Source organism: Vibrio sp. MMH1-50, from assembly GCF_022347645.1.
In the GTDB taxonomy this organism is placed as follows: Bacteria; Pseudomonadota; Gammaproteobacteria; order Enterobacterales; family Vibrionaceae; genus Vibrio; species Vibrio harveyi.
Map to the genome: position 1 here is coordinate 57672 of NZ_JAKRGG010000012.1, position 57671 is coordinate 115342.

50 protein-coding genes (1 of these 50 only partly in view) are annotated in these 57671 nt (G+C 44.2%); 25 read left to right on the top strand and 25 right to left on the bottom strand.

Translation table 11 applies throughout. The annotated features are described in order from the left end of the window. Positions 1-48: 48 nt before the first annotated feature. The 3 genes from MHO32_RS11645 to MHO32_RS11655 all read left to right on the top strand — a co-directional run bounded on the left by MHO32_RS11645 (position 49) and on the right by MHO32_RS11655 (position 2184). Positions 49-258: a YgdI/YgdR family lipoprotein gene (locus MHO32_RS11645; RefSeq protein ID WP_005451749.1), complete on the top strand. Its 210-nt coding sequence runs from the start codon at positions 49-51 to the stop codon at positions 256-258. Positions 259-526: 268 nt separating this feature from the next. Next, positions 527-1084, top strand: a complete 558-nt coding sequence (locus MHO32_RS11650; RefSeq protein ID WP_005451748.1) for a PhnA domain-containing protein — start codon at positions 527-529, stop codon at positions 1082-1084. Between the two features lie 194 nt (positions 1085-1278). Next, positions 1279-2184 carry a homocysteine S-methyltransferase family protein gene (locus tag MHO32_RS11655; protein WP_239212003.1) on the top strand — a complete coding sequence of 302 codons (906 nt, stop codon included), beginning with the start codon at positions 1279-1281 and terminating at the stop codon, positions 2182-2184. A gap of 5 nt (positions 2185-2189) precedes the next feature. Here MHO32_RS11655 and MHO32_RS11660 read toward each other — a convergent pair whose 3' ends face one another. From MHO32_RS11660 to MHO32_RS11675, 4 genes are all read right to left on the bottom strand, one after another. Continuing rightward, a complete protein-coding gene (locus MHO32_RS11660; protein ID WP_005451746.1) occupies positions 2190-2888 on the bottom strand; it encodes a DUF1223 domain-containing protein in 699 nt (232 codons plus the stop codon). A 137-nt stretch (positions 2889-3025) separates the two neighbouring features. Beyond that, the gene (locus MHO32_RS11665) at positions 3026-3217 is read right to left on the bottom strand and encodes a hypothetical protein (RefSeq protein WP_005451745.1); all 192 of its coding nucleotides are present in this window, start codon (positions 3215-3217) and stop codon (positions 3026-3028) included. 279 nt (positions 3218-3496) lie between these two features. Then, the gene (locus MHO32_RS11670; protein ID WP_005441878.1) at positions 3497-4516 is read right to left on the bottom strand and encodes a TerC family protein; all 1020 of its coding nucleotides are present in this window, start codon (positions 4514-4516) and stop codon (positions 3497-3499) included. 529 nt (positions 4517-5045) lie between these two features. Then, positions 5046-6788 carry a bifunctional metallophosphatase/5'-nucleotidase gene (locus tag MHO32_RS11675; RefSeq protein ID WP_239212043.1) on the bottom strand — a complete coding sequence of 581 codons (1743 nt, stop codon included), beginning with the start codon at positions 6786-6788 and terminating at the stop codon, positions 5046-5048. A gap of 346 nt (positions 6789-7134) precedes the next feature. Here MHO32_RS11675 and MHO32_RS11680 point away from each other — a divergent pair, with 346 nt between their 5' ends. Then, complete coding sequence (locus MHO32_RS11680) at positions 7135-8769, top strand: DUF2813 domain-containing protein (protein ID WP_005451741.1); 1635 nt, start codon at positions 7135-7137, stop codon at positions 8767-8769. 127 nt (positions 8770-8896) lie between these two features. On the opposite strand, the gene MHO32_RS11685 is transcribed toward MHO32_RS11680, so the two are convergent. Together MHO32_RS11685 and MHO32_RS11690 are read right to left on the bottom strand one after the other, a co-directional pair. After that, on the bottom strand, positions 8897-9376 hold the full coding sequence (locus MHO32_RS11685; protein WP_005451739.1) for a DUF1097 domain-containing protein: 480 nt from the start codon (positions 9374-9376) through the stop codon (positions 8897-8899). A gap of 296 nt (positions 9377-9672) precedes the next feature. Beyond that, positions 9673-10578 carry a LysR substrate-binding domain-containing protein gene (locus MHO32_RS11690; RefSeq protein ID WP_005441888.1) on the bottom strand — a complete coding sequence of 302 codons (906 nt, stop codon included), beginning with the start codon at positions 10576-10578 and terminating at the stop codon, positions 9673-9675. Between the two features lie 286 nt (positions 10579-10864). Between MHO32_RS11690 and focA the strand changes: the two genes are divergently transcribed. Next, entirely contained in the window at positions 10865-12316 is a 1452-nt protein-coding gene (gene focA, locus MHO32_RS11695) for a formate transporter FocA (protein ID WP_005451736.1), read from the top strand. Between the two features lie 111 nt (positions 12317-12427). Here the strand turns inward: focA and MHO32_RS11700 are convergent, their stop codons facing one another. The 3 genes from MHO32_RS11700 to MHO32_RS11710 all read right to left on the bottom strand — a co-directional run bounded on the left by MHO32_RS11700 (position 12428) and on the right by MHO32_RS11710 (position 13950). After that, positions 12428-12997, bottom strand: coding sequence for a YceI family protein (locus MHO32_RS11700; RefSeq protein WP_005451734.1), 570 nt, complete (start codon positions 12995-12997; stop codon positions 12428-12430). After that, positions 12994-13533 (bottom strand): cytochrome b, encoded by a 540-nt coding sequence (locus tag MHO32_RS11705; RefSeq protein ID WP_239212045.1) that lies wholly within the window; start codon positions 13531-13533, stop codon positions 12994-12996. Before MHO32_RS11705 ends, MHO32_RS11700 begins: the two co-directional genes overlap by 4 nt. Before the next feature lie 174 nt (positions 13534-13707). After that, on the bottom strand, positions 13708-13950 hold the full coding sequence (locus tag MHO32_RS11710) for a DUF2164 domain-containing protein (protein WP_009696700.1): 243 nt from the start codon (positions 13948-13950) through the stop codon (positions 13708-13710). A gap of 130 nt (positions 13951-14080) precedes the next feature. On the opposite strand from MHO32_RS11710, the gene MHO32_RS11715 reads away from it, so the two are divergent. Next, positions 14081-14713 carry a hypothetical protein gene (locus MHO32_RS11715; RefSeq protein WP_239212058.1) on the top strand — a complete coding sequence of 211 codons (633 nt, stop codon included), beginning with the start codon at positions 14081-14083 and terminating at the stop codon, positions 14711-14713. Positions 14714-14910: 197 nt separating this feature from the next. Then, positions 14911-15699, top strand: a complete 789-nt coding sequence (locus MHO32_RS11720; RefSeq protein ID WP_047515751.1) for an EAL domain-containing protein — start codon at positions 14911-14913, stop codon at positions 15697-15699. Between the two features lie 30 nt (positions 15700-15729). Here MHO32_RS11720 and MHO32_RS11725 read toward each other — a convergent pair whose 3' ends face one another. Together MHO32_RS11725 and MHO32_RS11730 are read right to left on the bottom strand one after the other, a co-directional pair. Next, positions 15730-16983 carry a DEAD/DEAH box helicase gene (locus MHO32_RS11725; protein ID WP_017819590.1) on the bottom strand — a complete coding sequence of 418 codons (1254 nt, stop codon included), beginning with the start codon at positions 16981-16983 and terminating at the stop codon, positions 15730-15732. 75 nt (positions 16984-17058) lie between these two features. Next, positions 17059-17655, bottom strand: a complete 597-nt coding sequence (locus tag MHO32_RS11730) for an acyl carrier protein phosphodiesterase (protein WP_009696702.1) — start codon at positions 17653-17655, stop codon at positions 17059-17061. 609 nt (positions 17656-18264) lie between these two features. On the opposite strand from MHO32_RS11730, the gene MHO32_RS11735 reads away from it, so the two are divergent. Beyond that, positions 18265-19695 carry a methyl-accepting chemotaxis protein gene (locus MHO32_RS11735; RefSeq protein ID WP_239212060.1) on the top strand — a complete coding sequence of 477 codons (1431 nt, stop codon included), beginning with the start codon at positions 18265-18267 and terminating at the stop codon, positions 19693-19695. Positions 19696-20244: 549 nt separating this feature from the next. Here the strand turns inward: MHO32_RS11735 and MHO32_RS11745 are convergent. From MHO32_RS11745 to MHO32_RS11755, 3 genes are all read right to left on the bottom strand, one after another. Beyond that, positions 20245-20913: an HAD-IA family hydrolase gene (locus tag MHO32_RS11745; RefSeq protein ID WP_038898915.1), complete on the bottom strand. Its 669-nt coding sequence runs from the start codon at positions 20911-20913 to the stop codon at positions 20245-20247. 240 nt (positions 20914-21153) lie between these two features. Beyond that, positions 21154-22908, bottom strand: a complete 1755-nt coding sequence (locus MHO32_RS11750) for an HD domain-containing phosphohydrolase (RefSeq protein WP_239212062.1) — start codon at positions 22906-22908, stop codon at positions 21154-21156. Positions 22909-22980: 72 nt separating this feature from the next. After that, entirely contained in the window at positions 22981-23490 is a 510-nt protein-coding gene (locus MHO32_RS11755) for a hypothetical protein (protein ID WP_005451712.1), read from the bottom strand. A 213-nt stretch (positions 23491-23703) separates the two neighbouring features. On the opposite strand from MHO32_RS11755, the gene MHO32_RS11760 reads away from it, so the two are divergent. From MHO32_RS11760 to glgC, 4 genes are all read left to right on the top strand, one after another. Continuing rightward, positions 23704-24177: a CreA family protein gene (locus MHO32_RS11760; protein WP_005451711.1), complete on the top strand. Its 474-nt coding sequence runs from the start codon at positions 23704-23706 to the stop codon at positions 24175-24177. Between the two features lie 130 nt (positions 24178-24307). Beyond that, complete coding sequence (locus tag MHO32_RS11765) at positions 24308-25612, top strand: inosine/guanosine kinase (protein WP_009700365.1); 1305 nt, start codon at positions 24308-24310, stop codon at positions 25610-25612. 237 nt (positions 25613-25849) lie between these two features. Next, positions 25850-27598: a formate--tetrahydrofolate ligase gene (locus tag MHO32_RS11770; protein ID WP_239212065.1), complete on the top strand. Its 1749-nt coding sequence runs from the start codon at positions 25850-25852 to the stop codon at positions 27596-27598. A gap of 387 nt (positions 27599-27985) precedes the next feature. Further along, entirely contained in the window at positions 27986-29200 is a 1215-nt protein-coding gene (gene glgC, locus MHO32_RS11775; protein WP_049537298.1) for a glucose-1-phosphate adenylyltransferase, read from the top strand. A gap of 102 nt (positions 29201-29302) precedes the next feature. Here the strand turns inward: glgC and MHO32_RS11780 are convergent, their stop codons facing one another. Next, positions 29303-32467, bottom strand: coding sequence for a chitinase C-terminal domain-containing protein (locus MHO32_RS11780; RefSeq protein WP_239212079.1), 3165 nt, complete (start codon positions 32465-32467; stop codon positions 29303-29305). A gap of 277 nt (positions 32468-32744) precedes the next feature. Further along, positions 32745-33626, bottom strand: coding sequence for an AraC family transcriptional regulator (locus MHO32_RS11785; protein WP_239212081.1), 882 nt, complete (start codon positions 33624-33626; stop codon positions 32745-32747). A 181-nt stretch (positions 33627-33807) separates the two neighbouring features. Here MHO32_RS11785 and MHO32_RS11790 point away from each other — a divergent pair, with 181 nt between their 5' ends. The 7 genes from MHO32_RS11790 (at position 33808) to MHO32_RS11820 (ending at position 40271) form a co-directional block, all read left to right on the top strand. Then, on the top strand, positions 33808-34956 hold the full coding sequence (locus tag MHO32_RS11790) for an iron-containing alcohol dehydrogenase (RefSeq protein WP_005451698.1): 1149 nt from the start codon (positions 33808-33810) through the stop codon (positions 34954-34956). A gap of 266 nt (positions 34957-35222) precedes the next feature. Beyond that, on the top strand, positions 35223-35861 hold the full coding sequence (locus MHO32_RS11795; protein ID WP_005451697.1) for a lysoplasmalogenase: 639 nt from the start codon (positions 35223-35225) through the stop codon (positions 35859-35861). A 135-nt stretch (positions 35862-35996) separates the two neighbouring features. Further along, positions 35997-36731: an amino acid ABC transporter ATP-binding protein gene (locus MHO32_RS11800; protein WP_005451695.1), complete on the top strand. Its 735-nt coding sequence runs from the start codon at positions 35997-35999 to the stop codon at positions 36729-36731. 3 nt (positions 36732-36734) lie between these two features. Beyond that, a complete protein-coding gene (locus MHO32_RS11805) occupies positions 36735-37532 on the top strand; it encodes an amino acid ABC transporter permease (RefSeq protein WP_239212084.1) in 798 nt (265 codons plus the stop codon). Positions 37533-37541: 9 nt separating this feature from the next. Then, positions 37542-38360 (top strand): transporter substrate-binding domain-containing protein, encoded by an 819-nt coding sequence (locus MHO32_RS11810; protein WP_005451692.1) that lies wholly within the window; start codon positions 37542-37544, stop codon positions 38358-38360. A gap of 78 nt (positions 38361-38438) precedes the next feature. Beyond that, a complete protein-coding gene (locus MHO32_RS11815; protein WP_239212087.1) occupies positions 38439-39359 on the top strand; it encodes an amino acid ABC transporter permease in 921 nt (306 codons plus the stop codon). Between the two features lie 93 nt (positions 39360-39452). After that, on the top strand, positions 39453-40271 hold the full coding sequence (locus tag MHO32_RS11820) for an EAL domain-containing protein (protein WP_009696716.1): 819 nt from the start codon (positions 39453-39455) through the stop codon (positions 40269-40271). A 115-nt stretch (positions 40272-40386) separates the two neighbouring features. Here MHO32_RS11820 and MHO32_RS11825 read toward each other — a convergent pair whose 3' ends face one another. Continuing rightward, complete coding sequence (locus MHO32_RS11825; RefSeq protein WP_061066399.1) at positions 40387-40923, bottom strand: RNA-binding S4 domain-containing protein; 537 nt, start codon at positions 40921-40923, stop codon at positions 40387-40389. A 126-nt stretch (positions 40924-41049) separates the two neighbouring features. On the opposite strand from MHO32_RS11825, the gene MHO32_RS11830 reads away from it, so the two are divergent. Then, the gene (locus tag MHO32_RS11830) at positions 41050-42003 is read left to right on the top strand and encodes an endonuclease/exonuclease/phosphatase family protein (RefSeq protein WP_239212089.1); all 954 of its coding nucleotides are present in this window, start codon (positions 41050-41052) and stop codon (positions 42001-42003) included. Here MHO32_RS11830 and cra read toward each other — a convergent pair. Then, positions 41993-42988 carry a catabolite repressor/activator gene (gene cra, locus MHO32_RS11835; protein WP_239212092.1) on the bottom strand — a complete coding sequence of 332 codons (996 nt, stop codon included), beginning with the start codon at positions 42986-42988 and terminating at the stop codon, positions 41993-41995. The genes MHO32_RS11830 and cra overlap by 11 nt on opposite strands. Before the next feature lie 419 nt (positions 42989-43407). On the opposite strand from cra, the gene fruB reads away from it, so the two are divergent. Genes fruB through fruA form a run of 3 tightly spaced genes read left to right on the top strand, consistent with a single transcriptional unit; the run spans position 43408 to position 47295 of the window. Further along, the gene (gene fruB, locus MHO32_RS11840) at positions 43408-44541 is read left to right on the top strand and encodes a fused PTS fructose transporter subunit IIA/HPr protein (protein WP_005451672.1); all 1134 of its coding nucleotides are present in this window, start codon (positions 43408-43410) and stop codon (positions 44539-44541) included. Positions 44542-44552: 11 nt separating this feature from the next. Continuing rightward, a complete protein-coding gene (gene pfkB / locus MHO32_RS11845) occupies positions 44553-45542 on the top strand; it encodes a 1-phosphofructokinase (RefSeq protein WP_239212095.1) in 990 nt (329 codons plus the stop codon). A gap of 19 nt (positions 45543-45561) precedes the next feature. Beyond that, positions 45562-47295 carry a PTS fructose transporter subunit IIBC gene (gene fruA, locus MHO32_RS11850; RefSeq protein ID WP_009700160.1) on the top strand — a complete coding sequence of 578 codons (1734 nt, stop codon included), beginning with the start codon at positions 45562-45564 and terminating at the stop codon, positions 47293-47295. 175 nt (positions 47296-47470) lie between these two features. Here the strand turns inward: fruA and MHO32_RS11855 are convergent, their stop codons facing one another. Both MHO32_RS11855 and MHO32_RS11860 read right to left on the bottom strand, forming a co-directional pair. After that, positions 47471-47965, bottom strand: coding sequence for a hypothetical protein (locus MHO32_RS11855; RefSeq protein ID WP_239212099.1), 495 nt, complete (start codon positions 47963-47965; stop codon positions 47471-47473). Beyond that, positions 47956-48783 (bottom strand): winged helix-turn-helix domain-containing protein, encoded by an 828-nt coding sequence (locus tag MHO32_RS11860; RefSeq protein WP_239212101.1) that lies wholly within the window; start codon positions 48781-48783, stop codon positions 47956-47958. The genes MHO32_RS11855 and MHO32_RS11860 overlap by 10 nt, the downstream gene beginning before the upstream one ends. Positions 48784-49089: 306 nt before the next feature. On the opposite strand from MHO32_RS11860, the gene MHO32_RS11865 reads away from it, so the two are divergent. Further along, on the top strand, positions 49090-49653 hold the full coding sequence (locus MHO32_RS11865) for a porin family protein (protein ID WP_009696724.1): 564 nt from the start codon (positions 49090-49092) through the stop codon (positions 49651-49653). Positions 49654-49779: 126 nt separating this feature from the next. On the opposite strand, the gene MHO32_RS11870 is transcribed toward MHO32_RS11865, so the two are convergent. The 4 genes from MHO32_RS11870 to MHO32_RS11885 all read right to left on the bottom strand — a co-directional run bounded on the left by MHO32_RS11870 (position 49780) and on the right by MHO32_RS11885 (position 55928). Beyond that, positions 49780-50496 (bottom strand): hypothetical protein, encoded by a 717-nt coding sequence (locus MHO32_RS11870; RefSeq protein WP_239212103.1) that lies wholly within the window; start codon positions 50494-50496, stop codon positions 49780-49782. Between the two features lie 238 nt (positions 50497-50734). Continuing rightward, positions 50735-53794, bottom strand: coding sequence for a multidrug efflux RND transporter permease subunit VmeV (gene vmeV / locus MHO32_RS11875; protein WP_005451657.1), 3060 nt, complete (start codon positions 53792-53794; stop codon positions 50735-50737). Further along, complete coding sequence (locus MHO32_RS11880) at positions 53794-54855, bottom strand: efflux RND transporter periplasmic adaptor subunit (protein ID WP_239212105.1); 1062 nt, start codon at positions 54853-54855, stop codon at positions 53794-53796. The genes vmeV and MHO32_RS11880 overlap by 1 nt, the downstream gene beginning before the upstream one ends. Then, entirely contained in the window at positions 54855-55928 is a 1074-nt protein-coding gene (locus MHO32_RS11885; protein ID WP_336246147.1) for an efflux RND transporter periplasmic adaptor subunit, read from the bottom strand. Before MHO32_RS11885 ends, MHO32_RS11880 begins: the two co-directional genes overlap by 1 nt. A 163-nt stretch (positions 55929-56091) precedes the next feature. Here MHO32_RS11885 and MHO32_RS11890 point away from each other — a divergent pair, with 163 nt between their 5' ends. Beyond that, a complete protein-coding gene (locus tag MHO32_RS11890; protein WP_005451652.1) occupies positions 56092-56817 on the top strand; it encodes a TetR/AcrR family transcriptional regulator in 726 nt (241 codons plus the stop codon). Between the two features lie 193 nt (positions 56818-57010). Here MHO32_RS11890 and gcvT read toward each other — a convergent pair whose 3' ends face one another. Further along, positions 57011-57671, bottom strand: partial view of a glycine cleavage system aminomethyltransferase GcvT gene (gene gcvT, locus MHO32_RS11895; protein ID WP_239212109.1) — the 3' portion only. 458 nt of this gene lie beyond the right edge of the window; 661 of the gene's 1119 nt are visible here — the last part of the coding sequence; its start codon lies beyond the right edge, outside the window; the stop codon is at positions 57011-57013.

The window sequence follows — 57671 nt, forward strand, 5'->3', positions numbered from 1 at the left end:
TTAAAACGATGTCTTTGTCTAACTCACTTGTTTGAAAAGGAAAACTCTATGCGCGTATTGACCGTGATTGCCACTGCACTACTTCTTGCCGCTTGCGGCAGCAGCCAATATCTTATGTCAACGAATGAAGGGAAAATCATCACCTCGTATGGCAAACCAGATCTCAATGAAGATACTGGCATGTACGAGTATGAAGACGTGGATGGCAAAGAAATGAGTATCTCACAAGACCAAATCGTACAAATTATCGAACGTTAGATCCTTTGCCTCCTGTCAAGTCAGGGGGCATTTTCAATCAATCTCCCTACCATCGATAACATTCATCAATGCAACTGATTCATCATTCAAAACAATCAACACCCTTATTTATATTCTAGATATTATTTGTTTAGCCAATATTTTACATCTTCACTCCTTTCAGGTTGGAATATTGTAAAATCTCGCCTTTAATTCTCTAACACCCTTTTATTTCTCAGGATAAAGTGGATAATACCGCCACCAAAAAACATTACTAAGGTGAGTCCTTATGTCTATCGAAGCTACTCTGCTTGCTCGCTGCGAGTCAAAATGTGAACTGTGTTCTTCTGAAACTCAACTAACTGCTTACGCTGTGCCACCACACGGCAACGTAACGGTTGATACTGCTATCATGGTTTGTGATAAGTGTCATGGTGAGATCGAAGACCCTAAAGACATTAACCACTGGCGCTGCTTGAACGACAGCATGTGGAGTCAGGTTCCTGCAGTACAAGTAACTGCATGGCGCCAACTTACTCGCCTAAACACAGAAAGCTGGGCTCAAGATGCTCTTGACATGATGTACATGGAAGAAGAGCAAATGAACTGGGCAATGAAAGGTATGTCTGCTGACGATAAAACTGTTGACTGCAACGGCACTGAACTTAAGAAAGGTGACGATGTAACAGTAATCAAAGACCTACCAGTTAAAGGTACAAACCAAGTAATCAAACAAGGTACTGTTATTCGCGGTATCAGCCTTGGTGATGATCCTAAACTTGTTTCAGGTAAGGCAAACGGTGGTCAGTCAATGTACGTGATCGCTGAGTACTGCCGTAAGAAGTAATCCCAACATTACTTTCGAATTGAACGGGGTTCCAGTTGGAACCCCGTTTTCGTTTCTGCAGTCCTGCACCTTTTGTCTTATCTAGCTCACTACTTACTACCCACCTACACGACCTATCCTTTTCCGCTCGTCACTTTCGCTCATAGCCATTTTCATTTAAGGTTCAACAAGGAAGAATTAAGATGGACTGTAGTATGAAAAAGTTAACCATCCTTGACGGCGGTATGGGAAGAGAGCTGAAACGCATGGGAGCCCCATTCTCTCAACCACTTTGGAGCGCACAAACACTGATTGAATCGCCAGAATTCGTTTACCAAGCGCATAACAACTTTATCCACGCTGGCGCAGAGATCATCATTACCAACAGCTATGCTTGTGTACCATTCCATCTGGGACAAGAACTTTACGAACAACAAGGTAGTGAACTAGCACGCTTTGCAGCCCAAATTGCTCGTGAATGTGTAGATAAGTCACCGGAACGCGTTCTAGTAGCTGGTTGTATTCCACCAGCGTTTGGTAGTTATCGACCAGATCTGTTCGAACCCAAATTAGGTGAAATCATTTCCAAGACTTTGTTTGAAGCTCAAGAAGATTATGTAGACCTTTGGCTAGCGGAGACCATATGCAGTTTAGAGGAGCTAAAGTGTTTACAAAGAGTCTTCACAAGCAGCACCAAACCTACTGCGTATGCCTTTTCTTTAAGTGATGACTCATTGGAAACCGCGTTGTTGCGCTCTGGAGAAACCGTTATCCAAGCCATTGAGCATATTGCACAAAGTGCTGACAACACCAATACCATCAGCGTTTACTTTAACTGCTCGGTACCTGAAGTAATGGCAAAAGCGGTCAGTGATACCAAAGCAGTTTTAGACCAACACAAGCTAGATATTGAAATTGGGGTTTACGCGAACAACTTCACCGCAATCAAATCTAATCACGAAGCCAACAGCGCATTACAAGCGATGCGAGAACTCTCACCAAAAGAGTACTTAACTTTTGCACAAAAATGGCATCGGTGCGGGGCAACCATTATAGGTGGGTGCTGCGGTATTGGACCAGAACACATCAAAGCGCTTTCGGATTGGAAGGCATCCCTTTAGTTCATTTATCGAATCTCACCCGCGACAGTCTGCACACGATTAAAAGTCCCTGGCTCAGTCACCCACGCCGCAACAGCATCAATGTTGTTGATGGGCTGATTGAGCTTAAACGTCCACTCTCCACTCTTTGAGCGCCCTTGTTGTTTCTCCAATGCAACGAAATTATGTTCTAGTACTTTCCCTCGGTTTTCACCGCGCTTAACTGGTGTGGTTTCATTACTTGAGAGAAACACAATCGTTGCATCATACGAGCCTTTCTCTTCAAACCGTAAAGAGAATTGGTTGCCAGAGCGCTCTAGTGTCAATGATTGGGCTTTTACGTTGTCGTTGCTGGGTAATACGCGCTTGCGCCAATTAAAAAAGCCGCGCCATTCTTCACTATCAACTACAAATGCTGGAGTATAGACACTCCCTACCGCGCCATAAGCGCGATACAAACGTTGCAGCTGAGAGAATTCAGGCTTTGCAAATTTGTCTTTCCAACCAAGATAGTCCCAATAATCAACGTGGTATGCGACAGGAATGTACTTTTCCCACAAATCAGGGCTGGATTGAAACGTAGAAAGGTATTTGTCTGCAGGTGGGCAACTTGAACAGCCTTCTGAAGTAAATAGCTCTATCACTTGTGCGGGCTGTCCTTCATGAACCCAACTTTGTGATGCAGAAAGACTGGTAATAGCAGCAAGTGCAATCGCGTTAATCATAGGCAGCTCCTTTTCTTTGATACTGACTATGACCGTACGAGCAAGAGATAGCTTTCAATGCGGTCTTAGGTGTAGCGATTTCAGATACAAAAATGCCGGCGATTAAGCCGGCATTTCGAATTCGCTTTCCATTCAGATTAACGGTACATACCGATGTCTTTCTGAATGTGTGCAGATAGGTCTTCTGCGTAGTAGCTGCGAGGTGCAGAGTTATCTACGAAAAGAATATCCAGTAAGTGAGCAATCAATCCTTTGAAGTTAACCGCGTAGGTCTTCTTATCCATAGAGGTTGGTAAAGCTACATTTGTCATTTGCATTGCTTGTGCCATGATTGCCTCTCTTTAAAAGCAGTAAATTGTTTTGTTGGTCGTATATTAGTCATTTTTTCTCTGAGCAAAAAATGACAAAATTTGGTTATTCAGATTAGTTTTTCTTATAAAACAATTCCGTTACAAACCATAAGAATACAAAATCCAACTAACCGCATACTTATTCAACAAAGCGAATCTTTAGTTGAATAACTTGGATTTACACAGGTAAACCCAAGTTTATTTGCAACATTTAATTAACCAAATATTCTTTTAAAGGATTTTGAATTTACAAAATACTTAAGAGTTTTGATTAGTAATTTTAACGCTAGAGCTATTGGTTTCTTTGTTCTTATAGATAGAAGCAATAACCGCTGTCGTCATCACTGTCACTAGGAAAGTTAATGACCAAACCGTTGGGATTTCGTATTGCGTACCAACCAGTAGCATCTTCACACCAATGAACATCATGATCACTGACAGCGCTGGTTTTAGGTACACAAACTTGTCCAACATTGCTTGCAGTACAAAGTACAGAGAACGTAAACCAAGCAGAGCGAACACGTTAGCTGCTAATACCAAGAACGGTTCACGCGTTACCGCAAAGATTGCAGGGATCGAATCCAGTGCGAACATCACGTCCATCACTGCAATCACACCAACAACGATCAGCATTGGCGTTGCAACCCACTTACCTGCTTGTTTCAAGATCAAGTGGTTACCTTGATACTCTTCTGTCACTGGTAAGAATTTACGAATGAACTGCTCAGGGTATGGGTTCACCTCTTCTTCTTCGCCTTTATCTCGCGCCAGTTTAATACCAGTCCAAATTAGGAATGCTGCGAATAGGTAAAGCACCCAATGGTATTGAGCAAGTAATTGAGCACCTACTGCGATCATGATTGCACGTAGAACTAACGCACCAATCACACCCCACAATAGAGCGCGTGGACGCAAATGCTCTGGCACCTTGTATTGCGCAAAGATGATTGCGAACACAAACAAGTTATCGACACTTAACGATTTCTCAAGCAAGTAACCAGTTAAGAATGATATGGTCGCTTTTTCGTGTGTATAAACGCTATGAGGCGCGTAATAATCCCAAAAGAAATAGATAGAGCCTGCAAAGACAAACGCTAATAAGAACCAGAATACGCTCCAACCAATTGCTTTTTTCATGGTAATCACGCCGCCACGAGTCTGATAGATATCGAGAGCGACTAAAACCAAAGTAAATAGGCCGAATACACCGTACATTGTCAGTGATTCTTGCAGTGGAACAGACTGGGATAATTGGGTGGTATTTTCGATAAGAGACATGCTTCCTCCCATGCGGAAGGACATTATTCGGGCTGACCTTCCGCAAACAATACAAACCAGCAGTCACATTACCCATGTGTCTGCTAGCCAATGAATGCGTTGGTCTCGTTGAAGTGATCACGTGATGAATCAAGTGACACCTTTATTTACCGGATAAGCTGATGCTTAACGAGATGACGATAAATAAACTTGCGCTAACTACTCCCCAAACGCCGCCATCATACCCCTGCTTGCGTCGATCTCCAACAAAAAATCGTTATCGATAAAAACAAAGTATTTTGTGAAGAATGTTTATCAACATCATGAATTCAAGCCGGTTCAGATACAAAAAAGGAGCACTTATGCGCCCCTCATTTGTTGAATAGTCGATCTTTAAAAACCAGTTAGCGGTACAAAGTAAACCAGTGTTGACCAAACTGCGACCCAAGCAACGACAACCGCTGCGTCAGCCCAATCTTTTTTCCACATACTCTCTTCCCTCTTCATCGCATGTGCATTAGGGAGTGAGCAAAAAAGATACCAATAACGGTTATTGATTCTTCTGCGAGTAAAGTTTGTGACTTTGGTTCAAACAGTTTGGTTCGTCCGTTAGTAGTTCAACAAAGCAATCTGCCATGGAAAGATTACTTACAAAGCCTTCACCTTTCATATCCAGCAACGCTTCATAACCTTCTTTACCTTTCATAGTATAAGCAGACGAAGTACCACGGTACCAAAGCTCATCTTCCATCTCACACCAACGCTTACCATCAAAAATTTCTAGTTTTTTAATGCGTTGTCCTTTTGGCGCATCGGCTTGATATTCAAAGTTCAAATTATGTGTGTATGGGTAGCTGCCAGAACCAGTGCCTTCAACACCATTGTTAAGTGCATTATTGATCGCGCCTTCCAATGCTAAACGAACAACTTTGCCTTGTACGTCATAAAAACCGATAGGAACGGCAAATGGCAACAATCGTCCGGCAACGTCTGCCACGGTAATATTTCCCGGATTGAGAGAAGTACGCACACCTCCCGCATTATGAATGGCAAATTGAACCTTGTGCCCACGCTTGTTAAGCGCATACAAGAATGAATGCGCTACTGCTGGAGCAAGTTCGCTTCCGCCAAATTCGTCAGGAATACGTACATGGCGCTTCTTCTCTGCCACATTTGCAATTACTTGTGATTGAAGCTTACGCACTCTTGGGATGTACTTATCATTTAAGATCGCTTGTGTCTCTGGGTGCTTTTTACAAACAACTACGTTTGGTTGACCATGAATAAAGTCACACGCTTCTTCAAACACACCTTGGTCAAGCTGCTCATTTAGTGTCGAATCCCAGAAAATGCGTCTTCCGAGTAGCAATTCATTTTGACCACTTAACATGGTCGCGGTGCCATTTTCATCAAATTCAAGAACACAATGCCCCATGGTTAATGCGTGATAACCAGCTTGAACGACATAAGTATCGTTTACCTTGACGCCATATGGGTCATCTTCGCCTAAGCCAATAGCGGTAAAGTTACCTTGTAACCTATGACTGTGACCACCGACTATGATGCCAATGCCATCCACTTGAGCTGCAAGCTCGAGATCCCCTTCATAACCTAAGTGGCTCAAAAGGATGATGTTTTTAATACCCGCTTGGTGGATGTTTTCAACAGTATGTTTTGCTGTTTCTATTGCAGAGATAAATGGTGTGTCGGCATCTGGGTTGGCAATATCGCTCATCTTGTCGATAGACAAACCAAAGATGGCAACTTTCTCTCCGTGAAATTCTTTCACCAGATATTGCGCGCTTTGAGTCTCAGTGTCGAAGCTCAATACGTTATCGCAATCGCCCATGCGGTGATCTTTAGTTGGCAATTCATTGGATAAGTCCCAGTTGCCTGCAAGCAACGGGAAGCTGGTGCGCTGACAAAAAAGAGCAACGGGTTCATTACCCATATCAAGTTCATGATTGCCCAGAGCCATCGCATCGATGTTAAGCGCGTTTAATAGGTCGGCGTTTGCTTTGCCTTTGAATAACGAGAAGTACAGAGTGCCCTGAAAACAGTCGCCAGCGTGTAAAAACAACATGCCCTGACCTTGACGTTGGGCATCATCACGAAGCTGTTCTACGCGTGTTGCGATACGTGAAAACCCACCAGCGCTCACGTAAGGCTCTAGTGTGCGTTCGTTATCAATATTGAGTTTTAGCTGTAATGACGTTGGCTCAAAGTAGGAATGAGTGTCATTGATGTGTGCCAGTTTGATTCTGACTGGCTTATGATTTTTATTCATTGTCATCTTCTCTCTTTTCATTCCGAAATGCCTAAGTGACCTCAAGACGCAGTATTCAGAGCGATGTCGCTGAACTAAGCATCTCGAGGTTACTTGGACATCATTATTAGAACTGAATCATGACAGAATCATGAATTTTATGAAACAGAGAAATTGTCATTTCATTTTTACGTGATCAAGATTCATCTTGCGTACAAGTTTGAAAGTGACTTTACGCCTAAACGGTCTCTATTCATAGGATGAATGCTCTTAAATTTGTGAACTGAGCTTAACTTGCCATGATCAATTTCATATATGCTTATGAGGAGCAAAAGAACTCTCGATAATTCAAATAATTGCAAGGAGGAGTGAGATGAGACTAGAACGCATCGAAATCTCTGGGTTTAGAGGCATTAAACGCCTTTCACTCTCTTTTGACGAACTGACGACCTTAATCGGTGAGAACACTTGGGGTAAATCCTCCCTACTCGACGCCCTGTCTCTCGCCTTACCTGCAGATGGCTCTCTCTATCAATTTGAAATGACGGACTTCCACGTCGACTATTCCATCTCGCACCCACAAACACAGCATCTTCAAATCGTACTCTGTTTTAAATCTCAAGATAAACAAGAAGTGAATGCTGGACGTTATCGTCGCATTAAGCCTACATGGTGCATCAACGAAGACAACGAACACGTCATTTATTACCGTTTAAGTGCCAGTAGAGATGGCCACCACATCACAACCAAGTACGCATTCTTGGACTGTGATGGCGAAGCGAAGCAACTGCATCATGCAGAGAAACTCGCAATTGAACTGATGACCCTTCACCCAGTAATCCGATTACGCGACTCACGCCGTTTCCCCGAACCCAATCACATTAATGGTGACAACAAAAATGCTCGTATAGAAAAACGCATTAATAATACCTGCCGTCGCCTGTTTGCTATGCCTGGTCATGTGAACAAAGGTGAAGTTCGCAGCAGTCTTGATTCAATGCACACGTTAGTCGAGCACTATTTTGCATTCCGAAGCGTGAAGAAAGGTCACCCGAGAAAACCGCGAGACGGTCTGTTCTATGCCAGCCCTTCTGCTGAAAAAGGGTTATCGCAGTTTTTGAAAGAGACGAATAACAAGCAAACTCGCTTACTACTTATGGGATTGTTAAACGCGTACCTACAAGCCAAAGGTCCGACAGACTTAAGACGTTGTGCACGTCCCATCTTGATCATTGAAGATCCAGAAGGTCGTTTACATCCTACTCATCTATCCCGCGCTTGGAGCTTGTTGCAACTGCTTCCGATGCAGAAGATTCTCACCACAAACAGTGCCCGTTTACTCGGCTCTGTACCGTTGGCATCGATTCGTCGATTAGTTCGTTTGTCAGATCGAACCATTGCAAAGTCACTCAACACAAACCGCTTTAGTGTCGACCAACTCCGTCGGATTGGCTTCCACATTCGTTTTCATCGTGCTGGTGCCCTATTTGCTCGTTGCTGGCTATTGGTTGAGGGTGAAACAGAAGTTTGGTTATTTAACGAACTGGCACGTCAATGCGGGTATGACTTAGCGGCAGAAGGCGTACAAATCGTTGAATTTGCCCAGTCTGGGTTGAAGTCTCTGATCAAAGTCGCCAAAGAATTTGGGATAGATTGGCACGTCGTCACTGACGGAGATCCTGCGGGTAAGAAATACGCTCATACAGTAAGAGCGCATTTGGATAACGACCAAGAACGCCATCGCTTAACGGAATTACCTGACAGAGACATCGAGCATTTTCTCTATAACAATGGTTTCGAACTTTTCTTTAAGGACATTATCAAAGTTCCTCATGAGCACCCAATCCCAGCAAAGAAAGTCGTAAATCGCGTTCTGAAGAAACAAGCAAAACCCGATCTCGCCTTAGCGATTGTCGCTCATTGTGAGGAGCGAGGTGTAGATTGCATCCCTGTGCTACTGCGCTGGACGTTGAAACGTGTCGTTACCATGGCAAACGGAAACACCTAACAAGCGTATAAATAAAAAAAAGCACACCAACCTGGTGTGCTTGTATCAAGAATCAGTAATTTTGATTAACTGTATTGAGCGGGATAAGTCTCAACACACAGCGGATACAGATAAGATCGGGGGTTCACTACTGTACTTGCTCAGCGAGCGAAGAAGTAGCGGCTGATTTCGCATGTAACCAAAGTCCTGTTGCTTTCATTAAGTAGCCAAACACGCCACCTAAAATCAGCGATGGCACTACAAGTTGCCAATTGCCGTCCGCAGCAAAAGTGGCGCATGAGCCAATGAAAGTGCCAGGGATGTACGCTAGCCAAGCTTGTTTCGCTTGAATACACATAAAGAACGCAACTACAGCAGTAATTACATAACCGATAATCTCTACACCTACGTAAGTTGAACCGTAAATGATTACCAACGCCCAAAATACGCCTGTCATATTGGTGATCAAACTTTCTGCTAGCCCTTTTAAGCCACTTGTCGGGGATGCAAAGTAACTTGTACAGCCAAGAAAGCCTGCCCAAGACAACAGACCAAGGGAGATAGCGATCCAGCCCCATACGCCAGAGAGAATGCCAGTTGTAATTGAAATTGCTAAAAGTGTGGTCATGGTATTCTTACCCGCTTGACTAGTTTCGTACCACTTGGTTCGAAAACTGCCTTCATACATTGAAATCAGGCAGTCAATACTAGGCACATCCCTCATTGACTTCGGTGATCAAGATCGCATTAACACCCTATAACGTTGCATGTTTTACACGTTAAATTTGACGCAACCGATAAATCAACAGATTTCGAAAATAACAAAATCACAATAAATTGGGCAAATAAGTAATAGATGACAAAAAAGGCCCTGCACAATGCAGAGCCTTTACTAAGATGCGATCATTTTGTTTCGAATATTGCTTAAAGCACTGAAGGTTTGCCTTTCATCATGCGTAAGCCTTCACGTTTGATGCAGTCAACCAATGGGTTTTCCGCCATATCAGCACGCCATATGAACGATAATGTTCGATCCATCTTCAGATCAGGTACGTTCAGCGCAACCAAATCACCAGCTTCAATGTAACGTTCTACATCAAGATAAGGCAGGCACGTCAAATACTGACCATTGGATACCAAGCTTCTTAGAACTGGAACGTGTTCGTATTCACGCCACACGTCCAAATCTTCAATAAGATGGTGAATCGAACTATCAAAAATCTTGCGAGTACCAGAACCATGTTCTCGCAACACCCATTTAGCTTGTTCAAGTTGAGCTAAACTCACTGATGAGTTACGCGCAAATGGATGGTGGGACGCTGCGACTACAGTAAGATGGTCTCGACACCAAATCTCTTGGTGTAAACGGTTATCGTCACAGCGACCTTCAATCACGCCCAGATCGTATTTGTAATCCAAGACACCATCGATGACGGCCTGAGTACTCTGTACGCCTAAGGAGATACGCATCTCTGGAAAATCATTATCAATGATACTGATAAGGTCAGGAACTAGGTGTTCTGCAGGTGTTTGACTCGCGCCTAATCGAATGTGTCCACTCAACAAGTGTTGCTCGTAAAAACCCATTTCAATTTGTAGCGCGTCTTGCAGTAAACGCTTTGCTTTTGGTCTTAACCACATCCCCCAATGTGTTAAAGCCATTTGTTTGCCTTGCCTTTCAAATAAAGGTCTACCAAGCATTTTTTCCAACTGAGCAAGCGACATGCTCGTCGCCGATTGTGTCAGAGCCAGTTTATCCGCGGCCTGGCTTACACTGCCGGTATCTGCAACAGCGTCAAAAACCGCTAATTGCTTAAGTGAGTAGCGCAAAGTGTCCTCCCTAATTGGCGAGTATTCCCCATACTCTCGCAACCCAAAAATACATGCGTCGATACGCAATGAGGTTCATTTTACCTGCCTTTAAGAACTTATCAAATAATTTGATGACGATTCTAAATATTATCAATTTTACCTGTAGCTCTGACCTGCTTAATCTGGATATGCGGTTCGGGAACACCGCAACAAAAAACAATAACACCTTCTCTTTCGAGTACAGAAAACGTCTCGATTTCATTAACCAAGGAGTTCATATGGAACCACAGACTAAGGAGTCATTATGGCGGTGACCAGCTCTCAAAATATCCAGTATTTCTCTCCAAAAGAAATGATGGCTGAAGCTGAGAAGTTTGCACTTAGTAAAGCAAACAAAACCAGCGGCATGACACTGGGTTTGGCAATTATGGCAGGCGCATTCATCGGTTTAGCATTCTTGTTCTACATCACAGTGACAACAGGTAGTGCGGATGCAGGTTGGGGTCTTAGCCGTCTTGCTGGTGGTTTAGCATTCAGTATGGGTTTGATACTCATCGTCATTTGCGGTGGTGAGTTGTTTACCAGTTCAGTGCTTTCGAGCATCTCATGGGCAAACAAACAAATCTCATTCGGCAAAATGTTGTCGATTTGGGGCAAGGTTTATGTAGGTAACTTCATCGGTGCAATGTTTTTACTTGCATTGGTAAGTGCGGCGGGCTTGTACCAAATGGATGCAGGTCAATGGGGCTTAAACGCACTCAACATCGCACAGCACAAACTACACCATACATTGGTACAAGCTTTTGCATTAGGCATTTTATGTAACTTATTGGTTTGTCTTGCAATCTGGCTGACATTCAGCTCGGCAAACGCTATGACCAAAGCAGCAATGACCATCATGCCAGTCGCGATGTTCGTTAGCAGTGGTTTTGAGCACTGTGTGGCAAACATGTTCATGGTACCGCTAGGTATCGTTATCGCAAACTTCGCACCGGAATCTTTCTGGACTGCGGTTGGTGTACCAGCTTCTCAATATGCAGATTTGAATGTCGGTCACTTCATCACTGCAAACCTAATTCCAGTGACTCTAGGCAATATCGTTGGTGGTGCAGTATTGGTTGGTTTAGCTAACTGGTGCATTTACCGTCGACCAGAACTTAAAGCAGCAAAAGTTGCATCAATTACAAACACTACAACACTCACGTCAGTTAAGGAACGCACTATGAAAAACGCATCGATTGTAAAAGAGATCATGAACCCGAGCCCAGTTACTCTGAGCGTAGAAATGCCAGTATCAACTGCACTAGATACCCTGTTGGACAACAATCTAATCAGTGCTCCTGTTGTTGACATTGAAAACCGTTTGGTTGGTTTCTTCTCAGCACACGACGTAATGGTTGAATTATGGTGCCAAGATTACATCCCAGCTCAAGAACAAAAAGTTGTCGATTTGATGAGCCGTGACGTAGTAGCAATTGATGCAAATGACCGCTTAGTCGACGTTGTTGAGTTCTTATGTATCGATAAAGAACAACTTTACCCAACGACGAGCATGGGCATGGCGACTCGCTTTACTTCTCTTTCTTTAGAAGAACGCGCGAAAAGTATCAAAGTAAGCAAGCCTCAAGTGCTGCCTGTACTAGAAAACGGTCTGATGGTTGGCGTGGTGACACGTAGTGAAGTTCTTAAAGCTCTTCGTCCGGTATATGGCGAGCGTCTAAACCTAGTTGAAGATAACGTTCTAGAAACAGCATAAAACTATTACAACTAGCAACTAGCAACTAGCAACTAACAACAAAAGTTGGCACCAATAAAAAAGCGCTCTATTTAGAGCGCTTTCTTTATTTATACACACAAGAGCAAGAAATTACTTCTTAATACCTTCGATGTGCAATTCCATATCAACGTAGCTCGATGAGCCCATTACAGGGATTTCGAAATCAGCAAGCTCAAGACGGGTTTGACCAATGAAGCCCGCACGCTCACCACCCCATGGGTCGTTACCCGCGCCAACAAATTCTGCTTCGATTGTGATTGGCTTAGTGACACCGTGAAGAGTGAGGTCACCTGTTACATCTAGCTTACCGTTGCCTTTGTCTACAACTTTTGTACTCTTAAACGTCGCTTCGCTGTATTTACCTGCATCGATGAAATCACCGCTACGGATGTGTTTATCACGCTCTGCATGGTTTGAATCAAGGCTAGTTGTATCAACCACTACGTTTACTTTCGAATCAGCAATGTTGTTTTCATCAAAAGAAAAGTCACCAGAAAATGTATTAAAACGACCTTTGATGAAACTGTAACCTAAGTGGCTTACTTTAAAGTTAATAGATGCGTGAGCGCCTTTCGTATCGATAACGTAATCTGCAGCGTTAGCACCAAACGGTAGTGCCATAGCGATTGCTAGTCCTGTAGCGAAAAGTGACTTTTTCATTTTGAAGCTCCTAACATTTTTCTTAATGTGTTGTCTTTATCGATAAAGTGATGTTTTAGTGCAGCTGCAGCATGCAAACCAGCCATTAGGATTACAGCCCAAGCTGCATAGAAGTGAATTTCACCCGCAATATCTGATTGACCGGGAAATAACTCCCCTGCGCCTGGTACCGTAAACCAATTAAAAACTTCGATACCGCGACCATCAGATGTTGAGATGAGGTAACCTGAAATAAAGATAGTGATGAGCAATAAGTACATCACACCATGTGCCGCCTTTGCTGCAGCCACTTCATAAGGTTTACCTTCTACTTTTGGTGACGCCGTCACATGTTTCCACACGATGCGAACCAAAGTAAGTATTGCTAATAGAATGCCCACAGAGCGGTGATAATGTGGCGCCGTACGATACCATTCGCTGTAGTAGCTAAGGTCGACCATCCACAAACCCACAGCAAACAAACCGATGATGCAAAGTGCTGATAACCAATGCATAAATCGTGCAGGTAGGTTGTAGTTCTTTACCAGTGTTTCCATCTCACGTTCCTAGATATGTTCCTAAGTTGATGTTGAGCAAGAAACACAACATTAACTTATTTACCTTGTATGAAACAGATTATTTACCATCCTTTACATCTAACCAATATTGCTTGTTAAAACATCTTGTTCGAAAAATTTGAAGGAACTTAAAATCGTTTGTAAAACGTAAACTTAGATCTGAACTTCTTGTTCTATTTCATACAGTTCATCGCTCATTTCTAACATACGCCGTTCAATTACTGTTTTTGCATCTTCAATCCCTTTGTTGTAATAGATCGGTGCGAGTTTTTCTGTGATGAAATCAATCAAAAATTCGCTGTCAAATTGCCCGATTTCAAGACTCAGTTCGTCCTGCATGTAATCTTGAATGGCTGTCGCCAATGTTTCTTTTTGTGCTCTTTCTAGTTTGATCATATTTTACCTACGGAACTCTATTCTCAATTTTGATGTTTAGATCAAGAAGTTGCCTATCTAAATTAGTCTATCCTAAAAGGACTATGCTAACCTTTCGCCGTTCATATTGTTAACCGTTAAGGGATATTCTTTGCTACTCGACTTAGTCATTCAAAGTGTCAATGATTTTCAGGACGATTGTCTCAAACTGTGTGAGAAGCATTATCCTGCGGTACATAACCAAGGTATGAGTGAACACCATCTCGGTCTTGCATTTGCACGACGTATGGAGCACACATTTCGTCACTTTGGTTACAGTAGTATCATCAAACCAATGGAAGTACTTGATGCCCCAGATTTACCTCACCATTATCGCATCTCATCTGAAATTGGTACGGTCTGGGTATTAAGCCATCATATGGTCAGTGCAGGCAATTCATGCCGCGAAAACCTACTTTCTTCTATCACTGAATGGCAAAGTGAGTACGGCTATGCATTACAGCCGAATGACTTACTATTTTTGGTGAGCGATCATTGGATCAGCCGTAGTAAAACCAGTCGAGAATTATTACATTGGTGGATGGGTGAGCTACCTGAGCCAATTAATGAATATACCGAGCAAGGCATCACATTGTTTACCAGCGAGTCACAGCTTACCCATTCCCTGGATACGCGCTTTGGTATCAGCCCTTGCTACATTAAATTTGGACATCCTTTGCGCCGCTCAAACAAGCAACAACTGGTCAGAAAGTACCTTCAACTGTACGCGGTTTTACAGTGGTAACATCAAATTGCAACAGGTAGATTATCAGCCTATTCATCTATTTGTTTGAGGCTGATCGATATTTCCATTCAATACAAGCTAACTCTCTTGCCTTGACCCCTTCAGCACAATTAGATTCGACTTACTGAAGTAAAACTAGATGCACAACAATCAGTTAGGCATCAGTGAAAGTATCTTGGTCTAGGTTACAAACAATAATGATGAGTATCTCGCAGCTACTGGGCTGCATTTCAAAACAATTAGATGGACAATACGTCGCACAATATAAGCAACTGACGTTGAGAAGCGTATTTCAACCCATCTATCAGAAAGATCTTTCTATCATCGGTCTTGAGGCGCTGGTACGTATCAGCAATCAAGATGGGCTCATGATTAGACCAGACCAATTCTTCCACTCAACGAGCATCCCCAGTGAAGATCAAATCAATGTTGAGCGCTTAAGTCGACTCATTCACATCAGCAATTTCGGTCAGTCCAAGTTTAGCAATAAAAAGCTGTTCTTAAATGTCTTACCAAAAGCAGCTGAGATGCTGGCAAAAGACGTGTCTTATAGTAATTTGCTAAATCAATCCATCATCGAAGCCGGCTTGCGCCGAAAGCAAATCGTCATGGAGTTAGTTGAACTTGATGCAAGTGATGAAAACTTCCTCTACAAAGCTACGAAAGAGCTCAGTGATAATGGCTATATGCTTGCCATTGATGATTACGGAATTGATGCCTCAACGATTGAGCGCGTTAGATGCGTAAAACCGAACATCATAAAAATAGATCGATCGTTGCTATTGAGGTACGAAAATGGCGACTTTTCGTGTTTGATGGAAGCACTCTCGCTAGCGAGAGATGTGAACTCAAAAACCGTTATTGAAGGAATTGAAACCGAGCATCAACTTAACTTAATGAAAAAACTCGGTTTCGATATGTATCAAGGCTACTTATTAGCGATGCCTCAAACGCTTGAAGCGTACCAAGAAGCAAAGACTGCGTAATCAAGGTTATTGATAATCGCAATCACCTTTTTATTTTCGGTTTTTTCCGCGGTTTTTATGGATTGCCAGTTTTGCCTTCATCTTACGTTTTTCAGCAGAACGACTCTTGCGACGACCACCACTATTACGCTCAGGTTCAATTTCTTCTATTAAGCTTGGTTCAAAGCCTTCTAACCACTCTTGCGGTAAGCGTTGGTCAAGCAGGTTTTCAATGGCGTGCAATAGATACTCTTCATCACGACTCATCAAAGAAACCGCAAGACCAGATTTACCCGCACGTCCCGTACGACCAATACGGTGAACGTAGTCTTCCGCCTTAAATGGCATATCGAAGTTAACGACTTGCTCAAGTTGTTGAATATCTAAACCGCGAGCGGCAACATCAGTTGCAATTAATGCACGTACTTTACCTTCTTTGAACTCGTCAAGCGCACGTTGACGAGCACCTTGAGATTTATCTCCATTGATAGAGACCGCTTTAATGCCATCCAGTTTAAGCTCTTTAGCCAATTCGTCACTGCCTTGCTTAGTCTTGGTGAATACCAATACCTGCTGCCAGTTACGTGAACCAATTAAGTACGCTAGCAGTTCGCGTTTACGCTTCTTATCGACTGGGTAAACCATTTGTTTCACTGTTTCTGCCGTCGTATTTGCTGGTGATACTTCCACCTCGACCGGAGAATCCATCAATTTGTAAGCAATGGTTTTAATGCGCTTCTCAAACGTCGCTGAGAAAAGCATGGTCTGTTTCGTTTGTGGTAAACGACGAAGGATACGTTGCAGATCAGGCCAAAAACCCATATCCAACATACGATCCGCTTCATCCAAAACAAGGATGCCTGTTTTAGAAATGTTTACGTTGCCATTAAACAAATGGTCAAGTAGGCGCCCCGGTGTTGCGATAAGGATGTCTGCGCCCTCTTCAAGCTTTTTCTTTTGTACGCCAATACTCGTGCCACCGTAAACACACACTATTTTAAGATCAGTATTTGCTGAGTATTGCGTGAGGTTGTCCATCACTTGCTGAGCCAGTTCTCGAGTCGGCACGAGAATCAGTGCTTGCGGCGTGCCATTACGTTTCTGTTGCTGAACAGTCTGGATGATTGGCAAGCCAAATGCCGCAGTCTTACCTGTACCAGTTTGTGCAGCGGCAAGCAGATCTTTACCTTCCAGCACGTGTGGAATCGATTTTTCCTGAACAGGAGTCGGCGTAACAATATTCAAACCACCTAGGGTCTCAACCAACGGTTGTTCAATGCCAAGATCAGCGAAATTAACGGACATGATAAACCTCTTAATTTTTGGAGCGCAGAGTTTACCAGAGCGCCTTTGGGCATACTACCTTTAGCAGTCAATGCGTTATGAATTAATTAGCTGTTGATGATACTCAGCAGATTGACTCAACACATCTCGATACAGCGCAGCAAACTTCCCTTCCAATTGTTCATATTCATTATCCAGAACCTCAAACGTCGTCGTGAGGTCTGCCATACGCGGCGTTCTTTGCGACATCCGATGAAGGGCAAATTCGATGTTTTCTAAGTATTGATAAGACTGCAACCAACCACCACTCCACATACGACTATGTAACAACAAAAATCGTGGAGGCAGTTGTTCTGATATTTGTTCATTCACTTGAAGATAAGCATATTGAACAAAGGAATCTAAAGATTGCTCGCTAAATGAATACCAATGCTTGGCTAAACAGTGGTCCCAAAACATATCAAGAGCGATAGGTGCAAAGCGTCGTGCAACGCCAGTAAAGTGTGGTTTGCATTCTTCGACAATAGCGTGGTGATCGGTGATACGATCCACAAAACGATGGAGTTTAATACCATTGGAAATATCAGCTTGATATTGCTTGCTTGGATCTCCCTTTACGAAATCTCCAAGCAAGTTTCCCATTAAATGGCTATTACAGTGATCTGCAATATGCAGGTGGGCTAGAAAGTTCATTAGACGCTGTGAGTGGCCTTTTGGCTCGTCTTACATGAACTTAGTATAACGTCTGTAGTGACGCGGTGAGAGTACTAATTGTACTTATTCGGCTTCTTCTTCTGAGCCAATGTAGTCCGACAAGATAATACCGATTTCGAGTGCATCAAGCATCTCTAGGCATTCGTCGTTTTGGTATTGGTCGCTCATTGTGACCTCCTTTGTTTTACATCTCCTGAAGCATTCATGCTTCGATTCTACTGCCATAACTTCTTCTTTATCGATGACAGCAACTCCTTTTTATAGCCTTTATATGACACATTCATGACAGCGAAAAGTAAAGTTTTGGAAAGCTATGACAGAAATCATAAGTAAACGTTTGCGGTCAATATTCCCAAAAAACCAGACACCAACGTCAAAGCACTACCATTTCATATGCATGCAATTGTCAGATTTTAATTAGTTTTCTGTCATTAATGGATATGATGTACTGTTATAGGTAGCTTCAGATCTCATATTTTGAAATCGATTAGCCACTTGTTACATATTTTGCTGATAAGCCGCGCATATTTTGTTTCGATATAACTATAAGTTTGTTCAACACCGTTTTCATCTCAAATGGAGCTATAAATGAGAGAAGTTGAGTTTAGAACGATAGACAGATTGTTTATCAAAATGTCTATCAACGACAAAATGTGGGTCATTTTCCTTCTGTTCCTAGTGACTTTAACTTCAGTGGCAGGCAGCCGCTATTTCAATGACATTCAACAATTTGAGCAGCAGTCGATCATTGCTGCGCAAGCTCGGCTTTCGGGTGTGGTCGAATCACAACCAGATAGCCTACGCAGCATCAATGGCGTTGTGAACGTAAGCTCGGTCAACGATGCGAAGTTTGAAAACGGTACGGTGACCGTTTATTCTTCATTAAAATCAGGTCAAGCTATTCAACTCACTGAAAACTTATCTAACCAATATCAACAAGCGAAGTCAGGGGCTTTAACTACGTTCCTTCTAAGCTTACTTTGGGCTGTACCGTTCGCCCTATTCTCTTATTGGGTAGCAACCTTTATTGGTGGTGCTTTGTGGGTGTTGTACACAACAACTGAAAAGATTGGCGACGGCGATTTAACGTCACGATTAGGTTTTCATCCAGGGCGCGATGAGTTCGGCACTATCGGTTGTGCGCTCGATAAGTCAATGGATACTCTGACCGAGCTAGTAAACAGCGTAAAAGATAACGCAAATACCCTAAGCGAAACATCGGCTTCCTTCGAACAAGACATGAAGCTAAGCGAAACGCAAATCGCACATCAATACCAGACACTAGATTCTGTTGCGACGGCAATGGAAGAAATGACAGCATCAGCCAAAGAAGTATCGAGTGTTTCTCAGCAAGCAACGCTTCAATCAGACCAAGATGCACAACAGATTGAGAACAGTCGTAACCGCGTACAGAGTGTTATTACCGAGATTGAAACTTTATCGAGCTACATTGAGCAAGCGTCAGCTTCTGTTGGCAGCTTGAACGAAAACACAACGCAAATTAACGACGTTATCACCACCATCAATGCGATTTCTGAGCAAACCAACCTACTCGCACTAAATGCAGCCATTGAAGCGGCTCGCGCTGGCGAACAAGGTCGTGGCTTCGCTGTGGTTGCTGATGAGGTTCGAACACTTGCAAGTCGCACCCAACAGGCAACGGTTGAAATTCAAGCTATGATTGAGAAGCTCCAGGTCGAGAGCCAAAACATTGCTTCTATTACAGATCGTACCGTTCAACAAGCGCAAACTAGTAGCCAACTGATTGATGAAATCGGTGGTGATGTAACAGCGATTGCTGACTCAGCACGTTCACTGATGGATATGAGTATTCAAATCTCAACCTCTGCGGAAGAACAAAGCGCAGTAGCAAACGACATTGCATCTGAACTGTCAGACATTCGTTCTCAATCTAATACGATCAGAGAAGTAGCAGAACAATCAACAAGTGGGGTTGCTGCGTTAACGCAAGCGTCTGTCTCGCTTGGTGAAGTATTGAAACGCTACCGCACAGCATAATCGAAATTAAGACAAAAAGGGCTCCGAGTAAGGAGCCCTTTTTATTTGTTGTGGATTTTATTGTTATACCCAAGTGACTTCAAGATGCAGGGTTCAGAGCGTTGTCATTGATTCGAGAGCAAGAAAAACAACGCAAGGTGTTATGTAACCTTGATGCACTTGTAACCTTGATGCACTTGAGTATACAAATTTTGCTAATCAAGCATTATCTGGATATCAAATCACTTTACTTTGAAGTGAATCGAAATAATTCTCTGAACTTGATGAAAGAATGTCCAAAGGTTAGACGTTCCGCTATTCTAGATATTGCCAATAAAATTTGCTGCTGGTGAACAATATGAATAATTACAACAAAACAAAAGACACTGATGATCTTCAGTGTCCCCTATGCCAATGCGATGAATATATGATTTCATCAGATGGCGAAAAATTCACATGTGCTTCTTGTGGATTCCATACAAAAAACTTTTCATCTATCCAATGCTTGCATCAAACCCCGTTGTTACAAACTAAATTCAAACACATCCATAGTTTAAGCAATGTTTGTCACTAAACTGAGCAGCCTAAGAGCTGCTCTTTTAGTTCATCAAGGTGTGAAATTTGAATAACGCGCTCATCGTTTACTAGATTAATCGGTGCGCCGTTATAAAGCTGAATGGTTCTTACGCCTGCATTTAAACCAGCTTCCACTCCTTTAGGCGTATCGTCAATGTACAAGCAATCACTAGGGAGAAAGCCCATATTCATTGCGCTGTACATAATGAGATCCGGTTCCGGCTTCCAACTGTTCGCATCAAATGCAGAAAATACTTTGCCTTTAAATGCGTCCAATAGCCCTGTCAGCTCTAGTGAATACTCAATCTTGTCTTTAGGACCATTAGAAGCAACACAATATTCAATGTTGTGTGAATCTAAGAACTGAATGAGTCGTTTTGCCCCGTCCATTGGTTGCAAGTGACGCACAAATAGCTTTTGTAACTCTTCTCTATATTGCGGTTCAAGAACATCAATAGAGGCATTTACGCTCATCAACTCTTTCGCATCACGGAGAATGTCTGCCAACTTACCGCCTTTAAAATGCTCGACACACTCATCGAAGGTCATTTCAGCGCCATACTGGCTAAACACGTTCACCAATGCTTGGCAGCACAAACGTTCACTGTCTACCAAGGTCCCATCACAATCGAATATGACGCATTTAATATTGTTAATAGCCATACGCCAGTCCCCCGCCAACGAATATTACACACTCTGCTGTTCAATTAAGTTTGAACTTATTGACTTATTTATTTGTACTAAATATGTATACCCATGATAGGTAAGTTTAGAAATGTTTAAACGACAGACTTGGCATTTCGTAGAAATGAGAAAGAGCAATTAACATTTTTTTAAGCAAGATCACCGAATGAAGCGCCAAAATTAAGAAAGATGAAACTTCATTTAGCGTGGTAATTAGCATTAAACTTCGTTATCTGGGTACAAATAACGCACTTCTATAAAATCATCCAAATTATTTAACAGAAGCTGAGTCAAGACAGGGTCGAAGTGTTTGCCCTTTTCTTGCCTGAACAGCTCGACGACCTCTTCAGTTGTCCATGCGCGTTTGTAACATCGCTCGGTAAATAGAGCGTCAAAGACATCTGCAATCGCAACAATGCGCGCAAACAAGTGGATATCTTCACCTTTTAAGCCATTTGGATACCCAGTTCCATCCCAACGCTCGTGATGTTCGTGTGCGACGATGGCTGCAAGTTTGGTGATTTCACCTTCACGATTATTGAGTAACTCAAAGCCTTTCGTAGTGTGACGCTTCATGATCTCCCATTCATCTGCATCCAACTTACCTTTTTTATCTAGGATGGATTCAGGTACAGAGATTTTCCCCACATCATGCATTGGACTTATGACTTCAATCATTTCCACTTCGCGATGGCTAAGACCATAAAATTCCGCCAGAGTGGCAGATAGTCTCGCGACGCGCTTTACGTGCTGCCCAGTTTCCCCAGATCGGCATTCAATCGCCTCGCCCAATATGTGAATCATTTCCTTTTGAACACTCAACGTTCGCTTTTGTAGCGTTACGATCTTTCGATTCTTTTGGTCAATGACTTTACGTTGGCGCATGGTCATAAACTGACTGACGATGACCAGAAACAACAGAATAATCAGCGCACAAGCAAACAAGAGCAATTTGATGTTTACTTGAATCGCCGGTGGTGGCGCATTAATGATGTGTGCGCTTTCAGGAATATCGTAACGGCTGATTCCGTATTTTTGGATAGCAGTAAAATCGAGAACGGCCTCGGATATCAGCTCATCATCCACTTTGATCATGGACAACCCCAATTTCCCAGCCATCAACTCAGCAGCCTCGTAGCCGTATTGTTCAGAGCGGTTGACAAAACCACCTAAAATGCCCGGTTCTTCGAGGTACATTTCCCACAGAACAAACACAGGAGCGGCGCTTTTTGCACCAATAACATGCGCCACTTGTTGATAAGAGTGGTAATGCCCTTGCTCTGCCTCTGTATTAAAATGAGTGAGTAGAACCGCATCATTTGGGCTTATGTTCTCTAGTTGCTTTGATGCGTCATCAAGGGTTTCATCACGTAGCTCGATTAGGTTGATCTGAGGAAACTTTTTCATTTCCGCAACGACACGCTCATGAATAAGCTCAGACGTCATGCTACGATCAGCTAAGTAATAAAGGTTCTTGATTTGAGGACGTAGCTGGTTGATAAGCAGAATATTTTCGGCGACTCGGTCTTGTTCATAAAGCACGCTACCAGAAGAACTCAACGTATCAAGCGTGGCGTCCGCGTCATTTATTCCAACCGCTACGAGAGGGGTAAAACGTTCATCATTCGCAAGGTATCGCTTTGCAAACTGCAATGCGGCATCGTCAGAAATGATGACACCATCAAATTCATAGTTTTTGTATTTTAACTTAAGGTAATTGGCCATCCGTCTAAAATAGCCATCGGTATGCACTCGCTTTGCATCCAGATATTCAATCGACAGCTTTACTTCGCTGTTCGTTTGTTTGAAGCCCTCTTCTATGCCTTTTTGAATATCACTGGTCCATTGATATGAAGGCTCATAGGAGTGTAACACCAGTACTCGTTCGATTTCCCAATCAGTATTGTCAGCATTGACTGCGGCCGTCCCTAGGCACAACAAAAGACCCAATAAACGCGTCAAACGCTTAAACATGTTTTACCCAGCCGAGAAAAAGAAGATTTTGCACATTCTAAACATCGATTCCCTTTAGGGAACCGATATCGATCAATTTTCAATGACTATTGTTTCACTCAACTTTTGATCGTGGTTCAGCTTTTTTCCTAAATCACAGACAAACTGGCGTTTATCTAAATTTTGAGAAACCACTAAATCAGAAATAAGGGTGTTGCCTTCATATTGACTTACAATCGCGGCACCAACCGGCTCCCCTTCTTTAAATCCGACATACAACTCAAATTCTGGTGTAAGGATGATTTGGGTAAGGAACTCAACAATCATTTCTTGTTCGTGCTTGTCTGCCCAACGCTGCGATTGAAGAATTGAAAACATCACGGTAAGTCGATGAAAATCAACTAAGAATATGTCTTCTACCGATAAGTTTGACTCATTGTCTAAGAGCAACGTATTACTACTCACCTCGTAGGTTTGCTGCTCAAGCATACGATTGTAAATTTCACGACCTTCCAAACTTTCTTTAGTAGGGAATTCAACTTCTACTAAATCATGCAGCCACTCGTTTTTTCTTTTAATGCTTTCTAACTGTTGTTCGTTCATTTTCTTACCTTAAGCGCTGCTAGTTCAATTTTGGACAGCGTAAAAAAGACAGGACTTTGATTAGAAATGTAGTGCTCACCTGCTCTGGAGCGGTACATTAGCATGAAGCCTCTTACAAACCTAGCTAAACTCCTGAGGTAACGCCAAATTTTGTTTTAATCGTGTGCGTCTGATAAATTGAATCAATAAATTAGCCTATTTAAGGGATGAAAAATGAAAAAAAGCTTGCTTGCTCTAGGTTTGGTAACGGTCTTGGCTGGGTGTAGTGATAATGAAGTGGGCGACGTCTCACTAGGCATGTTCACAATGAAAGACATTAAAATTGGTCACCTACAAGATGAAGTCGTAACTGGCGTAACTTGTCATATTGCTTCTATTGAAGCGAACCTAAGTTTGTCTGATCCGAGTGACAGCTCAATCTCTTGTCGTCAAACCGGTGATATCACACCAGAAATGATTGCAAAAATAGACAAGAGCAAGTCAGGGGAAGTGGTATTCAAAAAATCGAAAAGTATCTTCTTTAAAACGATGAAAGTGCGTCGAATCTACGATCCAGAGAATCAAACGTTACTTTACTTGTCATACACCACGAAAGAGACCGAAGGCAGCTTCAAACATAGCTTGTCAACGGTGCCATTATGGGGCACGAAAGCTTACGTCGAACCGACTGTAACTCCTACAAATTAACCCCAAATCGCTGCTAAAAACACCAGCCCGCTGCATTTTTCAGCGGGCGAATTTCTTTGTAATAAAACACAACGATTTTCAAAATTTTGTGATACAATCCCGCCTCTTTTTTTCTCACTCAAGAACAAGCATGAAGTTTCCTGGACAGCGTAAATCTAAACACTACTTCCCAACTCACGCTCGAGATCCATTAGTCAACCAAATTCGACAGGCGCCTAAGCTGTACCGCCCTACGATTGTCGGCGTTGGTCAAACCATCGTAGATATCGAAGCGCGCGTAGACGATGCGTTTTTAGAAAAATACAACCTTAGCAAAGGTCATTCTCTCGTTCTTGAAGAGAGCAAAGCAGACGCACTATATGAAGAGTTAGTAGAGCAAGGTCTGATTACTCATCAATACCCAGGCGACACTATCGGTAACACTCTGCACAACTACTCTGTATTGGCAGACAGCAAATCTGTACTACTTGGTGTTATGTCTAAGAACATTCAAGTCGGTTCTTTCGCATACCGTTACCTGTGCCGCACCTCTTCACGCATGAACCTTAACCACCTGCAAACTGTAGATGGTCCTATTGGTCGCTGCTACACCCTAATTTCTCAAGATGGTGAACGTACTTTCGCAATTAACGAAGGTCACATGAACCAACTAGCTCCTGACAGCATTCCTGAAGAGGTGTTTGAAAAAGCCTCTGCTCTTGTCGTTTCATCTTACCTAATGCGCGGTAAAGAAGATGACCCAATGCCAAAAGCCGTTCAAAAAGCGATCGACTTTGCTAAGAAGCACGACGTCCCTGTTGTACTAACGCTGGGTACAAAATACGTGATCGAAGGCAACGCTGAGTGGTGGCAAGAGTACATTCGAGACAACGTATCTGTTGTTGCAATGAACGAGGAAGAAGGCGCTGCGCTTACTGGAGAAACTGATCCACTTGCTGCCGCAGACAAAGCACTCGAGTGGGTAGACCTTGTTTTGTGTACTGCTGGTCCTGATGGTCTATACATGGCTGGTTACACCGAAGAACAAGTGAAACGCGAAACAACGCACGATATCCTTGAAGGCTCAATTGATGAGTTCAACAAGTTCGAATTTAGCCGTGCTATGCGCAAAGAAGACTGTAAACAGCCGATGAAAGTGTACTCTCATATTGGTCCTTACCTAGGTGGACCACTTGAGATTAAGAATACCAACGGTGCTGGTGATGCCGCGCTATCTGCTCTTCTGCACGACATGGCTGCCAACTCTTTCCACCAGAAAGAAGTTCCTAACTCAGAAAAACACGAAGTACGTTGTCTGACTTACTCTTCGCTATCTCAAATTTGTAAGTATGCTAACCGTGTAAGTTACGAAGTGCTAACCCAACACTCTCCTCGCCTATCCCGTGCTCTACCAGAGCGTGAAGATAGCCTAGAAGAAACCTACTGGGATCGCTAAGAACCAAGCACTTAGAGCGAAAAATATGCGAAGGTCACCGTTTGGTGACCTTTTTGTTTTGATCTAGCGCAGTATTTAGTGTTTTTTGTTATTATGTAGCACGCTAAGGCGCACGAACTGCTTTACACCTCTTATTTTACCAGTATTATTCTCGCGCAAACGTTTGCGCAACAGCAATACAGTCTTTCGATTGCTTGATGTTGAACGCCACGTGTTAGCCATTTTTTTGGAGTATCCATGCAGTCTGATATTGAAATTTGCCGAAACACACCGTTGTCTTCTATCGCTACTGTCGCAGCAAATGCAGGTCTTTTGCCGCACGAATTTGATACACACGGAAAACACAAAGCTAAAGTTCATCCCCAATGTCTTGAGCGCCTCAATACAAATCAAGGCGGGAAGTTAGTGTTGGTCACTGCGATTACCCCTACTCCTTTGGGTGAAGGTAAGACCGTTACAACAATCGGCTTATCTCAGGGGCTATCTAAAATCAATCAATCGGTCATGGCATGTATTCGTCAACCGTCAATGGGTCCAGTATTTGGCGTTAAAGGTGGGGCTGCTGGCGGCGGTTACTCTCAAGTTGCACCAATGGAGGAGTTAAACCTGCACCTCACTGGTGATATCCACGCGGTTACCGCAGCGCATAACCTTGCGTCCGCCGCGCTTGACGCTCGTCTCTATCACGAGCAACGAGAAGGCTACGCGGCGTTCGAGGCACGAACTGGACTAAAAGCACTTAAAATCGATGTTGACCGAATCACGTGGAAACGTGTAATGGACCACAACGATCGTGCACTACGCATGGTGAAGATTGGTCTGAATGAAGAAGGCAAGATCATTAACGGTTTTGAACGTAGTGAAGGTTTTGATATCTCCGCAGCCTCTGAGCTTATGGCTATCCTTGCCCTAGCAAAAGATCTTAAAGACTTACGTCAGCGTATTGGGCGTATTGTCGTGGCATACGATATCGAGGGACAACCGGTTACCACAGAAGACTTGCAAGTCGCAGGTGCAATGGCTGTCACACTCAAAGAGACAATAGCTCCAACATTAATGCAGACTCTAGAAGGTGTGCCAACCCTTATTCATGCAGGTCCATTTGCTAATATCGCTCACGGTAATTCCTCTATCATTGCAGACGAAATTGCTCTTAAACTATCAAGTTACGTTGTCACTGAGGCAGGTTTTGGTTCAGACATGGGGTTCGAAAAAGCTTGTAATATAAAAGCGGCGGCGGCTGGTCGAGCTCCTGATTGTGTTGTGATTGTTGCGACATTACGCGGCCTAAAAGCAAACTCCGGTCACTACGATTTGCGTCCGGGCATGGCTATTCCGGATTCGATTTTCAACCCCGATCAAGCGGCATTAGAAGCAGGGTTTGAAAACCTGAAATGGCACATCAATAATGTTCATAAATACGGTATTCCTGCTGTCGTTGCGATCAACCAATTTCCGCAAGATTCTGTAGAAGAGCTGTCTGAATTAGAGTCTTTAATAGAACGCTTTAATCCTGAAGTAAAAGTTGCCATCAGCACCGCATTTGCAAAAGGCGGTGACGGTGCCGTTGAGCTTGCTAAGCATGTTGTTGAAGCATGCGAGAATCCATCGGAGTTCACCCCTCTTTACACGAAAGAGCAATCATTGAAAGAAAAGCTGATGGCGGTCTGTGAAGCTGGTTATGGTGCATCAAATATCGAGATGAGTGATCTAGCAAAACAGCAGCTCAAGCACTTTGAAACGCTTGGCTTTGACGGCTTAGCTGTGTGCATTGCTAAAACGCCGTTGTCGCTCAGTACAGATTCAGCAATTAAAGGCGCACCTAGTGGCTTTAACGTTCCGATTCGCGAACTTCGCTTGTGTGCCGGAGCAGGCTTTGTATACGCACTTTCAGGAAACGTCATGACCATGCCAGGGCTACCAGACAAACCTGCATTTATGAACTTAGACCTTGATGATCAAGGTAACATCATCGGTCTGTCATAACCTCACTGCTGTTTTCTACAATGGACAGGAGCCTTTGAGCTCCTGTTTTAATTTCTGCTCGTCCCACATTACCTCATTGTTTTAACGCCGCTTTACATTGTAAATCGGGTTATAGACAACCTTTGGCCACTCCGACCTCACCAATTTAGTGCACGACATATTTCCCCACTCCCTAATGTAGTGCAAAGTTAACGCTTCATTTATCAAAATATATTGATTTCATTGATAAAATTCTATGGCTCGAATCTTGTACTAGGGTATATAACAAAACGATTTCTAAAAACCAAAGGACACTCACTGTGCACATCGAATAGCAATCAGCAGTTGGCTAACTCCTCAGGCTTTAGAGCGCTTTCGAGGCACGTAAGATAAGGGAAAGGGAAGATTATGCAAGATGCACTCGCGGTAATTTTAGCCGGTGGTATGGGGTCAAGGTTAAGCCCTCTCACCGATGATAGAGCCAAGCCAGCGGTTCCTTTTGGCGGTAAGTATCGTATCATTGATTTCACGCTAACTAACTGTCTTCATTCTGGTTTACGCAAGATATTGGTTCTCACTCAATACAAATCACATTCACTACAGAAACACTTGCGAGATGGTTGGTCCATCTTTAATCCCGAACTTGGTGAGTACATAACGGCAGTTCCACCTCAAATGCGCAAAGGTGGTGCATGGTACGAAGGTACAGCCGATGCGATCTACCACAATATGTGGCTACTTTCGCGAAACGATGCAAAGTACGTCGTCGTTCTTTCTGGTGACCATATCTACCGCATGGATTACGCAGCGATGCTCGAAGAGCATAAAGAAAACGGTGCGAAGTTAACGGTCGCTTGTATGGATGTTCCTGTTGAAGATGCAACCGCCTTTGGGGTCATGGGCATCAAAGAGAATGGTTTGGTCGAATCTTTCGTCGAAAAACCAGAAAACCCACCTACTCTGCCAGATGATCCAACTCAAAGCTTGGCTTCTATGGGTATCTATATTTTTGATATGGACGTACTACAAGACGCTCTTGAACAAGATGCGAAACTCGACGATTCCAACCATGACTTTGGCAAAGACATCATCCCAAAGCTCATCGATACTCAATCCGTTTACGCTTATAAATTCTGTGGCAGTAAAGGTCGTGTAGACAAAGATTGCTACTGGCGCGATGTAGGTACGATTGACTCTTTCTATGAAGCCAATATGGACCTTTTAGAACCCGTACCACCAATGAATTTGTATCAGCCTAACTGGGCGATTCGCACTTATGAAGCGCAATTTCCACCAGCAAGAACCGTTTCATCAGCCACAGGTAATGAAGGTATTTTTATAAACTCAATCATCGCCAATGGCGTTATCAATTCGGGAGGGTCTGTTCAGCACTCAGTGATCGCATCAAATGTGCGCATTCATGATAGTGCAACTGTCGTAGATAGCATTATTTTTGATGATGTCGAAGTTGGAGAAGGCTGTCAGTTGGTGAGTTGTATTATCGACAAGCACGTTCGAATTCCCCCTCATACTCAAATTGGAATAAACAAAATTGAAGACGCAAAGCGATTCCATGTTTCTGAAAAAGGCATCGTAGTTATTCCGGAAGGTTACCAGTTCTAGCTTTTTTGCTCTCATGTAATCATCAATAGAGAAAAACCAAACTCACCAAATAAAAAAGCGCGCGATGTAAATCGCGCGCTTTTATCATCCACTCAATTTGGATTAGATATTACATACTGTTGACCAGCTACCATCACTACCCGGCTCTGATGCAGTCCACCAGTTTGCTTGGTATACCACACCATTGTGAATCACTTTGTCACCTTGGTTAGCGTGGCTTGGGTTACCTTGCCAATCAGTTTGTGGCAGATCTGGGTAAGTAACTAACCCTGCAGTGTCACAAGTACCAGGCTCAGTACCGCCACCACCACCGGTGCCAGAGTTTAAGTCACCAATTGGTAGATCTGGTTGCTCAAACTTAAACGCAAACTCTTTACCGCCAGAAATTACGGTGTAATTAGCAGGACCAGAGATTGGTAGGTAGTAAACCATATCGAGCTCGTAAGTACCGCCTGCTGGTAAGTCTTTCCATGCAGGTAGAGAGAAAGATACGCGATGCATAACACCATCTAGACCACCGATGTTGTTTGCACGAGTGTGACCAGAAGCAATCACACTTAGACCACCACCAGATTGATCTTTCGCGTTATCCGGTGCTGATACAGGAATGTCAAACTGGAATTCTGTACCACCAGGAATCGCTTGACCAGTGTTGTTCGTAAACGTGATCTTAGGATTGATTGGGTAGTTTTGGTCACCAACTTTAAAGCCACCAACGCTAACAGCGATGTCTACTGCTTCTGTTGGAATCGGACCTGTCGCGATCTTGTTTCCGTAAGGCGTTGCAGACTTAAACTTATCGTAAATCGCCTTGGTCATCGTGTTACCCATGTGGTACTCACCATTACCTGCAGCACACGCTTGTTCAGTTGCATCTATCGTTGTACGGTTGCCGTTCGCATCTAGTACGTAACAGTTGTAGTCACCCGCAAGCTCCCAGAACATGATACCGCCGATCTCTTTATCGATAACGTAGTCCGCTTTCACTTCAACAGACGCTTTATCTTCTGTTGAAAGGAATACGCTCTTCTCTGCGTTCCATAGCCATGGAGCTACCGCAACATCATCATAGTTACGCGTGTAGGTACCAACCAATTGGTCTGAAGGGTCGTTAACTGGATCTAGACCATACGCTTGAGCATAGGAACCCCAAATGCCTTTCTCTAGGTTCTTCGCGTGCCACATTGGGTTAGAACCTGCGCCCATTTCGTTGCCTTTAGGGTCAGTATCGTGCCACATGTTATCGATACCTAGAGCACCGTGACCACAGTTGTTCTTCTCACCTTCACCTGTACCAGGCGCACATTCAGACTGGTTTGGTAATGCTGCACGACCCCAAAGGCCGTTTTCACCACCTGTCACACCTTGCCAACCACGAGTATAGTAAGGAACACCAATGTTAATACGACCAGCCGGCATTGAACCGCGGAAGTAATGGTATGCCCAATCCGTGTTCAAGTAGCCGATACCACCGTAAGCCGCAGTGCCATATACATTCCACTGTGCTAGCTCAGAGTCTTTACCTGTATCGAACAGTGCCGCGTTATGACCAACGTGGTCGTTCCAAGCACCGTGTAAGTCGTAAGACATGATGTTTACGTAATCTAGGTACTTAGTAACGTCGAAGGTTTCCATACCACGTAGCAAGTAACCTGAAGAAGGCGCTGCAATCGTTAGCATGTAGTGATGACCATCTTGTGCTGATGCTGCATCCAACTTTTCACGAAGCACTTTCATAAGTTCTTGGTAAGACGCCCACAAGTATGGACGACGTGGTTCCATGAAGTCTTTATCGTAAGGATTACCCGCACCTGCCATAGAAGTTGGGTACTCGTAGTCAATGTCTAGACCGTCGAACTTGTATGTACGCATCATTTCAACAGCAGATGTCGCAAACTTCTCGATACCCGCATGGTTGATTGAACCGTCTGCGTTAGTCGTCATCGTGTAGAAGCCACCGTCAGCAACACGGTTACCGTCTGCACCGAAGTGACCACCCGTTTCAGCCCAACCACCAATAGAAATCAAAGTCTTAACATCGTGTTTCTGTTTGTAAGTCGCTAATGCACCAAAATGACCTTTAAAGCCTAGCGCTGGATCTACTTCAACACCCGGCCACGTTTTGCCCGTCGCAGGGTTAGTTGGATCATTCACATCCCCAACATTAACTTTACCGTCAGAGCCGATGCTTACGAACGCGTAGTTGATGTGAGTTAGTTGATCCCAAGGGATGTCTTTAACTAGATATGCGGCTTGTGGGTCATCACCACTACGCCAGCTAGTAAAGTAACCGATGACACGACGTGGGTGGTCGGCACCCATTTTTTCACGACCTTCTTCGTCGTAAATAGTACAGTAAGGAACATCTAGACCCGCTGTTTGGTACAGACCGTCAGGACGACAGTTCGACGTCACTGCGCCGCCATTGACGGTCAATGAAACAAGTGAAGAATCTGTTGTTGCGCCAGCATCGTCCGTTGCTTTCGCGTAAACAGATACACTACCCGCTTGTGCAGGCATAAAGTCAACGGCATAAGGTGCTGCTGTTGCGGTGCCGATCAACGCACCCGCAGCGAAGAATTCAACTTTAGCGACTGTGCCATCTGCATCAGCAGCATTCGCAGTTACCGTGACTGAGCCACCAAGTTCGATAGAAGTTGCAGATAGAGCAACATCAACGGTTGGGGCTTCGTTGCCTGGCTGACCTGCATTTACATTAAGAGTGACAGCACTAACCGCACTCACTGCATTTTTGTCATCATACGCTTTGGTAGAGAACTCGTGAGCACCTTCAGTTGCCGTCCATGAAGCCGTGAAAGGCGCTGCTGTTGCAGTGCCAACCAGCGCACCATCAACAAAGAACTCAACTTTACTGATTGTGCCGTCAGTATCTAAGGCATCCGCAGCTAAGTTAACCACGTCACCGGCGGTGATCGAAGCCGACGCAGAAGGTGATGTTAACGTAACCGTCGGTACTTCATTCACAGGTGGATCGATAGGTCCCGTATCACCACATGCGCCTAGGTTTTCCCATTCACCCCACTGACCTGATTGCGCAGGGTTGTTGTTTTGGGTCCAATAACGCGCTTTGTAAGCGTTGTTTTCGTGTTGAACTTGGTCACCGCCATTGTAAACCTTTGACGAGTCCCAAACTTCTAGAGGGGCACAATCAACCGCCGCATAGGTGTTGAAAGCCATTAGACAAGATGCAGTTAACGTACTGAGTGTAAATACACTCTTCACTGCTTTCCCGTTTCTAAGGTGCATATTGCTCTTCCTTAAGTTATTGTTAATACAATACAAAATACGCTTAACTACCGCGCACTATTACTTTTGTTTCGACGTAAAATAACTTAAGTACAACTACAGAGTTTCACACTATATATTTATAAATTTTCAGCAACACCTCTCAAGAATCCACTAAAACGTTGCAACAAAAGACATCTTATTTTGCACCAATAACTAATTTTATTACTCAAATAAATATGTCGATCGCAATTTATTAAAAAAGACGAAAAAAGTCGTAATTTTGAAATAAAGATCACTAAGCCTTTGTTGATCTTGGAGTTTCGTTAAAGTGGCGCTTGTACTCTCGACTGAACTGTGATGGGCTAGTGTAACCAACTAAACGTGCTGCATCGTTTACCCGTCTTCCTTCTAACTGAATTAATTCGCGTGCTTTATTTAAGCGAACCTTTTTGATGTATTGCAGAGGTGATTCAAGCGTTACGCTTCGAAAGGCTTGATGAAACGCTGAAACACTCATGTTCGCTTCTTCAGCTAGCGTCTGAACATTTAGTTGTTCATGGTACTCTTGATGAACGCGGTTAAGCGCTTTCGCCACGCGAGCGTATGACCCTTCTTGATGTGCTAATTCGAACAAAACATGCCCTGACTCACTCACTAATGTTCGATAGACAATCTCTTCCAGTAACATGTCGCCAAGCATTGCAACTTCAAGATCATCGCACAAAGCCGTCATCAAACGTTTACACGCATCCAGCATCTGCTCATTCATTCGAACTGACTTCAAACCACAACGGGTCTCGTCTTCACATACATTACTAAAGCGTTGCGATTCCAGTTTCTTTACCAGCTTTTGCAGCATCGCAGGCGAGATATCAATTGAAATCCCGAGCAACGGCTCATTATCGACGGCAATGGCTTCACATTCTAAAGGCATAGGAACTCCAACCACCAAATAGTCATCTGGTCCATAGCGAACTGGCGTCTGACCGATATGGATGTTCTTGTGTCCCTGCCCGAGAACAATGATTCCAGATTGATAAACAAAAGGTTGGCGGTTGTTGCCTTTGCTACTGCGATAAAACCACACGCCGTCAATAGCGGTTTCTTTAATGCCTTCTAATTTGTCCAAATCAAATTTAGTGGCGTACTGTTGCATGATCTGAGCAAGTGTCTTCATTGTGTCACTCCAATAACTTTCCACGCACTATACTTGGAGTTCTGATTATAGTTCCAGCACAACGAACGCACATTTGTAGAAATAGGCAAAAAAATTACAGAAATCGACCTACTAAGGCGCATCAACGCGTACTAATATGCATGTATTCACTCTCCTCACAATGGAAGCAAGAGGTCTAATAATGAACTTTTCATACGTCAACCCAACTCAAATCTTCTTCGGACAAGGTCAAATCGCCGCAATTACAAACGCGATCCCTACCGGTCAAAAAGTACTTGTCATTTATGGTGGCGGTTCAATTAAGAAGAACGGTGTTTACGACCAAGTCGCGCAAGCTCTAGAAGGCCGCGAGTGGCTTGAGTTCTCAGGTGTAGAGCCAAACCCAACCAAAGAAACGCTAGATAAAGCCGTTGCAATCGTAAAAGAACAAAACGTTGATTTTATCCTTGCCGTAGGTGGTGGTTCGGTTATTGATGGTTCTAAGTACGTCGCAGCATCGGCAAAATACGACGGTGATGGCTGGGACATCATGGTTGGCAAACATCAAGTGACTGAAGCGACACCACTAGCCGCGATTTTGACACTTCCAGCTACTGGCTCAGAATCAAACATGGGCGCAGTTATCACCAAAAAGGAAACTCAAGATAAATTGGCGTTTCTTGCTCCTGCCGTGCAGCCTAAATTTGCGGTCCTTGATCCTGATGTAATGAAAACACTCCCAGAGCGTCAGTTGATCAACGGTGTTGTAGATGCATGGGTACACGTTTGTGAGCAGTACCTAACACTGCCTACTGGTGCAATGGTTCAAGACGGCTATGCAGAAGCACTACTGAAAAACCTAAAAGTTCTGGGCGAACAGTTTGAAGAACGTGACAACGACCAATGGCGCGCAAACCTGATGTGGACAGCAAACCAAGCACTCAACGGTCTAATTGGTAGTGGTGTTCCACAAGACTGGGCAACGCATATGATCGGTCACGAACTTACAGCATTGTGGCATGTTGACCACGCTCGTTCACTTGCAATCATTCAACCATCCCTACTTCGCAACCAAATGCAGTTTAAGCGTCCTAAGCTTGAGCAAATGGGTCGCAACGTATTTGGTTTGTCTGATGGTGATGATTTGGCAGAGCGCACGATCCAAGCGATCGAAGCTTTCTACCACCAACTAGGTGTAGCAACACAATTAGAAGGTTACGGTGATGACCGCGAAGCAGCAATTGACTCAGTGATCGCACAACTGAGCAAACATGGCATGACTGTTCTTGGTGAAAACCAAGCAATCGATCTTGAAAGCAGCCGCCAGATTCTTGACCTAGCAGTCGCTTAACGACTCAATCTATCAAAATACTGCCTTTTTTAACGGTATTGTGTCCTCGTAGACACAATACCGTTTTTTTATGTTAATTTAGCCGAACACTGACAATGCAATAAATATTGAACTTTTCTGCTAGAAAAATAACAAATAGGCGATAGTTCGATGTGTTTATGTAAGCCAATGACTAAAAACAAACCAAGTGCTTACTATTCGAAGTGTCCTTTTTAGCTTGCTCATCAAACATTGAGCGTAATGTCGTCTATTCAAGAGTTAATCGTATGTGGCTGATTGTCATTGCTTGTGCGCTCATACATATCATCAGCATTAAGACTGGTCCAAAGTGGCTGTTCTTTCTGACCAAACCACTGCCACTCATCGCTATGATTGGCATGTTACTCATGTCTCCAGCCAGTCACCTTCCCTACACAAAGTGGGTAATCTCCGGACTTTCGTTGTCTCTGATCGGTGATTTAATCATGATGCACCCAAAAGATAAGTTTGTTTTTGGGATCAAACTGTTTTGTCTCGCACAGATCAGTTACGCCTTGGGCTTCATTAATATGGCAGCCTGGCACTTCACCCCTTGGCTCCCATTTGCTGTATTCGGCGCTGGACTTTGCGCTTACTCATTCTTTAAGCCCGACTTGGGTAAAGAAAAATGGTCCGTTGCTAGCTACATCTTTGTTTTGATGACGATGCTATGGATGGCGATGGAGTATTACGCAAGTGGTAAAACACAATCGTCAGCTTTCGCGGTGCTTGGCAGTTTCATCTTCACTATGTCTGGCGTTGTGCTTGCCTTTGAGCGCTTTGGCAGCACTTCGATATTTTCACGTCAAGTCGTCATGACAACCTACTATTCAGCTCAGTTTCTGATCACCATGTCTGTCTTCGCGATAGTGATCCGTTTTCTTTAAAATTGACTACATTATCAGGTAGTTTTGTAATGAGTTATTTGCTCACCAGTTGGACAGTTTAACCCTTATAAACAGGTGCAATACGGTTAATAACTTGTTATTGTAGAAAGAAATTTATTCTAAAAGTTGGCAGCCTTGAAAGAAAAAAATATCGTTGTTGAATTCAGCGGCGTAAACAAGTGGTATGGAGAATACCACGCACTTAAAGATATTAATTTTTCAGTACATACCGGTGAAATCGTTGTTGTTTGTGGTCCTTCCGGTTCAGGTAAATCCACTCTTATTCGTTGTATCAATCACTTAGAATCTATCCAAGAAGGTGAACTCAACGTCTTTGAGCAACCAGCTAACGCCAAAACCCATAAGCCGGGTAAAGTCGGCATGGTGTTTCAACACTTCCATCTATTCCCGCATCTGACCGTTTTAGAAAACCTTACTCTCGCGCCAATTCGTACATTAAAACTGTCGAAGCAAGAAGCAGAAGAGCGAGCGATGCACTACCTCAAGCGCGTCAACATTGAAGAGCAAGCAAACAAATATCCGATTCAACTATCAGGCGGTCAGCAGCAACGTGTTGCCATTGCCCGTTCGCTTTGTATGGAGCCGGACCTTCTCTTATTTGACGAACCAACGTCAGCACTTGATCCAGAGATGATCAACGAAGTGTTAGATGTCATGGTAGAACTTGCCCAGAGCGGCATGACCATGATTTGTGTGACGCATGAAATGGGCTTTGCAAAGAAAGTAGCGAATCGTGTTGTGTTTATGGACGAAGGTGAAATCATCGAGATGAACTCCCCCGTTGCACTATTTGAAACACCACAACACCCACGTACGCAAGCATTCTTAAATCAAATCCTGAGCTACTAGCCTATGGTTGTTCGAATCCTTAAACCGGTCTTACAAGCCATATTACAAATTGCGATTCTTTTGATTGCGATTATTTGGGTGCTCGATTCAGGAGCTCAAGCCATGGGCTACCAATGGCAATGGGAGCGCGTGCCCGACTACATTGCCTTCTACGAAGATGGTGAATGGTGGCCAGCAGAATTGGTCGATGGTCTCATCGTTACCTTAAAAACCTCTGCCATTAGTCTATTCTTCACTTTGGTCATTGGTTTAATCACCGCTTTATTGCGTTTGAGCAATTCCAAAGTAGGCAACGCGATTGGCACAGCTTATGTGGAACTGATTCGTAATACGCCGCTGTTGGTACAAATTTACCTGCTCTACTTTGTGTTTGGACCAGTCATTGGTTTAGATCGATTTAGCACTGCGGTGTTGGCGTTGTCGCTTTTCCAAGGTGCATATACGGCAGAGATCTTCCGAGCAGGCTTGAACAGCATTCCAAAAGGTCAATTTGAAGCAGCGAAGACCTTAGGTTTATCGCCTTTCTTTGCATACAAAGACGTGATCCTACCGCAGGTGCTCCAGCGCACCCTGCCGCCATTGACGAACGAAGTCGTGTCATTGATTAAAAACTCTTCGATTGTGAGTGTTATGGCAATATTCGACTTAACGACCGAGGCAAGAAACATCGTATCGGAAACGGCGATGCCATTTGAAATTTGGTTTACTGTGGCAGCAATCTACCTTGCTCTCACATTATCACTTTCTGGCTTATCCGCTTGGCTAGAACACAAACTAGGAGCCAGTTGGCGCAAATTATAAGGAGATAACATGAAGTTATTCAAAGCGACCATTACTGCATTATTGGGGCTTGCGATTGCTCTACCTTCGTTAGCCAATGAGCAAGCAGCAACACCAAACGTAGATCAAATCAAGGAACGAGGCACACTTCGCGTTGGTATGTCGACATTCGTACCTTGGGCAATGCGAAATAAACAAGGCGAACTGATTGGCTTTGAAATTGATGTCGCTAAACGCCTAGCCGCAGATTCAGGTCTGAAGGTTGAGTTCGTACCAACAGCATGGGACGGTATCATCCCTGCTCTACTAGCCAAGAAATTTGACGTTATCATTGGCGGTATGTCGATTACTCCAGAACGTTCTAAGAGCGTACTGTTCACTGAACCTTACTCACACTCAGGTGTTCAAGTTGCAGCGAACAAAGAACTGGCAGCTGGCTTTAGCGAGTTTTCTGACTTTGATTCTCGCCGAGTGAAAATTGCAGCTCGTCGTGGTGCTTTTACCGTTCAAGTAGCGCGTGAAACATTCCCGAAAGCAAAAATCCTTCAATTTGATGATGACGCACAAGCATTCCAAGAAGTTCTAAACGGCAATGCACATGCGGTGATTGCATCGAGCCCTAAACCTGAGCATGAAGCGATCAAACACGCGGATAAGTTGTTCATTCCATTTACTGAGCGTCTATCCAAAGGTAACGAAGCCTTTGCCGTTCGCTTAGGTGAAGAAGACAAAAAAGCCTTCTTCAACAAATGGATTGAAGCACGTACCCAAGACGGTTGGTTAGATGAGCGCTACGAATACTGGTTCTCAACACTGGATTGGCAAGACCAAGTGGCACACGGTCAATAAACGTAAAAACTAATACATCAAATACACAGACCGACTCGAATGAAGGGTCGGTCCTCGCTTTACTATCGGAGTCAAACCTTGAGCGGACAAACCACCACTCGTGTTGCACCAACCAAAACAAAGTCAGGCTTTTTCTTAAACCGTTTTAACCTACTTGATTGGGTGTTGCTTGCCATCTGCGCGTTAGTTGGGGGTTGGCTTTACCACCGCTCCACCATAGGGGTGAACTACATCTGGCATTGGAAAGAAGCCATTGATTTGTTGTTTACTCCGCGTGCTGATGGTGGGCTGCCATATTTTTTTCAAGGCTTGATTTCAACGTTACGCCTGAGTTTATGGGGCATTAGCTTCGCACTTATATTAGGCACCCTACTTGGCTTAGCCCGCTTCTCGGAATCGGCTTGGTTTCGCACACCTGCCAACGCGTTTATTCAGTTGGTGAGAAATATTCCACCATTGGTATTCGTCTTTATTTTCTACTTTTTTATTTCAAACCAGTTAATCCCGTTACTTGGGTTAGAAGATCTACTTCGCAACTATCGCGGCGAACCCAATGCACTACAAAGCTTCTTCTTTGGTCCAGCGAATTTGTGGGAGAACCTAGCGTCAGGAGTTCTCTGCGTAGGCTTGCTCTCTTCCGCTTACATTGCTGAGGTGGTTCGTGCTGGTTTACAAAGTGTCGATAAAGGACAGTGGGAAGCCGCAGATTCTCTCGGTTTATCTCGTTGGGTCAAATATCGCTTTATCATTGCCCCACAAGTGCTCAAAGCTATTACGCCAGCATTGGCAGGCCAAACTATCTCCTTAGTCAAAGACACATCTATTGTCTCACTGATTTCGATTCAAGAAATGACCTTCGTTGGTACCGAGATGGCAAACTCTTCCGGTTACATTTTTGAAATTTGGCTAATTGTGGGCTTGGTTTACTTTCTGATTTGTTTCGGTCTATCAATGTTTTTTAGATACATCGAGAAAAAATCGGAATCTATTTCAAATTAACTCAAAGGGCTTCAAAATTAAGACAGCCTAGCGCTTCAAATCCGAATTCCATCCTGTTACATTCGCTCTCATGCTATTTTTTTGGCGTTTTTCATGGAGTTAAAGAAGCAGTCCGATTACGAGCAATACATAAGGCAGGACAGCCTTGGCGAATATTACGTCGTGCTCAATCAATATACTTTCCATAGTGTTTATCAACCAATCTTCGATAAACACCAAAACATGATCGGGATGGAAGCCCTATTGCGCATTCGAGGCGCAGACGGAGCCAACATTCGTCCAGATCTTTTCTTTGCCGATGCCAGCATAGATACCTACTTCCGACTTTGTATGGAGTTTCTATCTCGGGCAATTCATATCCGAAACTTTGCACGTCATTTCGCAGGTTCGCCGATAAAACTATTTCTAAACGTCATGCCGCAAACCTTATTAACACTGACCAAAGACATGGGTTTTAAAGATAACGGTTTGCTGTATAAGCGGTTGCATGAGCTAGGTATGGAACCTTCTGATGTGGTCTTTGAGGTGGTTGAAGAGTCGTGTGGTGATACTGAATTACTGATCCAAGCGGTACAACTAATGCGAGCTAATGGCTTTCTTTTCGCCATTGATGACTTTGGTTCCCACCATTCCGATATGTCACGCGTTAAGCAACTTTGTCCCGACATTATCAAGATAGACCGTTCTTACCTTCTTGATTACTGCTCTGGCGATACGCTTGCGATTGCCAATGCAGTTGAACTGGCTGAAGAGATGAATGCGAAAGTTGTTATTGAAGGGGTTGAGGAAAACATGCAGCTCTCCGCTATGCAAGCGCTTAATCTTGATTACTACCAAGGCTTTTACCTAGCTAAGCCAAACTCGATTAACCACTGGACCAAACACGCGCAAAACAGCGAAGTTTTACACTAACCAATCAGCCCCAAATTCTTATCAGTCAAATCCACAACCGCAAAATACAAAAGCGCCGCCTTGGTCAATAACCGAAGCGGCGCTTGTGAAATTATCCGTGTTATAGGTAAATCACTTAGAAGAAGTCGATAGAGTTACGCCCACTCTTTGGATCGCGACTCACTTGAGGCTTGTCTTCTTTCTTACCTTTCTTGGCAGATTGAGACAATGCTTCTTTCTGTGCCTTACGCTCTTTGTGCGCCGCTTTACGACCCGTCGATTGAGGACCTTTAGCTTTTCTCTCATTCTTATTCGAACGAGATTTTTCTTTACGCGCGTTTTGCGCGTCCTTCTTCGCCTTCTTCTCTGCTTTTTGCTCCGCAGTTTCTGGCTCAGTTACTGGCGCATCGCACACAACAACATAGTATTCTTGGTTGAACTCGAAGAAATCGCCGTCGTACATCTTGCGACGTTTGCGCGTTTCTAGCTCACCATTTACCGCAACATAACCTTCTTCGATGATGTGTTTTGCTTCACCACCGCCACTCACCAAGTTTGCGATTTTGAAAAGCTTGTACAGTTCAATTGGGTGCGCGTCGACGTCGATACCGATCGCTTCGATCTCAATCTCTTCGCCTTCTAAATACTCTTCGTGTTCGTAATCTTGGGTCATGTTCGTTACTCATTTTTCTTGATGAACGGAGTTTAAACGGAATGCGTACAAATAGAAACGTGATCTTCACTCAACTTGTCCAATTGGGTATATACTCACCCAATAACTCCTTGAACGAGCAATATTTTGTCTAATAAGAACTGCATTACCTTTGCCACCGCCAATCTGTTCAACTTTGTTGCTCCACCTGGCGCGTATTATGACTTCGAGAACATTTACTCCCTCGACGACTGGCAGGACAAACTCACTTGGACAAAATCACAGCTCGAGCAACTCGCCCCGGATATCATCGGCTTACAAGAAGTGTTCAGCATTGAAGAAACCAAAGCCTTCTTTACTACAATGGGATACCAGTACTTTGCCAGTGTCGATACGCCGCATATTGAGGGTGACTACATCTACTCTCGTCCTGTAGTGGCAATCGCGTCCCGCTTCCCAATTGAAAGTTATGAAGCCGTCACTTTCGATAAAGAAACGCTCAACGCCTTCGGTGATTTCTCTGCGCCCCCTTTCAGCCGAAAACCAATTCGAGCAATCATCGTTCACCCTATCATTGGGCATATTGCAATTTATGTTACGCATTTAAAATCACAAAGACCGGCTGATTCAGAGACACCTGCAGATGCAAGCAAACCAATTGCGCGTTGGCTATCAACACAACAACGCGGTTGGGAAGCAGCCACGCTACGCGACGCAATGCAAAAGCAGTATGCACGCAACTCAATGCCCACCGTGTTAATGGGAGACATGAACCAAGCCATCACATCCACAAGCGTTAATAAGGTTTTGATTGAACATTACGGTGACAGCGTCACTGATTTGCAACTAAATGATGGGTGGGAATTGCAAGTAGCGCCAACTCTGGAGCCACGCCCAGCAACGCATTACCACTTCGCAAAAGGAAATGTGTTGGACTACATCTTGCTATCGCAGGAATTCGATGCTCATGCAGGCATATCGATAGCGGAAGTGACGAGATATGAAGTGCTGGATGCTCACTTAATTAACCCGTCTTTTGAGCGAGATAAAAACGCCAGCGACCACGCGTTTGTGGCGCTGACGGTAGAAATTAAGCTTTAGCGTCGATGTGGCGTTTCACAATCTTACGTGGAATCAACTCAACCCCAGCCTTGTAGCGTTTTGCAGACGCATTAAGCGCCAACTCCATCGCACTGTCGGCAATGAGTTCAAACTGCTGCGGTAAAGAATTGATTTTGATTGGCAAAAAGTCCAATAGACGGTTATCACCAAAGGTTGCTAGGCGCACTTTCGCCATCAGTTCCGGCTTTTCTAGCATAACGTCTAACACCCCTTCGAGTAAGGTGTATGACATAGTCACTAACGCATCAGGTAATTCGTCATTCGCTATCCAACTTTCTAGCACTTTCTTGCCTTCTTCTCGCGAGAAATGCTGACCATATCCTACCAGCACATCTTTGTTTTCTTGTTGACAAGCAGAACGAAAACCCAATTCACGCTCTTTAGAAACTTGAAGTTCTGCTAAAGCGCCAATAAGCCCAATCGATTTGATTTCAGAGGACAAAACCGACTCAGTCAACTCAAATGCCGCGTCAAAATCTTCACTGATCACACAGCAAAAATGCTCATCATCCATTGGACGGTCAAGTGCAATAACTGGCGTGCCCGAGTTTTGCAGCTTTAAGTAATACTCACTGGCAGCCGGCATGCTACTTGCGACAAACAATGCGTCAATACGACGGCTAACCAATGCCTCAGCCACTTTCTCTTCCGTTTGCGGATTATCATCCGAGCAACCAATCAGGATTTGGTAACCTGCTTTACGAGAGTTTTGCTCAATCAGTTTTGCTAAACGTGCGTAACTGGTGTTCTCTAAGTCTGGAATGATCAAACCGAACGAACGCGAGTTTCCCGCACGTAAAGAAGAAGCCGCGTGATCCGGTTTGTAATTATGCTGCTCTACCACCGCCATGACTTTCTTTTGAGTCTTTTCGCTGATGCGGTATTTCTGCGCTTTCCCGTTAATCACATAGCTTGCTGTCGTCTTTGAAACCCCAGCTAATTTCGCTATTTCATCCAGTGTCATATTCTAAGCCCTATTCTGTGCGCAGGATCATATTAATACATCAACGATCCTTCGATAAGTTGAATTATATGCTGAACCGATTCAGTATAAAAGCTGAAAGGATTCAGCAAAACTTAAAAATTGACGGGAATCACCAAAAAACAGCAAGTGAGGTTTGCTTTGCTAGGCTTTATAGGCAATCAATCACTGGATGATTAAGTTTTGATTTTAAAAACAGTTTCGCTGAGTGTTTTAAAAAATTTGATCAATTGCTGAATCGATTCAGTTTATTGTTAAGGTTAAGCAGTTTCGTAGCAAACAATACTGGTTAACAGGAACAGCGGTTCAGCAAAGAATAGATAAACAAGGTTACGCATCGAAGAACGAGCCGCGTAGCCAAGATGAATTAGAAATAGATACCTTAAGGCTGGAGAAGCACCATGCTTAAGCTAAGTAAGAACGACATTACCCTATCTCAATCCGCTACAGATAAGTTTGAAGCGATTAAAAACATCGCTCAAAGCCTGACAGACAAAGGTCTGGTAGAACAAGGCTATGTAGAGGGCATGCTAAACCGTGAAAACCAAAACTCAACATTCTTGGGTAACGGCATCGCAATTCCTCACGGCACCACAGACACACGCTCAATGGTTAAAACCACGGGTGTTGCGGTTCACCACTTCCCAGAAGGTGTTGAATGGGGTGACGGCAATAAGGTTTTCGTCGCTATTGGTATCGCGGCAAAATCAGACGAGCACTTGGGCATCCTAAAGCAGCTAACAAAAGTATTGGGCGCAGACGGTGTTGAAGAGCGCTTACGCAATGCGAAAAGCGAAGATGACATCATTGCCCTACTTCATGGTGACGTTCAGCTAGAAGCAGATTTCGATGCCTCTCTAATTCAACTTCTCTTCCCTGCAAGCGACATGGTTCAAATGAGCGCGGTTGCGGGTGGTCTGCTTAAGAATACAGGTTGTGCTGGTGCAGAATTCGTTGCGGATCTTGTGACGAAAACACCGACGCACCTTGGTCAAGGTCTGTGGCTAGTCGGTAGCGATAAGCAAGTAACTCGCACTGGTGTTTCTTTTGTATCAACAGCGAATGACTGTGAGTTTGAAGGCGAGAAAGTTCGTGCTCTAGTTGCGTTTGCTGCTTGCAATAACGCGCACCAATCGATCCTAAGCACAATTTCAAAGCTTGTGTTTAACAACGAACACAACAAGTTACTTGATGCTTCTGCAGAACAAGTTCTAGCGTTATTCAAAGGCGAAGAAGTAGCAAGCGAAGCATCTGAAGATGGCAACACTGCAGTGTTCAAGATTAAGAACGCGCACGGTTTGCACGCTCGTCCGGGCGCAATGCTGGTCGCGGAAGCGAAGAAATTCGAATCAACCATCCGTGTTGCTAATTTAGATGGCGATGCTAAACCAGTAAACGCAAAGAGCCTAATGAAAGTTATTGCGCTTGGTGTAAAACACGGTCACCAGCTTCAATTCTCTGCTGAAGGTCCAGACGCAGCACAAGCTCTCGAATCCATCGGTAAAGCAATCGCTTCTGGTCTTGGTGAAGGTTAAGGGACGGATTCATGACAGCAACAATTTCATCGACAAAAGCAACAAACAAAGTCGTGACCATTACGCTTAACCCTGCCCTTGACCTAACGGGTTCACTGGATTCACTAAAAGTGGGATCGGTCAGTCTAGTAGATAAAAGCAATCTGCATGCTGCTGGTAAAGGCGTAAATGTCGCCAAAGTTCTGAGTGACTTAGGTGCGGACGTGACAGTGACTGGCTTTCTAGGCAAAGACAATCCTGAACTGTTCCATCAGCTTTTCGACGACATCAAGGTTCACAACGAGTTTGTTGAAGTCGAAGGCGCAACGCGCATCAACGTAAAACTGGTTGAGGCAGATGGTCAAGTCAGCGATATCAACTTCCCTGGTGTGCAAGTCACGCCAGAAGAAATCGCTCGCTTTGAACAAACCCTATTCCGCCTTGCAGAAACACACGATTACTTTGTTCTTGCCGGCAGCCTACCTGGCGGCGTAAGCGCAGAGCAATGTGCAACGTGGATTGAAGCGCTGCACCAACAAGGTAAGAAAGTGCTTTTTGATAGCAGTAAAGCCGCATTACGTGCAGGTATCGAAGCGCATCCTTGGTTGATCAAGCCAAACGATGAAGAACTCAGTGATTTTGTTGGCGAACATCTAGCCACACCAGAGCAATGCCAAACCGCGGCGCAAACACTTAGCGATAAAGGCATTGAGAACATTGTTGTGTCAATGGGCGCTGACGGTGTGATGTGGCTTAACCAAGGTGAATGGCTACGCGCACAACCACCAAGAATGAATGTTGTAAGCACAGTTGGTGCAGGCGATACGCTTGTTGCGGGCTTGTGCTGGGGTCACATGCAAATGATGCCGAAAAACGATTTACTCCGCTTCGCTACCGCGCTTTCTGCTCTTGCAGTTAGCCAAGTTGGCGTAGGCTTAACCAGTCAGGAAGAACTGGAGAACATCAAGCTCCAAACACAAGTAACCGAGCTTTACCCTAATACTAACTTAGACAAAAACTAAGGAACAGAAGGTTATCAGTATGAATATTGCCATCATTACAGCTTGTCCAAGTGGTGTTGCGAACAGCATCATTGCGGCAGGTCTACTAGAACAAGCAGCCGCTAAGTTAGGTTGGAATGCGAAGATTGAATGCCAATCAAGCGTGATTGAACCAACTCGACTAACAGACGCTGACATTGAACAAGCAGAAGCGATCGTAATTGCGGCTAACACTCCAGTTGATACTTCTCGTTTCGTAGGTAAAAAAGTCTACTTATCAGATATCAGCGACGTAGCTAAAGATGCATCTGCTTTCCTACAAACTGCAGTAGAAAGCGCAGCAACCTTAGCGCAAGCAACAACTGTTGCGGCACCAGTTGAAAATGCATCAGCGACGAAGAAAATCGTTGCAATTACGGCATGTCCAACAGGCGTAGCGCATACCTTCATGGCGGCGGAAGCACTGGAAGAAGAAGGCAAACGCCGCGGTCACCAAATCAAAGTGGAGACTCGTGGTTCAGTAGGCGCGAAAAACCAACTCACTGACCAAGAAATCGCAGACGCAGATTTGGTAATCATCGCTGCCGACATCGAAGTGCCACTAGACCGCTTCAACGGCAAGAAGATGTACCGCACTAAAACAGGTCCAGCTCTGAAGAAAACCGCAGAAGAGATGGACAAAGCGTTTGAACAAGCAACCGTATACCAACATTCTGGCTCGTCAAGCGCGTCATCAGCGACTGAAGAGAAGAAAGGCGCATACAAACACCTAATGACAGGTGTATCGCACATGCTCCCTGTGGTTGTTGCTGGTGGTTTGATCATCGCCCTATCCTTCGTATTTGGTATTGAAGCGTTTAAAGAAGAAGGCACATTAGCGGCTGCTCTGATGAACATTGGTGGCGGCTCCGCTTTTGCTCTGATGATTCCTGTACTTGCAGGTTACATCGCATTCTCAATTGCTGACCGCCCAGGTCTGGCTCCGGGTCTTGTCGGCGGTATGCTTGCAAGCTCTACCGGCGCTGGTTTCCTTGGTGGTATCGCTGCGGGTTTCATTGCTGGTTATGCCGCGAAGTTCCTTGCAGATAAAGTGAAACTTCCACAATCGATGGAAGCACTTAAACCAATTCTGATCATCCCATTTGTGGCAACCTTGTTCACTGGTCTAGTTATGATTTACATCGTAGGTGGTCCGGTATCAGGCATCATGAACGGTCTGACAGACTTCCTAAACAACATGGGTTCTGACAGTGCTGTACTACTAGGTATTATCCTTGGCGCAATGATGTGTTTCGACTTGGGTGGTCCAGTAAACAAAGCAGCTTACGCATTCGGTGTAGGTCTATTGGCTTCTCAAACTTACGCTCCTATGGCTGCAATCATGGCGGCAGGCATGGTCCCAGCACTTGGTATGGGTCTAGCGACATTTATTGCGAAAAACAAATTTGAACAAAGCGAGCGTGAAGCAGGTAAAGCATCATTCGTTCTTGGTTTGTGCTTTATCTCTGAAGGTGCAATCCCATTCGCTGCGAAAGATCCAATGCGTGTAATCCCATCATGTATGGCAGGTGGCGCACTAACGGGTGCACTATCTATGCTGTTCGGTGCAAAACTAATGGCACCACACGGTGGTCTGTTCGTACTGCTAATCCCTAACGCAATTTCTCCGGTGTTGATGTACTTGGTAGCAATTGCAGCAGGTACAGCAGTAACGGGTTTCACTTACGCGTTCCTAAAGAACAAAGCAGAAGCGAAACAACAAGCTGCTGCTTAATCGTCAACGGTCAGCTTGTGCTCACCTAGGCAACGATTGATTAACGATTAACAATGCCTCCCTCGATTTGGCATTCGACACCTCCCTCTGCTTCGGCATTGGGAGGTGTTTTTTATTGTAGAGAGACGAACAGAAGCGTGGTCAGATAACTAAATATGAAAAAACGAATGGATGACTAAATGCGGTAACAAACAAAGTTACTTTCCTCTGCTTCGCTTTGATTGAAAAAGAACAAACGGTCATTTTCAACTTTATAAATAAAGTCCGTTTTCGTTCCAACATACGAGTTCATGTCGCGGATAAACACTTCACTTTCTGTCGGTTGGTGATTCCAGCTTACCTTTTGATAATCCACTGATAACTCATGTCCATCGACCTTATACTTACCATTGAAAATCATTTCGTATTCTTTACTTTCACCCGTCTTAGTCAGAAGTGAACCTTTTTGAAAGATATACATGTCCCTATCGGAGCTAAACACCACTACAGAGCGATCTTTGATGTGCTCGTATCGTCGATAGCCTTTCGTGATAAAGCCCTCTTCATAGGTCGCACAAGCCCAGCGGGACCCAGTAATCTCATCCGACTGAAAGTACTTTTGATGTACGGCAACGCCAACTAAAGCGAGTGTCAATCCGATATTAAGCACGGCGAGTTTGTTTATTTGCATATTGCGTCCGCCCTCCTCATGCTCTCCAAGATGGTCTCTTTTAACGACTCAATCTCAAGTGAGAAGTTAATGTAGTTGACGTTCTTATTGCTATTTTTAGCAAACGCAAAGGCACGCAAAATGTACGCACCTTCTTGATAAGCTGATTCGGAAACGCGTAAATAAACAATTGCCGGACAGACAGGAAATGAATCCTCATTCAGACTGGTTGCCAAAGCCGAAAGATTAAGCTCATCATGTTTGAGGTCGTAAAAATAAAAGTCCGTTTCAGAGACGGAAAAGTCCTCATATTCAGAATTATTGAGGAAATCAGGATGTGGCGCGAAAGGACGAAAATACAATACTGAACCAAGTGCTAAAACAAGTAGCAAGCTCAGCATTGGTGCCAAGTTCAATGCCTTATCTCGCGATTCAGTTGGTCTTTGAACAGAAGTTCTAACCGTTTTGGCGGACTCTGGTTCCAATGTTTCTAAATCCGGGATTTGTACTTTTTGTTTAGTGGGTTTAGCGTCGTCATCAATTTCTAGTAAATAACCAATTTTGCTAACGGTTTTTATCTTTACGCCTTTTGCATCCAACTGCCCTAGCTTCTTTCTCAAGCCCGAGATGACATTAGTTAGTGCTTGATCCGTGACTACCGAACCATCCCAACACGTTTCAAATAACTCCTCTCGAGTGACATGAACACCCTGCTTTTCAATCAACAGGTTCAACACTTGATAAGGGAGCGGCCTTAACGGTACATCACTGCCTCGTGAATTGGACAATTTCCTTGTCGTCGGATCGAGGATTAAATTGGCGAAATAGATTCTATGCATACAGTCTCACTATTTTCTCAACTCCTTGAATTATAGGTTAGGTTTGCAAAATCAAATCAGAAATCTCTCAGTGTTCACAATTCACACCATCGCACTGAATCACCCAGCAGCTCTGCATTGCATCATTAATAAATTGCGATGAACAGCCACTGATTACACAAAAAACACACAATTTCGTAACTGTCTAAATCGATTGAAATTATTTGGTTTTTGTTTACTTTTAGTTTAGTTTTTCATCGCCTCACTCGGATAATGAACACTGTTTTAAACACAACGAGACAGACAGTAATACAGAGGTAAATAACAATGAGAAAAGCAGTCATCCTTCTTCTAGCACTAGGCAGTATTCAAGCCCAAGCAAATGACTCAAAAGACGTGTCCGGTTTTTATTTGGGAGGTGGTATCGGTAATACTACCTATAGCGATGATGACCCATTCACACAGCTCGATGGTGACGGTACAACCTTTAAACTTATCGGAGGGTATCAGTTCAATCGTATCGTTGGTGTTGAAGCACAATACACAGATTATGGTGCTATTAAGCTTAAGCACACCCCGTTAGATTTGGATGTAAACAGTGTCTCCGTCGCGGCAAATATTGGTTATACCTTCGACAACGGTTTGCGACCATTTGCGACATTAGGCTTGGGATATATCTCGGTTGATATCCCGGAAGGGTTAGGACCTGACGAAGACGAGTTATTACTTCGCGTCGGCGCTGGTCTTGAATATACACCACATCAGCTTAGTAACATCACTTTCCGTGCGGCGTATGAGATGGACCACTTCAACGTCGATTCAACCCGTTCGAGCAAAGATACCGACATCCAGATCGGCTCTTTCTATGCGGGCGCAACGTACAAGTTCTAATAATCAAAGAAAAAGCAAACACATAGAAACCACAAAGGGCGACACTAATTTTAATAGCTGTCGCCCTTTTCTTGTTCGGGTCTGTTTAACCGATACTTATTTTTTCATCATGTACTTTTGTACGACCTACTTCTGCATCGGTACCGCTTCAATATCGACATCCCCCGTGTTCATGTCTACCGTCGCTTGGTAGACACTGTGTGGGTCGCCGTAATGCTTAAACGTTAAATGATAAACATTGGCTGGCGTCCAAATTTCTTGGTCTTCTGCCGGCATAATGTCATAACCATCTTGCTGGTACAGTTCAGTTGCCATCACATAAGCAAGCGCAGTCTGTACCTTAGTATCACGGTCAATTTTTGGCTCTAACGACGGGTTACTTGGGTAAGTGTTACCATTGAAGCTCATTTGACGATATGCGCCGTTGCTCCACACAATAAAGTCTTGCCAACCATTGCTGTAACTGTCAGCCAAAACAACTGGCGTTCTCGTAACTGACATGCGGTTAAGAACCTTGCCGTTGTTGTCAAACATATACGCGCTACAACCGCCACTGCCGCAGAAATAGCGATCTTGAAGCAATACAAAGTGCTCCGCTACTCCATCGCTATTTAAATCCGCTGAGCCTGTTAGGTAACGAATTTTATCGTTTTCTAAAGAAAGCCCTTCAGGGTTCAAAATGCTTTGGTCGATCCAAGTTGCGATAGTTGCCGCATCGACACTTTTGATTTCCACAGGTGCTTCAGGAGCTGTGGTATTTGTAGAAACACTGTCTGTAGAAGAACAGCCAATAAGCGTTAATGAACCTAGAAGGAAGAGTCCGTGTAATCCACGATTTATCATTTGCGTTCGCTCTTTTAATCATGATGTTTTGTTAGTATACGCATCATTTATCAATCGCTTGCAAGAAAATCATAAAAATCCGTTAAGTGTTCACCAAACCACCCGCTTTGTCTTTTTCGCCTTTATCTACTCTTTTTCTTCTCAAATCTCGTTTCTCATCCCTAACGCCAAGATCAAAAAAGCCCTGAGGAAAATCCCCAGGGCTAGGCAGGAATCTGACAGAAGTCAGGTTGGTCCCTTATGCAGTGGTTGGTTTGATCTTAAACAGAATTGCAAACATGACTGGAACGACAATCAATGTTAGCACTGTAGCAAAACCAAGGCCTGCCATAATCGTAATCGCCATTGAACCGAAGAAAGCATCAAACACGAGTGGAATCATACCCAGAATCGTTGTCAGTGCTGCCATACTTACTGGACGAACACGGCTAATCGCACTATCAACAATGGCTAAGTAAGGATCCTTGCCCGATTCTAGCTCAAGGTTAATCTGGTCTAGAAGTACGATACCGTTTTTCAGAATCATACCGCTTAAGCTCAGCAGACCAAGGAAAGCAGTAAAGCTGAATGGCATGTTTGTCGTCAGAAGACCAAACGCCACACCGATGATAGACAACGGCACCGTGAACCAAATAACCAGTGGTTTCTTTAATGAGTTAAACAGAAGCATTGTAATGATGAACATTAATAGGTAACCCATTGGCAATGAGCCAAACAGCCCTTCTTGCGCATCTTTTGATGACTCGTATTCACCACCCCAAGTAATTTCGTACCCCTCTGGAATGTGTAGCGCCATCACTTTTGGTTGTACACGAGCAAACAAGCTTGCCGCGGTATCGTCACTCAATACGTCGTGGTCAGCCAGTACCGTTAGAGTACGTTTACGGTCACGACGTTGAATCAACGGCTCATCCCAATCCAATTTCACACCGTCAATCACTTGATCAACTGGGATGTACGTCTGTAACGATGGACTCCAAATGTTCACGTTTTGCAGCGATTCAAAGTCAACACGTTCCGCTTCTGGTAGACGCGTCATGATAGGCAGAATATGCGTACCATCGCGCAAGAAGCCTAGTGTGCTACCGCCAAACGCCATTTGTAGCGTACTTGAAAGATCTTGCTTCGAAATACCTAAGCGACGCGCTTTTGATTCGTTAAATACCGGTACAAGCTCTTTAGTACGCTCACGCCAATCGTGACGAATGTTGCGAGCGCCTGGGTCAGTGTGCAGAATGTCTTCTACTTGTACTGCTAGCTCACGCAGCACTTGTGGATCTGGGCCAGTAATACGTGCCTCAATCTTAGAAGCTGGCGACGGACCAAACTCCATCAGCTTGAACTGGAACGTCGGCTTATCAAACGTCTTCGCGAGATTGTCGTCCAGCTTGTGTAGAAGCTTGAACATGTTGTCACGGTCCGTAGTACGAACTTGGAACTGTGCGTAAGCTTCGTAACTCTTCTCCGGCTGGTAAGTCAGAGCGAAACGCTGCAAACCTTGACCAATCGACGCAGAAACAAAATCAATGTCATCTTGCGTACGAATGTAGCTTTCGACTTCTTCTGCTTTCTTGATGGTTTCACGAATATCTGTGCCTTCTGGCATCCACATATCAACGTAGAACATCGGTGTATTTGAAGGTGGGAAGAACTGTTGCTTAACACTACCAAACGCAACCACTGCACCCACAAGCAACGCCACCATGCCTGCAACGGTCAACCAACGGAAACGAAGAGCAAGCTTCAAAGACGCACCAAATGCAACGAATAACCAGCCTTTGTATGGGTCTTCGTCTTCAGCATCCGCGCCTTTGTCTTCTTCTTTCAATAGAAGATCCGCTAGGAAAGGCGTTAGCGTAATTGCAGTAATCCAGCTTAAAAACAGCGAGAAACACAATACCCAGAACAACGAGCCCATAAACTCACCCGTCGCGTCTTGAGATAAACCGATAGGTGCGAAAGCAGTGATCGCAATAACGGTAGCACCAAGTAATGGCCACTGGGTTTGTTTTACAATATCCGTTGCCGCTTGAACTTTAGTACGACCCTTCTTAAGACCAACCAATATCCCTTCGACAACAACAATGGCATTGTCCACTAGCATACCGAGGGCAATGATAAGTGCCCCCAGCGAGATACGGTGCAGCTCGATATTGTTGTAGTTCATTAATATGAAGGTACCGAATACCGTCAACAGCAGAACCAAACCAATGATCAAACCACTACGCAAACCCATGGTGAACAACAGTACGATAATTACGATCGCAACCGCTTCTGCCAAGCTAATAACAAACGCTTTTACCGAGTCATCCACTTCTTGTGACTGGTTGTAGAAATAGTTCATATCGATACCAGCAGGCTTGATCGTTTCAAGGCTTGCCAGTTCCGCTTCAATACGTTGCCCCACTTCTACCACGTTCACACCTGACGCAAACGAGATACCAATGTTGATCGCTTTCTTACCGTTGAACAATAGAACATTGCCCGGTTTTTCTTGAATACCACGGCTGATGGTTGCAACATCTTTTAGGCGGATCAGATTACCTGTATCACGACCGTGAATAATCAGGTTTTCCAAGGCTTCTACGGTGTTTAGCGTGCCGCTAGGACGAATAATTAGACTCTCGCCGTTCACCATCACTTCACCAGCAGAAACCACATTGTTCTGTTGGTTCAGCAAACCAGAGATCACGTTCATGTCGAGGTTAAGCGCAGCTAAACGATCAAGAGAGATTTCAACGAAAAGCATCTCTTGCTGATCACCAGCAATGTCCACTTTGCCCACACCGTCGATAAGTTCGAGCTCACGCGTAAGTTGGTCCGCGTAACGCTTTAGTTCGATGTAATCGTAGTCATCACCTGTGAGCATTAACATCACGCCGTACACGTCGCCAAAGTCATCAATGATTTGCAGAGATTGAACACCTTGCGGCAAAGTTGGTTGCAAATCGTTGATCTTACGACGCATTTCATCCCAGATCTGCGGTAGTTCATCAGGACCGTAGTCCATCTTCATGCTCACCATAATCTGTGACATACCACTCGAAGACGTTGACGTGATCTTATCGATATAAGGCAACTTACGGATCTCTTTTTCAAGCGGATAAGTTAGTTCTTCTTCCACTTCTTTAGAGGTCGCGCCCGGATAAGTCGCAATCACCATCGCATCCTTAATGGTAAATGCTGGGTCTTCTAATCGACCAAGTTCTAAGAACGACGTTACACCGCCGATCGCAAGAATAACGATAAACAGCCAGCTGATGACTTTGTTCTTAATTGAGTATTCAGCAATGCTCATTATTGTACTTTCTCCACCACGTCCACATGCTTACCTTCACGAAGTTTGCGTAAGCTGGAATTCACTAATACATCGCCTTGAGCAACACCCGAGGACACAATCGCACCTTCACCATTAACTTGATTGATGGTCACGGCAACTTTTGTGACCGCGTCACCATTTAGTTTCCAAACGAAAAACTCACCGTCATGGCTGCCCGCTTGCAGCGCTGTCATTGGGATGTTGTAGCCATCAATAGACGTAATGCCTGCCGCTACCATATCAACCGACACGCTTACGCTTGTGCCCGGCAAAACCTCTTGCTCAGGCTGAGGCATCGTCAGGTACATTTGGTAAGTTTGTGTTTGCGCATTTGGCTCACTGGTGTGCTCCAAGTAGTTCAACTGATACCGCTTTTCATCACCTGAGAACGTTGCTTGTGGTCGGTAACTCATGCTTTGAGTGTTTGGATTCACCATTGCTAATACGTTATCTGACAGCTCAATACGAACGTACACTTTGTCACTTTGATAAAGGTTTAGAACCGGCTCACCAATTGCAACACGCTCGAAACGCTCTTTAAATACGTCAGAAACTTTGCCTGCAAACGGGGCAAACAAACGAGTGTAATTCAACTGGTTTGTCGCGTTATAGAAGTTCGCTTCTGCCAGCTCCTTGTTTGCCGTCAGTTCGTCTAGCTCCGCTTTCGAAATCATTTGGCGGCTGTGCAACTCTTCCCCACGTTTAAGCTGGCGAATAGCAAGCGTGTATTGCGCCTCGGCGTCATTGACTGCTTGCTTCTCTTTACTGTCATCAAGCTTAGCGATCATCTGACCTTCTTTGACTGTGTCACCAGCTTTCACCAACACATGTTGCACCTCACCGGCACGACGAAACGCAATCGGAGTTTGTTCAGCAGGCACCACTTGTCCCTTAAAGGTACGGAACTGGCTCTTTACTGGAACATCGACAGAGACCGTCGACACATACAACGGCTGTTCAGCAACGGCTTCTTCGTTGCTGTTACAACCAGTCAGCACTGCAAGCGCAATAGCAGAAACTGTAAATAGTGAACGTTTCATTAAATACCTTCCTCACGAACCCAAGCTTTCACCACTTGACCTTCAACTAGGCGCTCAACACCCGCGATGACAACATAATCGTTCTTGTCTAGACCCGACTCCACACCACCGTTTTCATTTAGTGACAAGGTCACTTTATTCACCTGTTGTGTTTCACTGTCCATCACCCAAACTTCGCCTTGAGTTTCGCTTTTGCTTACCCACGCCGCGCTTGGCAGCATCACAGCATCCGAAACATTTTGCTTAGCGATATGAACTTGACCTGTCATCCCCGTCAGCAAGTTACGATCAGACGGACGAGTAATGGTCACAATTGCTTCATAACTGTTAGTGTCTGCGTTTGGCTGAGTCGAAATCTCTTTGAATGTGCCTTGAATGCGATTGTTTGGTTCGCTGTCCATCGTTACCCACATTTGCGCGTCTTTTAATGTGTTCAGTGACACCGCTTCTGCATACGTGACGGGCAAAGTGAACGACACATCCAACGTGGTATTGTCGATAAGGTTTAGAATTTCTTGTTTCGCCGCGACAACTTGGTACGGCTTCACGTAGGTGTAAGAAACAACACCATCAAACGGTGCATGAATCTCTGTGTAGCTTAAGTCTGTTTTTGCTTGCTCAAGGTTTGCCAGTGCGGCTTTGTACTGGGTTTCTTGCTGGTCATAGCTATCAGTACTGATCAGCTTCTTGTTGTACAAGCTTTTCGAGCGTTCCCGTTGGGTTTTCGCTAACGAATATTGCGCTTGCGACGCATCAAGCGCCAATTGCAGATCTTTTGGGTCTAGCGTTGCAAGGACATCGCCCTGCTTCACTTCCTCGCCCATTCTGACGATCAACTTCTCAATTTCGCCACCAACCTGAAATGAAAGTTGGGCTCTGTACGTTGCATCTATTCGCGCAAGGAATGCATCGGAATCGGCAACAGTCAGATCATTAACAGCAAGTAATTTTACAGGTTTGATTAATGGCTCGGACGGTTCTGATACGGCTTTGTTACACCCTGTCAGCATCGTAGCGAGGCTCAATGCCACCGCTGCTCCGACAAATGTGCGCTTTAGGTATTGTTTTCGCACTGGCTTTCTCCATCGACTTTTCATTTACTACACAGTCGTGCAGTATAAGAATAATGAAAAAATGATCAACATATTTTCCACGTGGATAATAAAATAATTAGTCAAATCGTCCGGTTTCTGGTAAAAATAGGCGCGTTGAATAATATTCGGGAAAATTCGAACTATGACAGAGAGAAAGCAAGGCCGTAGGAGTGCTGAAGCCGCTGAGCAAACTAAGTGCCTGATTCTTAGAGTCGCGGCAGATATGTTCTGTGAGTTAGGTTATGAACGAGTTTCGCTTCGAAACATCAGTGAAAAGGCTGGTGTCTCCCATAGTTTGATTCGCCACCACTTCGGAAGCAAAGAGAAAATCTGGCAAGCCGTAAGTGATGCCATGGACGAGTTCATGCAGGGTTACATGGCGCAGCTGGTTAACGAAATGCCAGCAAACACCCCGTCTAATCAGAAGATTTACCTATTCATGGTAAGAATGCTTGCGTTTGCGCTGGTTAACCCTCACCCAGTGCAGATGATTGCTGACGCGATTCGCCAAGGCGATGATGCGCTACTGCAATACTTCTTAAGATCGAAAGACGAATTTGCAGCGATTTTTACCGACCTCTTTGCTGACTACAATGTTGAGTACCCTGAATACCAAATCGATCAGTGGGAATCAAAATGGCAAATGCTGGTATTTGCTCATGGCGCGATTAGCCTAGCTCCAATGATGCAAGAGACATGGCCAGAAGACGCAAACAACCGCGACAAGATGCTGATAAGACACTGGGAATTGTTCAACACCATCATGGCAAGCCAATTTAGTGTGAATAAAGAAGACATGATTCACCCAGACAAATTGAGTGAAGTGGTTATCGATATGTGTTGCCCGATTGAAGAATTAAGCGCGTAATCAACACCTTCAGAATAACGTAAAAATGCCGAGCAATGTGCTCGGCATTTTTGTTTGTGCTTTTCGTTTCAAAGAGGAAACAAAATGGAACCTACTTAATAGTTGCTTATTCCTAAACGCGACACTGTAGCTATACAGCGCGTGGGAGGTAGATTCCTAGTCTCGCTTTAGCTCGCTGGATGACGAGCTTTAACTAACCACGGTAGTAGCGTTGTGGTACGAAAGGCATTTTTTCTACCGTCATTGGTAGCATCTTGCCGCGTACTTCTGCAAATAGCTCTGTACCGATAGCCGCAAGATCGGCGCGCACGTAACCCATAGAAACTGGCTTACCAGCATTTGGACCTGCTGTACCACTGGTTACTACACCAATCTTGTTGCCATCTGCATCGTACAGTTCTGCACCTTCACGCACAGGCGCTTTTGTTTGACCAACCAAGCCAATACGCTTACGAGCAACGTCTTTTGTTTCGATCTGCTTAAGAATGATGTCTGCACCAGGGAAACCGCCCGCACGCTCACCATCTGCGCGACGTACTTTTTGGATGCCCCATAATAGGCTTGCTTCAACAGGAGTCGTCGTTGTATCTAAGTCATGACCGTATAGACACAGACCACATTCAAGACGAAGTGAATCACGAGCACCAAGGCCAATCCACTCTACTTCCTCTTCGCCAGTTAGCTTACGAGCAAGCTCTTCTGCTTTGTCAGCCGGTACCGAGATTTCGTAACCGTCTTCGCCAGTGTACCCACTACGAGAAATAATGCACTCAACGCCTAGTAGTTCAACTTTACGAACATCCATAAACAGCATCTCTGCTACTTCAGGAGCAAAACGCGCTAGTACTTCTGCT

Coding starts and splice junctions, on each gene's coding strand:
- MHO32_RS11780 (WP_239212079.1), bottom strand. CDS start 32,467: ATGCACCTTAGAAACGGGAAAGCAGTGAAGAGTGTATTTACACTCAGT.
- MHO32_RS11735 (WP_239212060.1), top strand. CDS start 18,265: ATGAGAGAAGTTGAGTTTAGAACGATAGACAGATTGTTTATCAAAATG.
- MHO32_RS11720 (WP_047515751.1), top strand. CDS start 14,911: ATGATGAGTATCTCGCAGCTACTGGGCTGCATTTCAAAACAATTAGAT.
- MHO32_RS11670 (WP_005441878.1), bottom strand. CDS start 4,516: ATGTCTCTTATCGAAAATACCACCCAATTATCCCAGTCTGTTCCACTG.
- MHO32_RS11820 (WP_009696716.1), top strand. CDS start 39,453: ATGGAGTTAAAGAAGCAGTCCGATTACGAGCAATACATAAGGCAGGAC.
- MHO32_RS11710 (WP_009696700.1), bottom strand. CDS start 13,950: ATGATCAAACTAGAAAGAGCACAAAAAGAAACATTGGCGACAGCCATT.
- focA (WP_005451736.1), top strand. CDS start 10,865: ATGGCGGTGACCAGCTCTCAAAATATCCAGTATTTCTCTCCAAAAGAA.
- MHO32_RS11725 (WP_017819590.1), bottom strand. CDS start 16,983: ATGTCCGTTAATTTCGCTGATCTTGGCATTGAACAACCGTTGGTTGAG.
- MHO32_RS11650 (WP_005451748.1), top strand. CDS start 527: ATGTCTATCGAAGCTACTCTGCTTGCTCGCTGCGAGTCAAAATGTGAA.
- glgC (WP_049537298.1), top strand. CDS start 27,986: ATGCAAGATGCACTCGCGGTAATTTTAGCCGGTGGTATGGGGTCAAGG.
- MHO32_RS11880 (WP_239212105.1), bottom strand. CDS start 54,855: ATGAAACGTTCACTATTTACAGTTTCTGCTATTGCGCTTGCAGTGCTG.
- MHO32_RS11705 (WP_239212045.1), bottom strand. CDS start 13,533: ATGGAAACACTGGTAAAGAACTACAACCTACCTGCACGATTTATGCAT.
- pfkB (WP_239212095.1), top strand. CDS start 44,553: ATGACAGCAACAATTTCATCGACAAAAGCAACAAACAAAGTCGTGACC.
- MHO32_RS11825 (WP_061066399.1), bottom strand. CDS start 40,923: ATGACCCAAGATTACGAACACGAAGAGTATTTAGAAGGCGAAGAGATT.
- MHO32_RS11660 (WP_005451746.1), bottom strand. CDS start 2,888: ATGATTAACGCGATTGCACTTGCTGCTATTACCAGTCTTTCTGCATCA.
- MHO32_RS11765 (WP_009700365.1), top strand. CDS start 24,308: ATGAAGTTTCCTGGACAGCGTAAATCTAAACACTACTTCCCAACTCAC.
- MHO32_RS11645 (WP_005451749.1), top strand. CDS start 49: ATGCGCGTATTGACCGTGATTGCCACTGCACTACTTCTTGCCGCTTGC.
- MHO32_RS11770 (WP_239212065.1), top strand. CDS start 25,850: ATGCAGTCTGATATTGAAATTTGCCGAAACACACCGTTGTCTTCTATC.
- MHO32_RS11680 (WP_005451741.1), top strand. CDS start 7,135: ATGAGACTAGAACGCATCGAAATCTCTGGGTTTAGAGGCATTAAACGC.
- MHO32_RS11865 (WP_009696724.1), top strand. CDS start 49,090: ATGAGAAAAGCAGTCATCCTTCTTCTAGCACTAGGCAGTATTCAAGCC.
- MHO32_RS11755 (WP_005451712.1), bottom strand. CDS start 23,490: ATGAACGAACAACAGTTAGAAAGCATTAAAAGAAAAAACGAGTGGCTG.
- MHO32_RS11860 (WP_239212101.1), bottom strand. CDS start 48,783: ATGCATAGAATCTATTTCGCCAATTTAATCCTCGATCCGACGACAAGG.
- cra (WP_239212092.1), bottom strand. CDS start 42,988: ATGACACTGGATGAAATAGCGAAATTAGCTGGGGTTTCAAAGACGACA.
- MHO32_RS11760 (WP_005451711.1), top strand. CDS start 23,704: ATGAAAAAAAGCTTGCTTGCTCTAGGTTTGGTAACGGTCTTGGCTGGG.
- MHO32_RS11750 (WP_239212062.1), bottom strand. CDS start 22,908: ATGTTTAAGCGTTTGACGCGTTTATTGGGTCTTTTGTTGTGCCTAGGG.
- MHO32_RS11655 (WP_239212003.1), top strand. CDS start 1,279: ATGAAAAAGTTAACCATCCTTGACGGCGGTATGGGAAGAGAGCTGAAA.
- MHO32_RS11665 (WP_005451745.1), bottom strand. CDS start 3,217: ATGGCACAAGCAATGCAAATGACAAATGTAGCTTTACCAACCTCTATG.
- MHO32_RS11805 (WP_239212084.1), top strand. CDS start 36,735: ATGGTTGTTCGAATCCTTAAACCGGTCTTACAAGCCATATTACAAATT.
- fruA (WP_009700160.1), top strand. CDS start 45,562: ATGAATATTGCCATCATTACAGCTTGTCCAAGTGGTGTTGCGAACAGC.
- MHO32_RS11785 (WP_239212081.1), bottom strand. CDS start 33,626: ATGAAGACACTTGCTCAGATCATGCAACAGTACGCCACTAAATTTGAT.
- MHO32_RS11700 (WP_005451734.1), bottom strand. CDS start 12,997: ATGAAAAAGTCACTTTTCGCTACAGGACTAGCAATCGCTATGGCACTA.
- MHO32_RS11745 (WP_038898915.1), bottom strand. CDS start 20,913: ATGGCTATTAACAATATTAAATGCGTCATATTCGATTGTGATGGGACC.
- MHO32_RS11790 (WP_005451698.1), top strand. CDS start 33,808: ATGAACTTTTCATACGTCAACCCAACTCAAATCTTCTTCGGACAAGGT.
- MHO32_RS11685 (WP_005451739.1), bottom strand. CDS start 9,376: ATGACCACACTTTTAGCAATTTCAATTACAACTGGCATTCTCTCTGGC.
- MHO32_RS11890 (WP_005451652.1), top strand. CDS start 56,092: ATGACAGAGAGAAAGCAAGGCCGTAGGAGTGCTGAAGCCGCTGAGCAA.
- MHO32_RS11675 (WP_239212043.1), bottom strand. CDS start 6,788: ATGACAATGAATAAAAATCATAAGCCAGTCAGAATCAAACTGGCACAC.
- MHO32_RS11795 (WP_005451697.1), top strand. CDS start 35,223: ATGTGGCTGATTGTCATTGCTTGTGCGCTCATACATATCATCAGCATT.
- MHO32_RS11810 (WP_005451692.1), top strand. CDS start 37,542: ATGAAGTTATTCAAAGCGACCATTACTGCATTATTGGGGCTTGCGATT.
- fruB (WP_005451672.1), top strand. CDS start 43,408: ATGCTTAAGCTAAGTAAGAACGACATTACCCTATCTCAATCCGCTACA.
- MHO32_RS11730 (WP_009696702.1), bottom strand. CDS start 17,655: ATGAACTTTCTAGCCCACCTGCATATTGCAGATCACTGTAATAGCCAT.
- MHO32_RS11855 (WP_239212099.1), bottom strand. CDS start 47,965: ATGCAAATAAACAAACTCGCCGTGCTTAATATCGGATTGACACTCGCT.
- vmeV (WP_005451657.1), bottom strand. CDS start 53,794: ATGAGCATTGCTGAATACTCAATTAAGAACAAAGTCATCAGCTGGCTG.
- MHO32_RS11870 (WP_239212103.1), bottom strand. CDS start 50,496: ATGATAAATCGTGGATTACACGGACTCTTCCTTCTAGGTTCATTAACG.